Annotated in this window: 49 protein-coding genes; 26 read left to right on the forward strand and 23 right to left on the reverse strand. The window is 71.3% G+C overall.

Annotated features, from left to right (window positions below; translation table 11 throughout):
- The 5 genes from treS to ABZ948_RS30400 form a co-directional block, all read left to right on the forward strand.
- Positions 1–1,401: maltose alpha-D-glucosyltransferase (gene treS / locus ABZ948_RS30380; RefSeq protein WP_359764864.1), on the forward strand; the 1,401-nt coding region annotated here is incomplete at its 5' end.
- Between the two features lie 191 nt (positions 1,402–1,592).
- Positions 1,593–3,035, forward strand: coding sequence for a maltokinase N-terminal cap-like domain-containing protein (locus ABZ948_RS30385; RefSeq protein WP_359764866.1), 1,443 nt, complete (start codon positions 1,593–1,595; stop codon positions 3,033–3,035).
- Positions 3,036–3,067: 32 nt separating this feature from the next.
- The gene (glgB, locus tag ABZ948_RS30390) at positions 3,068–5,953 is read left to right on the forward strand and encodes a 1,4-alpha-glucan branching enzyme (protein ID WP_359764868.1); all 2,886 of its coding nucleotides are present in this window, start codon (positions 3,068–3,070) and stop codon (positions 5,951–5,953) included.
- A 125-nt stretch (positions 5,954–6,078) separates the two neighbouring features.
- Positions 6,079–6,549: a hypothetical protein gene (locus ABZ948_RS30395; RefSeq protein WP_359764870.1), complete on the forward strand. Its 471-nt coding sequence runs from the start codon at positions 6,079–6,081 to the stop codon at positions 6,547–6,549.
- On the forward strand, positions 6,546–6,956 hold the full coding sequence (locus tag ABZ948_RS30400) for a hypothetical protein (protein ID WP_359764872.1): 411 nt from the start codon (positions 6,546–6,548) through the stop codon (positions 6,954–6,956). The genes ABZ948_RS30395 and ABZ948_RS30400 overlap by 4 nt, the downstream gene beginning before the upstream one ends.
- A gap of 20 nt (positions 6,957–6,976) precedes the next feature.
- Here ABZ948_RS30400 and ABZ948_RS30405 read toward each other — a convergent pair whose 3' ends face one another.
- From ABZ948_RS30405 to ABZ948_RS30420, 4 genes are all read right to left on the reverse strand, one after another.
- Positions 6,977–9,208 (reverse strand): HelD family protein, encoded by a 2,232-nt coding sequence (locus ABZ948_RS30405; RefSeq protein ID WP_359764874.1) that lies wholly within the window; start codon positions 9,206–9,208, stop codon positions 6,977–6,979.
- 171 nt (positions 9,209–9,379) lie between these two features.
- On the reverse strand, positions 9,380–9,694 hold the full coding sequence (locus tag ABZ948_RS30410; protein ID WP_359764943.1) for a thioredoxin family protein: 315 nt from the start codon (positions 9,692–9,694) through the stop codon (positions 9,380–9,382).
- Entirely contained in the window at positions 9,691–10,104 is a 414-nt protein-coding gene (locus ABZ948_RS30415) for a MerR family transcriptional regulator (protein WP_359764944.1), read from the reverse strand. The genes ABZ948_RS30410 and ABZ948_RS30415 overlap by 4 nt, the downstream gene beginning before the upstream one ends.
- Before the next feature lie 29 nt (positions 10,105–10,133).
- Entirely contained in the window at positions 10,134–10,643 is a 510-nt protein-coding gene (locus tag ABZ948_RS30420; protein WP_359764876.1) for an Lrp/AsnC family transcriptional regulator, read from the reverse strand.
- A gap of 45 nt (positions 10,644–10,688) precedes the next feature.
- On the opposite strand from ABZ948_RS30420, the gene ABZ948_RS30425 reads away from it, so the two are divergent.
- Together ABZ948_RS30425 and ABZ948_RS30430 are read left to right on the forward strand one after the other, a co-directional pair.
- Positions 10,689–11,603 carry an NAD-dependent epimerase/dehydratase family protein gene (locus ABZ948_RS30425; RefSeq protein ID WP_359764878.1) on the forward strand — a complete coding sequence of 305 codons (915 nt, stop codon included), beginning with the start codon at positions 10,689–10,691 and terminating at the stop codon, positions 11,601–11,603.
- 1 nt (position 11,604) lies between these two features.
- Positions 11,605–12,504 (forward strand): aldo/keto reductase, encoded by a 900-nt coding sequence (locus tag ABZ948_RS30430; RefSeq protein WP_359764880.1) that lies wholly within the window; start codon positions 11,605–11,607, stop codon positions 12,502–12,504.
- 16 nt (positions 12,505–12,520) lie between these two features.
- On the opposite strand, the gene ABZ948_RS30435 is transcribed toward ABZ948_RS30430, so the two are convergent.
- On the reverse strand, positions 12,521–14,191 hold the full coding sequence (locus tag ABZ948_RS30435) for a DHA2 family efflux MFS transporter permease subunit (RefSeq protein WP_359764882.1): 1,671 nt from the start codon (positions 14,189–14,191) through the stop codon (positions 12,521–12,523).
- 109 nt (positions 14,192–14,300) lie between these two features.
- On the opposite strand from ABZ948_RS30435, the gene ABZ948_RS30440 reads away from it, so the two are divergent.
- Positions 14,301–14,918, forward strand: a complete 618-nt coding sequence (locus ABZ948_RS30440) for a TetR/AcrR family transcriptional regulator (protein WP_359764884.1) — start codon at positions 14,301–14,303, stop codon at positions 14,916–14,918.
- Positions 14,919–15,017: 99 nt separating this feature from the next.
- On the opposite strand, the gene ABZ948_RS30445 is transcribed toward ABZ948_RS30440, so the two are convergent.
- A complete protein-coding gene (locus ABZ948_RS30445; RefSeq protein ID WP_359764886.1) occupies positions 15,018–16,412 on the reverse strand; it encodes a cation:dicarboxylate symporter family transporter in 1,395 nt (464 codons plus the stop codon).
- A 177-nt stretch (positions 16,413–16,589) separates the two neighbouring features.
- Here ABZ948_RS30445 and ABZ948_RS30450 point away from each other — a divergent pair, with 177 nt between their 5' ends.
- The 6 genes from ABZ948_RS30450 (at position 16,590) to ABZ948_RS30475 (ending at position 23,248) form a co-directional block, all read left to right on the forward strand.
- On the forward strand, positions 16,590–18,314 hold the full coding sequence (locus ABZ948_RS30450) for a sensor histidine kinase (protein ID WP_359764888.1): 1,725 nt from the start codon (positions 16,590–16,592) through the stop codon (positions 18,312–18,314).
- Entirely contained in the window at positions 18,311–19,000 is a 690-nt protein-coding gene (locus ABZ948_RS30455; protein WP_031116384.1) for a response regulator, read from the forward strand. Before ABZ948_RS30450 ends, ABZ948_RS30455 begins: the two co-directional genes overlap by 4 nt.
- Positions 19,001–19,121: 121 nt before the next feature.
- Entirely contained in the window at positions 19,122–20,489 is a 1,368-nt protein-coding gene (locus tag ABZ948_RS30460) for an extracellular solute-binding protein (protein ID WP_359764891.1), read from the forward strand.
- A 10-nt stretch (positions 20,490–20,499) separates the two neighbouring features.
- On the forward strand, positions 20,500–21,420 hold the full coding sequence (locus tag ABZ948_RS30465; RefSeq protein ID WP_359764892.1) for a carbohydrate ABC transporter permease: 921 nt from the start codon (positions 20,500–20,502) through the stop codon (positions 21,418–21,420).
- A 6-nt stretch (positions 21,421–21,426) separates the two neighbouring features.
- Positions 21,427–22,266, forward strand: coding sequence for a carbohydrate ABC transporter permease (locus ABZ948_RS30470; protein ID WP_359764894.1), 840 nt, complete (start codon positions 21,427–21,429; stop codon positions 22,264–22,266).
- A 61-nt stretch (positions 22,267–22,327) separates the two neighbouring features.
- Positions 22,328–23,248, forward strand: a complete 921-nt coding sequence (locus ABZ948_RS30475) for a zinc-binding dehydrogenase (RefSeq protein ID WP_359764896.1) — start codon at positions 22,328–22,330, stop codon at positions 23,246–23,248.
- Positions 23,249–23,872: 624 nt separating this feature from the next.
- On the opposite strand, the gene ABZ948_RS30480 is transcribed toward ABZ948_RS30475, so the two are convergent.
- Positions 23,873–25,216: an enolase C-terminal domain-like protein gene (locus ABZ948_RS30480; RefSeq protein WP_359764898.1), complete on the reverse strand. Its 1,344-nt coding sequence runs from the start codon at positions 25,214–25,216 to the stop codon at positions 23,873–23,875.
- 59 nt (positions 25,217–25,275) lie between these two features.
- Positions 25,276–26,613: a gluconate:H+ symporter gene (locus tag ABZ948_RS30485; protein WP_359764900.1), complete on the reverse strand. Its 1,338-nt coding sequence runs from the start codon at positions 26,611–26,613 to the stop codon at positions 25,276–25,278.
- A gap of 158 nt (positions 26,614–26,771) precedes the next feature.
- Between ABZ948_RS30485 and ABZ948_RS30490 the strand changes: the two genes are divergently transcribed.
- Positions 26,772–27,563: an IclR family transcriptional regulator gene (locus ABZ948_RS30490; protein ID WP_359764902.1), complete on the forward strand. Its 792-nt coding sequence runs from the start codon at positions 26,772–26,774 to the stop codon at positions 27,561–27,563.
- Positions 27,564–27,599: 36 nt separating this feature from the next.
- On the opposite strand, the gene ABZ948_RS30495 is transcribed toward ABZ948_RS30490, so the two are convergent.
- Positions 27,600–28,025, reverse strand: coding sequence for a PPOX class F420-dependent oxidoreductase (locus ABZ948_RS30495; RefSeq protein ID WP_359764946.1), 426 nt, complete (start codon positions 28,023–28,025; stop codon positions 27,600–27,602).
- A 201-nt stretch (positions 28,026–28,226) separates the two neighbouring features.
- Here ABZ948_RS30495 and ABZ948_RS30500 point away from each other — a divergent pair, with 201 nt between their 5' ends.
- Positions 28,227–28,970 carry a helix-turn-helix domain-containing protein gene (locus ABZ948_RS30500; protein ID WP_359764904.1) on the forward strand — a complete coding sequence of 248 codons (744 nt, stop codon included), beginning with the start codon at positions 28,227–28,229 and terminating at the stop codon, positions 28,968–28,970.
- On the opposite strand, the gene ABZ948_RS30505 is transcribed toward ABZ948_RS30500, so the two are convergent.
- Positions 28,967–29,992 carry an ATP-dependent 6-phosphofructokinase gene (locus tag ABZ948_RS30505; RefSeq protein WP_359764906.1) on the reverse strand — a complete coding sequence of 342 codons (1,026 nt, stop codon included), beginning with the start codon at positions 29,990–29,992 and terminating at the stop codon, positions 28,967–28,969. The genes ABZ948_RS30500 and ABZ948_RS30505 overlap by 4 nt on opposite strands.
- Positions 29,993–30,179: 187 nt before the next feature.
- On the opposite strand from ABZ948_RS30505, the gene pta reads away from it, so the two are divergent.
- The 3 genes from pta (at position 30,180) to pyk (ending at position 34,992) form a co-directional block, all read left to right on the forward strand.
- Positions 30,180–32,282 carry a phosphate acetyltransferase gene (gene pta / locus ABZ948_RS30510; RefSeq protein WP_359764908.1) on the forward strand — a complete coding sequence of 701 codons (2,103 nt, stop codon included), beginning with the start codon at positions 30,180–30,182 and terminating at the stop codon, positions 32,280–32,282.
- Positions 32,279–33,493, forward strand: a complete 1,215-nt coding sequence (locus ABZ948_RS30515; protein WP_359764910.1) for an acetate kinase — start codon at positions 32,279–32,281, stop codon at positions 33,491–33,493. The genes pta and ABZ948_RS30515 overlap by 4 nt, the downstream gene beginning before the upstream one ends.
- Before the next feature lie 74 nt (positions 33,494–33,567).
- Positions 33,568–34,992, forward strand: coding sequence for a pyruvate kinase (gene pyk, locus ABZ948_RS30520; RefSeq protein WP_359764912.1), 1,425 nt, complete (start codon positions 33,568–33,570; stop codon positions 34,990–34,992).
- Between the two features lie 107 nt (positions 34,993–35,099).
- On the opposite strand, the gene ABZ948_RS30525 is transcribed toward pyk, so the two are convergent.
- The 4 genes from ABZ948_RS30525 to ABZ948_RS30540 all read right to left on the reverse strand — a co-directional run bounded on the left by ABZ948_RS30525 (position 35,100) and on the right by ABZ948_RS30540 (position 39,350).
- Positions 35,100–36,449 (reverse strand): relaxase family protein, encoded by a 1,350-nt coding sequence (locus tag ABZ948_RS30525; protein ID WP_359764913.1) that lies wholly within the window; start codon positions 36,447–36,449, stop codon positions 35,100–35,102.
- A complete protein-coding gene (locus ABZ948_RS30530; protein WP_359764915.1) occupies positions 36,439–37,002 on the reverse strand; it encodes a DUF6114 domain-containing protein in 564 nt (187 codons plus the stop codon). The genes ABZ948_RS30525 and ABZ948_RS30530 overlap by 11 nt, the downstream gene beginning before the upstream one ends.
- Before the next feature lie 118 nt (positions 37,003–37,120).
- Positions 37,121–37,753 (reverse strand): DUF6230 family protein, encoded by a 633-nt coding sequence (locus ABZ948_RS30535; protein WP_359764916.1) that lies wholly within the window; start codon positions 37,751–37,753, stop codon positions 37,121–37,123.
- Positions 37,754–38,375: 622 nt separating this feature from the next.
- Complete coding sequence (locus tag ABZ948_RS30540) at positions 38,376–39,350, reverse strand: tetratricopeptide repeat protein (protein WP_359764918.1); 975 nt, start codon at positions 39,348–39,350, stop codon at positions 38,376–38,378.
- A gap of 234 nt (positions 39,351–39,584) precedes the next feature.
- Here ABZ948_RS30540 and ABZ948_RS30545 point away from each other — a divergent pair, with 234 nt between their 5' ends.
- Complete coding sequence (locus ABZ948_RS30545; protein ID WP_359764920.1) at positions 39,585–40,214, forward strand: TetR/AcrR family transcriptional regulator; 630 nt, start codon at positions 39,585–39,587, stop codon at positions 40,212–40,214.
- On the opposite strand, the gene icmA is transcribed toward ABZ948_RS30545, so the two are convergent.
- The 3 genes from icmA to ABZ948_RS30560 all read right to left on the reverse strand — a co-directional run bounded on the left by icmA (position 40,190) and on the right by ABZ948_RS30560 (position 42,857).
- Positions 40,190–41,890, reverse strand: coding sequence for a coenzyme B12-dependent isobutyryl-CoA mutase large subunit (gene icmA, locus ABZ948_RS30550; RefSeq protein ID WP_355713959.1), 1,701 nt, complete (start codon positions 41,888–41,890; stop codon positions 40,190–40,192). The two genes, ABZ948_RS30545 and icmA, sit on opposite strands and share 25 nt — an antisense overlap.
- A gap of 75 nt (positions 41,891–41,965) precedes the next feature.
- The gene (locus ABZ948_RS30555; RefSeq protein WP_059418071.1) at positions 41,966–42,304 is read right to left on the reverse strand and encodes a DUF3817 domain-containing protein; all 339 of its coding nucleotides are present in this window, start codon (positions 42,302–42,304) and stop codon (positions 41,966–41,968) included.
- Between the two features lie 43 nt (positions 42,305–42,347).
- A complete protein-coding gene (locus tag ABZ948_RS30560; protein ID WP_359764922.1) occupies positions 42,348–42,857 on the reverse strand; it encodes a MarR family winged helix-turn-helix transcriptional regulator in 510 nt (169 codons plus the stop codon).
- A 182-nt stretch (positions 42,858–43,039) separates the two neighbouring features.
- On the opposite strand from ABZ948_RS30560, the gene ABZ948_RS30565 reads away from it, so the two are divergent.
- Positions 43,040–44,038 carry a glycoside hydrolase family 6 protein gene (locus tag ABZ948_RS30565; protein WP_359764924.1) on the forward strand — a complete coding sequence of 333 codons (999 nt, stop codon included), beginning with the start codon at positions 43,040–43,042 and terminating at the stop codon, positions 44,036–44,038.
- A gap of 12 nt (positions 44,039–44,050) precedes the next feature.
- Here the strand turns inward: ABZ948_RS30565 and glxA are convergent, their stop codons facing one another.
- From glxA to ABZ948_RS30585, 4 genes are all read right to left on the reverse strand, one after another.
- On the reverse strand, positions 44,051–46,006 hold the full coding sequence (glxA, locus tag ABZ948_RS30570; protein WP_359764926.1) for a radical copper oxidase GlxA: 1,956 nt from the start codon (positions 46,004–46,006) through the stop codon (positions 44,051–44,053).
- Positions 46,007–46,009: 3 nt separating this feature from the next.
- Positions 46,010–47,833, reverse strand: a complete 1,824-nt coding sequence (locus ABZ948_RS30575; protein ID WP_359764928.1) for a glycosyltransferase family 2 protein — start codon at positions 47,831–47,833, stop codon at positions 46,010–46,012.
- A gap of 181 nt (positions 47,834–48,014) precedes the next feature.
- Complete coding sequence (locus ABZ948_RS30580) at positions 48,015–48,308, reverse strand: MTH1187 family thiamine-binding protein (RefSeq protein WP_030854324.1); 294 nt, start codon at positions 48,306–48,308, stop codon at positions 48,015–48,017.
- Positions 48,305–48,649 (reverse strand): DUF3817 domain-containing protein, encoded by a 345-nt coding sequence (locus ABZ948_RS30585; protein WP_359764931.1) that lies wholly within the window; start codon positions 48,647–48,649, stop codon positions 48,305–48,307. The genes ABZ948_RS30580 and ABZ948_RS30585 overlap by 4 nt, the downstream gene beginning before the upstream one ends.
- Positions 48,650–48,855: 206 nt before the next feature.
- Here ABZ948_RS30585 and ABZ948_RS30590 point away from each other — a divergent pair, with 206 nt between their 5' ends.
- The 4 genes from ABZ948_RS30590 (at position 48,856) to ABZ948_RS30605 (ending at position 51,530) form a co-directional block, all read left to right on the forward strand.
- Positions 48,856–49,488 carry an AIM24 family protein gene (locus ABZ948_RS30590; RefSeq protein WP_031116419.1) on the forward strand — a complete coding sequence of 211 codons (633 nt, stop codon included), beginning with the start codon at positions 48,856–48,858 and terminating at the stop codon, positions 49,486–49,488.
- A gap of 1 nt (position 49,489) precedes the next feature.
- Positions 49,490–50,140 carry an AIM24 family protein gene (locus ABZ948_RS30595; protein WP_359764933.1) on the forward strand — a complete coding sequence of 217 codons (651 nt, stop codon included), beginning with the start codon at positions 49,490–49,492 and terminating at the stop codon, positions 50,138–50,140.
- On the forward strand, positions 50,137–50,937 hold the full coding sequence (locus tag ABZ948_RS30600) for an AIM24 family protein (protein WP_359764935.1): 801 nt from the start codon (positions 50,137–50,139) through the stop codon (positions 50,935–50,937). Before ABZ948_RS30595 ends, ABZ948_RS30600 begins: the two co-directional genes overlap by 4 nt.
- A gap of 116 nt (positions 50,938–51,053) precedes the next feature.
- Complete coding sequence (locus ABZ948_RS30605) at positions 51,054–51,530, forward strand: MarR family winged helix-turn-helix transcriptional regulator (RefSeq protein WP_338783198.1); 477 nt, start codon at positions 51,054–51,056, stop codon at positions 51,528–51,530.
- A gap of 42 nt (positions 51,531–51,572) precedes the next feature.
- Here ABZ948_RS30605 and ABZ948_RS30610 read toward each other — a convergent pair whose 3' ends face one another.
- Both ABZ948_RS30610 and ABZ948_RS30615 read right to left on the reverse strand, forming a co-directional pair.
- Positions 51,573–52,994 carry a sensor histidine kinase gene (locus tag ABZ948_RS30610; RefSeq protein ID WP_359764938.1) on the reverse strand — a complete coding sequence of 474 codons (1,422 nt, stop codon included), beginning with the start codon at positions 52,992–52,994 and terminating at the stop codon, positions 51,573–51,575.
- A complete protein-coding gene (locus tag ABZ948_RS30615; protein ID WP_359764940.1) occupies positions 52,991–53,659 on the reverse strand; it encodes a response regulator transcription factor in 669 nt (222 codons plus the stop codon). Before ABZ948_RS30615 ends, ABZ948_RS30610 begins: the two co-directional genes overlap by 4 nt.
- A gap of 116 nt (positions 53,660–53,775) precedes the next feature.
- Between ABZ948_RS30615 and ABZ948_RS30620 the strand changes: the two genes are divergently transcribed.
- A complete protein-coding gene (locus ABZ948_RS30620; RefSeq protein ID WP_359764942.1) occupies positions 53,776–54,432 on the forward strand; it encodes a PepSY domain-containing protein in 657 nt (218 codons plus the stop codon).
- The last annotated feature ends 335 nt before the right edge of the window (positions 54,433–54,767 follow it).

Raw genomic sequence — 54,767 nt, forward strand, 5'->3', positions numbered from 1 at the left:
GAGTTCGTCGACGCCGCCCACCAGCGCGGCATGCGCGTGATCATCGACTTCGTCATGAACCACACCAGCGACCAGCACCCGTGGTTCCAGGAGTCGAGGAAGGACCCCGACGGGCCCTACGGCGACTACTACGTGTGGGCGGACGACGACAAGCAGTTCCAGGACGCGCGGATCATCTTCGTCGACACGGAAGCCTCCAACTGGACGTACGACCCGGTCCGCAAGCAGTACTACTGGCATCGTTTCTTCTCCCACCAGCCGGACCTCAACTACGAGAACCCGGCCGTGCAGGAGGAGATGATCTCCGCGCTGAAGTTCTGGCTGGACCTCGGCATCGACGGGTTCCGGCTGGACGCGGTGCCGTACCTGTACCAGCAGGAGGGCACCAACTGCGAGAACCTCCCGGAGACGCACGACTTCCTGAAGCGGGTGCGCAAGGAGATCGACGCCCAGTACCCGGACACCGTGCTGCTGGCCGAGGCCAACCAGTGGCCCGAGGACGTCGTCGACTACTTCGGCGACTACCCGAGCGGCGGCGACGAGTGCCACATGGCGTTCCACTTCCCGGTCATGCCGCGCATCTTCATGGCCGTCCGCCGCGAGTCCCGCTACCCGGTCTCCGAGATCCTGGCCAAGACCCCGGCCATCCCCTCGGGCTGCCAGTGGGGCATCTTCCTGCGCAACCACGACGAGCTCACGCTCGAGATGGTCACCGACGAAGAGCGCGACTACATGTGGGCCGAGTACGCCAAGGACCCCCGCATGCGCGCCAACATCGGCATCCGGCGCAGGCTCGCCCCGCTGCTGGACAACGACCGCAACCAGATCGAACTGTTCACGGCCCTGCTGCTGTCCCTGCCGGGCTCGCCGATCCTGTACTACGGCGACGAGATCGGCATGGGCGACAACATCTGGCTCGGCGACCGCGACGCGGTGCGCACGCCGATGCAGTGGACGCCCGACCGCAACGCGGGCTTCTCCTCGTCCGACCCGGGGCGGCTGTTCCTGCCCACGATCATGGACCCGGTCTACGGCTACCAGGTCACGAACGTCGAGGCGTCCATGGCGTCGCCGTCGTCGCTGCTGCACTGGACCCGCCGCATGATCGAGATCCGCAAGCAGAATCCTGCCTTCGGCCTCGGCTCGTACACCGAGCTGCCGTCGACGAACCCGGCCGTGCTCGCGTTCCTGCGCGAATACGAGGACGACCTGGTGCTGTGCGTGAACAACTTCTCGCGGTTCGCACAGCCCACGGAGCTGGATCTGAGCGCGTTCGAGGGCCGGCACCCGGTGGAGCTGTTCGGCGGGGTCCGGTTCCCGGCCATCGGCGAGCTGCCCTACCTGCTGACACTGGGGGGCCACGGCTTCTACTGGTTCCGGCTCCGCAGGGACGCCGTATGAGGCCCGAAACCGCCTGATGAGGCCTGATCTGCGGGGCAGGCCGCAAACCCCCGTGGCGGGGCGTTTCCCCTGCCCCGCCCGGGGCACGCATCAGTAACACCCCGCCCACCCGCGTGAGCCGGAGGGGCGCCCGCCGGCACCGGCTGAAGGCGCCGCAGGCGCACCAAGAATGGGTGAAAGGACGCGACGCCATGTCGGAAGCCGTCACACGCACCGTCACCACCCCGCCCGGCCTTCTCGCATCCCTGGATCCGCTGCTGCGGGAATGGCTGCCGCGGCAGCGCTGGTTCGCCGGCAAGGGGCGCCCGGTCACCGGGTTCACCCTGGTCGAGGCCACCGAGTTGCTCCCGGGCAACGGCAAGCTGGGCCTGTACCACCTGCTCGTCCGCGCCCACCAGCCGCTCGTGCCGTCCCACGGGGCGCCCGACCACCCCGGCGACTGCTACCAGCTGCTCATAGGCGTGCGCGAGGCGCTGCCGCCTCGGCTGGCGCCCGCGCTCATCGGACATGTGACGACGGGGCCGCTGGCCGGCCGGACGGTCTACGACGCCCTGCACGACACCAGGCCCGCCGAGCTGCTCCTGGAGGCGCTGCGCACCCAGGCCCGCATCGGTGGGCTGCGCTTCGAGCGGGACCTCGGCCAGGACATCCGGTCCGGTCTTGTGCCGCGCGTGGTGACCGCGGAACAGTCCAACTCGTCGATCGTCTACGGAGATACGTTCATCCTGAAGCTTTTGCGCCGGATAGTGCCCGGGGTCAATCCGGACCTGGAGCTGCCGCTGGCGCTGGCCCGCGAGGACTGCCCCCGGGTGCCCGCGCCGACGGCCTGGATGGTCGCCGACGTCCCGCCCACCGCGGACCCGGTCCTCTCCACGGGCCCGGCGGACCACGCCGGCCAGCCGTACGTGCTGGGCGTGCTCCAGCCGTTCGTGCAGGGCGCCTCCGACGGCTGGGAGCTGGCGCTGCGCGAGCTGGCCAAGGGCGAGGACTTCGGCGCCGAGGCGCGGGCGCTGGGGCGGGCCACCGCCGAGGTGCACACGGCGCTGGCCCGGGCGTTGCCGACGGTCACGCTCGGTCACATGCAGCTCCGCCTCATGGTCGACGGCATGACCGAGCGGCTGGAGGCGGCCGTCCAGGCGGTGCCCGCGCTGCGGCCCTACGCGAGCGGGCTGCGGTCGGCGTTCACGGCGCTCGGCGACCTGGCCGCCGAGGGCCGCACCTGGACCGCGCAGCGCGTGCACGGCGATCTGCACCTCGGTCAGTGCCTGCGCTCGCCGACCGGCGAGTGGAAGCTGATCGACTTCGAGGGCGAGCCGGCCCGGCCGCTGGCCGAGCGGCGCATGCCGCAGCCCACGGTGCGCGATGTCGCCGGCATGCTGCGGTCCTTCGACTACGCGGCACGCTCGGTCGATCCGCCCCAGCCGGACTGGGCCGAGACCTGCCGGTCCGCGTACTGTTCCGGCTACGCGGAGGCCTCCGGCCGCGATCCGCGCACCGACCCGGTGCTGCTGCGCGCCTACGAGACGGACAAGGCGATCTACGAGGTGGTGTACGAGGCCCGGCACCGCCCCGACTGGCTGCCGGTGCCCCTGGCCGCCATAGACCGGCTCGCCTCGTCCGGCCACCTGACCTGACCTGTCCCACCTTCGCCCAGGAGGCTCCGCCCGTGACCCCCCGCCCTGAGTCCAGCGGTTCGCGTCCCCAGGGGACGGCCGGGGAGAAGATCCCCGAGCAGCCCACGGCCGCCCAGAAGAAGAGCGCCGCGAAGAAGACGGCGGTGCCGAAACAGGCAGCGGCGAAGAAGACGGCCCCGGCGAAGACGACCGCCGCCAAGAAGGCCGCCGCCAAGAAGACGCCGGCCGGGCAGTCACCCGCGTCCAAGGCCACGGCCAAGAAGGCGGCGCCGGCGAAGACGACCGCGAAGAAGGCGGTCGCCAAGAAGACGGCGCCCGAGAAGACGGCACCCGAGACGGCCGTCGCGAAGAAGACGTCACCCGAGAAGACCGTCGCGAAGAAGACGACACCCGAGAAGGCCGTCGCGAAGAAGACCACTGCCAAGAAGGCCGTCACGAAGAAGGCGGCCGCGACGAAGACCACCACCGTCAAGGCCACGGCTGCGAAGTCCACGGCGACCAAGGCCACGACGGCGAAAGCGGCTGCCAAGAAGACGGCGGCCAAGAAGGCCACGGCGACCAAGGCAACGGCCGCCAAGACCACGGCCACGGCCGCCAAGGCAGCGGCGACCAAGGCGCCCGCCAAGAAGGCCGCCGCGAAGAAGGCCCCGGCGAAGAAGACCACCGCCAAGAAGGCGGTGGCGAAGAAGGCCGCTGCCGCCCAGGTCGTCCCCCCGGAGATGGAGGTCGCCGTCTCGCCCGCCGTGGACGCGGTGGACCGGGAGCGGCTGCTCGACGGCACGCACCACGACCCGCACTCCGTGCTCGGCGCCCACCCGGTGCCCGGCGGGATCGCGTTCCGGGCGTTCCGGCCGTACGCCCTGTCGGTCACCGTGATCGCCGGGGAGCTGCGGGCGGAGCTGCACGCCGACGGGGAGGGCTTCTTCTCCGGGCTGCTGCCGCTGCGGGAGGTCCCCGAGTACCGGCTGGTCGTCGCGTACGAGGGCACGGTCCAGGAGACCGAGGACGCCTATCGCTTCCTGCCCACGCTGGGCGACCTCGACCTGCACCTGATCGGCGAGGGCCGGCACGAGGAGCTGTGGACGGCGCTGGGCTCGCACCCGATGACCCACCAGGGCGTGACCGGCACCCGCTTCGCGGTGTGGGCGCCGAACGCGCGCGGCGTGCGCGTGGCCGGCACCTTCAACTTCTGGGACGGCACCGGCCACGCCATGCGTTCGCTGGGCTCGTCGGGGGTGTGGGAGCTGTTCCTGCCGGACATCGGCGAGGGCGAGCTGTACAAGTTCGAGATCACCCGGCCCGACGGTTCGAAGACGATGCGCGCCGACCCGCTGGCCCGCCGCACGGAGGTGCCGCCCGCGACCTCGTCGGTCATCACGTCCTCGGACTACGCGTGGGGCGACGCCGACTGGCTGTCGCGGCGCGCCGAGGCCCCGGCGCACGAGAGGCCGTTCTCGGTGTACGAGGTCCACCTGCCGTCCTGGCGGCCGGGGCTGACGTACCGCCAGCTCGCCGAGCAGCTTCCCGGCTACGTGAAGAACCTGGGCTTCACGCACGTGGAGCTGATGCCGGTCGCGGAGCACCCGTTCGGCGGCTCCTGGGGCTACCAGGTCACCGGCTTCTACGCGCCGACGGCCCGCCTCGGCACGCCGGACGACTTCCGGTACCTGGTCGACAGGCTGCACCAGGCCGGCATCGGCGTGATCATGGACTGGGTGCCCGCCCACTTCCCGCGCGACGACTGGGCGCTGGCCGAGTTCGACGGCAAGCCCCTGTACGAGCACGAGGATCCGCTGCGGGCCGCGCACCCCGACTGGGGCACGCTGGAGTTCGACTTCGGGCGCAACGAGGTGCGCAACTTCCTCGTCGCGAACGCCGTGTACTGGTGCGAGGAGTTCCACATCGACGGGCTGCGCGTGGACGCGGTCGCCTCGATGCTCTACCTCGACTACTCGCGCGAGCCGGGCCAGTGGACGCCCAACGAGCACGGCGGCCGGGAGAACCTGGACGCGGTGGCGTTCCTCCAGGAGATGAACGCGACGGTGTACCGCAGGGTGCCCGGCGTGGTCACGGTCGCCGAGGAGTCCACCGCCTGGGACGGCGTCACCCGGGCCACCCACCACAAGGGCCCGAGCGGTTTCGGCGGGCTCGGGTTCGGGCTGAAGTGGAACATGGGCTGGATGCACGACTCGCTGCAGTACATGAGCCACGATCCGGTGCACCGCAAGTACCACCACCACGAGATGACGTTCTCGATGGTGTACGCCTACAGCGAGAACTACGTCCTGCCCATCTCCCACGACGAGGTCGTGCACGGCAAGGGCTCCCTGGTGTCGAAGATGCCCGGCGACTGGTGGCAGCAGCGGGCCGGGGTCCGGGCCTACCTCGGCTTCATGTGGGCCCACCCGGGCAAGCAACTGCTGTTCATGGGGCAGGAGTTCGCCCAGGGTGCCGAGTGGTCCGAGGCGCACGGCCCCGACTGGTGGCTGCTGGACCCGGGGTACGGGGCGGAGGCCGACCACCGGGGCGTGCGGGACCTGGTCCGCGATCTCAACACCGTCTACCGCGCCACTCCGGCGCTGTGGCGCCTCGACACGGACCCGGCCGGTTTCGAGTGGATCGTGGGGGACGCCGCCGACGACAACGTGCTCGCGTTCCTGAGGCTGGACCCGGACGGCAACCCGCTGCTGGCGGTGTCCAACTTCGCGCCGGTCGTGCGCCAGGACTACCGCCTGGGCGTGCCCGAGGACGTGCCGGCCTGGCACGAGGCCGTCAACACCGACGCCGCCCGCTACGGCGGCAGCGACGTCACGCGGGCCGACCCGGTCAAGCCCGAGGCCCAGTCCTGGCACGGCCGCCCCGCGAGCATCCGGCTGACGCTGCCGCCGCTGGCCACGGTGTGGCTGCGTCCGGCGTAGGCGGCCTGTGACACCGCTGTGACGGGAGGAGTGGCTTCCGTCACAGCCGGTCCGGTGCGGGCCTGGTGGGGTGGCCACATGCGTGCCACCCCACTCACCCGTCGGCCCGGAAGGGACTGAGGCCCGTGCTGGTGGGACTCGGTATCTCGGTGGTCTGCGCCATCGCCGCGATCGTCGCTGCCGCGGGGACCGCCGCGATGGCGTTTCCCGGACGGCCCGAGCCGTGGACGGTGCACCTGATGCGCCGGGCGGCGGCGACGGCCGCGTGGGCCGCGGCGGCCGTGTACTCCCTGGGCTTCTTCGCCGTGCTGACGTCGGAGTCGGACTTCAACGACGGGGCGAACTCCGTCCCGGCGCCGGCCTGCCAGGACGGCTTCGACCCGGCCACGATCCAGGGCCTGAGCCACCACCGCTCCTCGTACCTGCCGCTGCGCTTCGACTGCGTCCGTGAGGACGGCTCCGTCTACGCCAGTGATCCGTCCTACGCGTGGATGAACGGGGCGACGGCGGTGCTCGCCCTCTCCGCCGCGCTGCTCGCCATCGGCGCCGGCTACGCGAGCGAACTGCGGGCCCGCAGGGCAGCCGTGCCGTCATGACACTGCTGCCCGTCTTCGCCGGGCTGGTGATCGCCGTGGTCGCGCTGCGCGGCTTGCTGACCCATCCACTGCTGCCGCTGTGGGTGCGTACCTCGGTCTTCTGGGCGGCTCCGCTCACCGCCCTCACCTGGCTGTACATCATGGCCGCCGACGACCCCGTGCTGTTCCCGGAGACGGCTCCCTGCCCCGGGGAGGCGTACCGGGAGGGCGTCATCGGCGGCGGCGAGGTCTCGGGCGTCTCCAGCGCCTTCCCCCCACGCGCCTCCTGCGTGTGGGAGGACGGCACCGTCTACCACCTCGCCCCTGGCGCCGAGTTCCTGTTCTGGGTCTTCTTCGCCCTGACGGTCGTCCCCCTCGGCGCCGGGCTGTGGCACGCCCTGCGGGATCCGAAGTCCCAGGTGGGGTAGGCGCCGCGTTCCGCGCGGGCCTACCCGAGCGCCTCCGCCAGCGCCCTGGGCAGCTCCCCGGTGTGCAGCACACCGAGGCGCTGGGTGGCCCGGGTCAGGGCCACGTACAGGTCGCTGGTGCCGTAGCGGCCGGGCTCGACCACGAGGACCGAGTCGAACTCCAGGCCCTTGGCCTGGCGTGGGTCGAGCAGCACGACCGTCTGCGTCAGGTCGGGTTCGGCACCCGCCGTGACGCCGTCCAGCCGGGCCGCGATGCCCCGGTGGAGGTCGCGCGGGGCGATCACCGCGAGGCGTCCCTCGGCCGGGGTGAGCTCCCCGACCGCCTTGGCGACGGCGCCCGGCAGGTCGTCGGTGGCCCGGGCCCAGGGGCGTACGCCCGTGGCGCGGACCGAGCTGGGCGGCTCGAACTCCGGGTTCTCGGCGCGGACCACGGCCGCCGCGACGTCCATGATCTCGGCCGGGGTGCGGTAGTTGACGCCCAGGCGGGTGTGCTCCCAGCGGTCCTCGACGTAGGGGGAGAGGATGCCCGACCAGGAGCCGACGCCGGCCGCCTCCGCGGTCTGCGCCGGGTCGCCGACCAGGGTCATCGAGCGGGTCGGGCTGCGCCGCATCAGCAGCCGCCACGCCATCGGCGACAGCTCCTGCGCCTCGTCGACGATGATGTGCCCGAACGCCCAGGTGCGGTCGGCGGCCGCCCGCTCGGCGGCGCTGCGGTGGTCGTCCTCCTCGTGCCGCTCGGCGAACCGCTCGGCGTCGATGATGTCGTGCGCGGAGAGCACCTCGGAGCTCTCGGGGTCGTCCTCCTCCTTGTCCTCGAACTCGTAGGTCCGGGACGCGTAGGAGACGTCCAGCACGCCCTGGGCGTAGGCGATCTGCCGCTCCCGCTCGCGCTCGGCGCGCTCCCGGGCGAGCCGGTCGTCCTCGCCGAGGAGTTCGGCGGCCTCGTCGAGCAGCGGCACGTCCGCGACGGTCCAGCGCCGGGTCACCGGGCGGCGTACGGCGTCGGCGTCCTCGGCGGGCAGGAACTCCTCGGGCGCCGCGAGGAAGTCGGCGACGAGCCGCTGCGGGGTCAGCACCGGCCACAACTGGTCGATGGCGGACCACACTTCGGGGTTCTCGGCGAGGTCGTCGCGGATCTGGGTGATGTCGCTGGGGTCGAGCAGGCTGGACCCGTCGAAGGGGTCGGTGCCGATGCGCTCGGCGTACAGCTCGGTGAGGGTGTTGAGGATGTGGCCCTCGAAGTGCTCACGGGCGGCGTTGTGCGGCAGCTTGGCGGCGCGGGTGCGCTCGCGGGCGACGTTGACCAGGCCGTCGTCGAGCATCAGGACCTCGCGGTCGTGCTCGATGGCGATGACCGGGTCGGGCAGCGCCTGCCGGCTGCGGACGACCTCGGCGAGCACATCGGCCATGCCGGCGCGGCCCTTCACGGCGGCCGCCTCGGGGGTGTCGGTGGCGGTCGCCTTCACGCCGGGGTACAGCTCGCCGACGGTCGCGAGGAGCACGCCGGTCTCGCCGAGGGACGGCAGCACCTCGCCGATGTAGCCGAGGAACGCCGGGTTGGGCCCGACGATCAGGACGGCGCGCTTGGCGAGCAGCTCGCGGTGCTCGTAGAGCAGGTAGGCGGCGCGGTGCAGGGCGACGGCCGTCTTGCCGGTGCCGGGGCCGCCCTCCACCACCATGACGCCGCGGTGCGGGGCGCGGATGATGCGGTCCTGGTCGGCCTGGATGGTCTGCACGATGTCGCTCATGCGGCCGGTGCGGGCCGAGTTGAGGGCGGCGAGCAGCACGGCGTCGCCCGTCGGGTCCTCGTGGCCGGTGCGGGTCTCGTCGCCGAGGTCGAGGATCTCGTCGTGCAGGTGGGTGACCCTGCGGCCGTCGGTGGCGATGTGCCGCCGGCGCCTGAGGCCCATCGGGGTGTGGCCGGTGGCCAGGTAGAAGGGGCGGGCGACGTCGGCGCGCCAGTCGATGAGGACGGGCGTGCGCTCGGCGTCGTCGGTGCGCAGGCCGATGCGGCCGATGTGGTGGGTGACGCCCGAGGTGAGGTCGATGCGGCCGAAGCACAGGGAGCCGTCGACCGCGTTGAGCGCGGCGAGCAGCCCGGAGCGTTCGGCGACGAGGATGTCCCGCTCGAGTCTGGCCTGCATGGGGGTGTTGCCCTGCGCGAGCGCGTCCGTGACGGAGGTCTCGGCGTCGCCGCGCAGCGCGTCCACGCGCGCGTACAACCCGTCGATGAATTCCTGTTCCTGTCGCAATTCATCGTCCGGAAATTCGGTGTTTGACAATTCCGCTCCCGCCCGGATATACTGTGCTCACTGAACTTCTCCGTGACTTCATTCGACGTGAAGTCACGAACAAACAAATATACGCAAGGAAATCCCCCGAGCGCAATTGCCCGGGGGATTTCCTCATGTCGGGGCGGTCCTCTACAGCACGTCGGACAGCTCCTCCAGCAGCCGCCGCTTGGCCCGCGCGCCCACCATCGCCTTCACGGGCTCGCCGCCGCGGAACACCATGAACGTCGGCATGGACAGCACCTTGTAGGCGTTGGTGGTCAGCGGATTGTGGTCCACGTCCAGCTGCACCACCTTCAGCCGGTCGCCCTCCTCGAAGGCGAGGGCCTTGAGCACCGGCGCCATCTGCCGGCACGGCGGACACCAGTCGGCGGTGAACTCCACCAGGACCGGCAGGTCCGCGCCGATCACCTCGGCCTCGAAGTCCGCGTCCGTCACCTCGGTCACCACGTCTGCCTCCCCAGCTCGCAACCAGGCTCCGGACCTCCCGGAACCTCCGCCTCGGCGGCCAGTTCGGCCCGGGCCAGCTGCCGGGCGACCGTCTCCCGCACGCTGCTCAGCCGGCCGATCAGGGAGTCGAGTTCGTCCAGCTTGCGCCGGTAGACCGCGAGCGACGCCGGGCACGAGTCGCCCTCGGGGTGCCCGGCGCGCAGGCACTCCACGAACGGCCGCGTCTCCTCCAGGCCGAACCCGAAGTCCTGCAGCGTCCGGATCTGCTCCAGCAGCTTCAGATCGCACTCGTCGTACGTCCGGTACCCGTTGCCCTCGCGCCGCGCGGGCAGCAGCCCCCGCGCCTCGTAGTACCGCAGCGTCCGCGTCGTGGTCCCGGCCCGTGCGGCCAGCTCGCCGATTCGCATGCGCACGAACGTAATCCTTGACCCCGGCGTCAAGGCAACAGCGGTTTCCGCTCCACCGGGGAGGTCAGCACGATCGACGTCGTGGTGCGGCCCAGCGCGGAGATCTCCTCCAGGACCTCCTCCAGGTGGACGGTGTCCCGGACGGCGACCTTGAGGAACCAGCAGTCCTCCCCGACCACGTGGTGCACCTCGGTGATCTCGGGCCGCTCGATCAGCTCCAGGGTCCTCGGGTGCTTGAGGTTGTAGCCGCCGTGCGGGTCGACCCGGACGAACGCCTGGATGCCGTAGCCGAGCCGGGCCGGCACGACGTGGGCGCCGTAGCCGCTGATGACGCCCGCCGCCTCCAGCCGCCGCACCCGCTCGGTGACCGCCGCGGGGCTGAGCCGGACCCGGCGGCCCAGCTCGCTGAGCTTGATCCGGCCGTCGGTCTGGAGCAGTTCGAGGATCTGCCGGTCCAGCGCGTCGAACGCCACCGATGTTTCACCGGCGGCGGCCCGCAGATGCCGTGGTTCTTTCGGCGTGGCGGCCGTAACTCCCATGGTTCCCCCTTCAGGACGTGATGGTGCGCCGGGAGAATTATGGTCATGGAAAAGGCCCTGGACGTCCTGGTCATCGGCGGGAACCGTTACGTCGGAAAGCGACTCAGCGCACGGCTGCTCGACGCGGGGCACCGCGTCACCGTGCTGAACCGGGGGTCCTCCCCGCCGCCCGCCGGGGTGGAGCACCTGGTCGCCGACCGGGACGACGAGCGGTCGCTGACCGGCGCGCTCGGCTCCCGCGTCTTCGACGCCGTCGTCGACCAGGTCTGCTACACACCGCGCCAGGCGGCCCTCGCCCGCCGCGTCTTCTCCGGCCGTACGCGCCGCTATGTGATGACCTCGACGGTCGAGGTGTACGAGTACGAGGACTCCCCCACGCCCGTGCCCGAGGAGGCCGTCGACCCGGCCACCGTCACGGTCGGCCTCGAACTGCCTTGGGACGACCCCGCGTTCCTGGAGGCGAACTACGGGGAGGGCAAGCGGCAGGCCGAGGCGGTCCTCGCGGCCGGCGACCCGGCGTTCGCCTGCACGGCGGTGCGGGTCGCCCATGTGCTGGGCGGCGACGACGACTTCACCGGGCGGCTGGCCCACTACGCCGAGCGGATGCGCGCCGGCGAGCCGATCGCCGTCCCGGCCGTGAACCGTCCGGCCACCTACGTGTACGTCGAGGAGGTCGCGCGCTTCCTGGCCTGGGCGGCGGGCCAGGACTTCACCGGGCCGGTGAACGCCGCCTCCCCCGGGGCGCTGACCACCGAGGAGTTGTGCGAGGCGGTGGCCGCGCACGTGCCGGGCGGCCGGGCCGTGTTCCGGCCGGTCGAGGTCGGCGAGGTCTCGCCGTTCTCCTTCCGCCGCTCCTACGGCATGGACAACGCCCGCGCCGCCCGGCTCGGGTTCACCTTCGGCGACGCCCGGCAGTGGCTGCCGACGGCCGTCGCCGAGACGCTCGGGAAGGGCGCCTGACATGCGGTACAGAACACTCGGCGGGGTGCGCGTGAGCGCGGTCGGGCTCGGCGCGATGCCGCTGTCCATCGAGCGCCGGCCGGACGAGGAGCGCGCCCTGGCGACCGTGCACGCCGCGCTCGACGCGGGCGTGACCCTCCTGGACACGGCCGACTCCTACCATCTGCCGGGCGCGGAACCCGGCCACAACGAGCGTCTGGTGGCCCGCGCGCTGGCCGCCCACGGCGGTGACACCTCGGACGTCCTGGTGGCCACGAAGGGCGGCCGGGGCCGTCCGGCCGGCGGCGAGTGGACGGTGAACGGCTCCCCCCGGCACCTCAAGGCCGCCGCCGAGGCGTCGCTCAAGCGGCTCGGGGTCGAGGCGATCGGCCTCTACCAGCTGCACAAGCCGGACCCCTCCGTGCCGTTCGAGGAGTCGGTGGGCGCGCTGCGCGAGCTGCTCGACGCGGGCACGATCCGGCTGGCCGGAGTCTCCAACACCGACGCGGACCAGATCCGCCGGGCCCGCGCGATCCTCGGCGACCGGCTGGTGTCGGTGCAGAACCGGTACTCCCCCGCAGTCCGGGACAGTGAGCCCGAGCTGCGGCTGTGCGCCGGACTGGGACTGGCGTTCCTGCCGTGGAGCCCGCTGGGCGGGCTGGCCCGCAGTTCCCTGGACGGGCCCTCGCGGACGGAGGGAGCGGCACGCTTCGCCGCCTTCCACGAGGTCGCGGCGGAGCGCGGCGTCAGTCCCCAGCGGGTCGGACTGGCCTGGCTGCTGGCCCGTTCCCCGGCCGTGATCCCGATCCCCGGGGCGAGCCGGCCCGAGACGGCCCGGGACTCGGCCGCAGCGGCGGACCTGCTCCTCGGCGCGGAGGAACGGGCACGCCTGGACGAGGCCGCCGCGCCGGTCCCGGACTAGCCGCGCCGGTCCCGGACTAACGGACCCCCGCGGTCTCCGGTTCCCTGTCCTCGGCGGGCTCGGCCGCGGGCTTCCCCTTGCCGGGCAGCAGCAGCGCCACGATCACCGTGCCGATGCCCAGGACCACCGCACCGACCAGGCTGGTGTGCGCGACCGCGTCGGAGAAGGACGACCCCACCGCGTCGGCCATCTGCCGTGCCCCGTCGGCCAGTTGCCCGGCCTGCGCCTTGAGCCGCTCCGCCTGCTGCGGGTCGCTCGCGTGCGCCGCCTGCTCGGCCAGCTGCCGCGCCTTGTCGCCGATGCCCTGGGCCACGGCGTATCCGGCGCCGACGGAGTCCTGGGCGGTCTCCAGGGAGGACGCGGGCAGCTCGCTGCCGGCCGTGGCGTCCGAGAGATGCCCGGAGTACGACGTCGCCAGCAGCGAGCCGAGGATGGCGATGCCGAGCGATCCGCCCAGCTCCAGCGAGGTGTCGTTCACCGCGCCGCCGACTCCCAGTTCGGACTCCGGGAACGCCCCCATGATCGCGTCCGTGCAGGGCGACAGCGCGAGCCCGATCGCGAGCCCGAGGACGACCAGGGGCGCGACGAAGTCGCCGTAGGACGACCCGGAGTCGACGCGGGTGAGCAGCGCGAGGGCGGCCGTACCGCCGACCATGCCGGCCGTCACGGTCCACTTCATGCCGACCCGGGGGGTCAGGTAGCCGGTGAGGGCCGAGCCCACGAAGACGGCTCCGGCCAGCGGCAGCATGCGCAGGCCGGTGTCCAGGGCGTCGTAGCCGAGGACGAACTGCAGGTGCTGGGTGAGGTAGTAGAAGGCGCCGAAGACCGCCAGGAAGAACAGCGCGACGGCGAGGTTCGAGCCCGCGAACCGGCGGTCGGCGAAGCGGCGGACGTCGAGGACCGGGCGCGGGTGGCGCAGCTCCCAGAGCACGAAGGCGACGAGCCCGGCGCCCGCGACGACCGCCGCGGTGACGGCCTTGGCGCCCCAGCCGAAGTGCGGGCCCTCGATGATCATGTAGACCAGGGCGCCGATCCACACGACCGACAGCAGGCCGCCGCCGTAGTCGATGCGCCCTCGGCCGGCGGCCTTGGACGGCGGCACGAGGACGAACGCGCCGACGATGGCCAGGGCGGCGACCGGGACGTTGATGAGGAACGTGGAGGACCAGCCGTGGTGCTCCAGCAGGGCCCCGGCGACGAGCGGCCCGGCCGCGATGGCGAGCCCGGCGGTGGCGGTCCACAGGGTGATGGCCTTGGCCCGCTCGGCCCGCGGGAAGGTCGCGGCGAGCAGGGACAGCGTGGCGGGCATGATCATCGCGGCGCCGGCACCCATCACGGCACGGGCGGCGATGACCGCCGTGGCGCTGTCGGCGAGGTACCCGGAGACCGCGCCGCCCCCGAACACCACGAGACCGAGGACGAGCGCGCCGCGGCGGCTGTACTTGTCGCCGATCGCGCCGAGCAGCAGCATCAGCGCGGCGTACGGGACGGTGTAGCCGTCGATGACCCACTGCAGGTCGGCGCTGGACAGGCCGAGGTCCTCGGTCATGTCGGGCGCGGCCACGGTGAGGGCGGTGTTCGCCATCACGATGATCAGCAGGCTCAGGCAGAGGACGAGGAGCGCCCACCAGCGGCGGGCGTAGGGGCGGTCCGTCCCCTCGGCCGGTTCGGTCATGACGAGTCGCATGGCAGGGATTGCCTTCCTCGTTGATTTGCACATGGGTGTGCATTTACACAACGCTGTGCAATCTACGTCGTTGCACAGCGCTGTGCAAATCGATCGGGGGAAGGGCACAATGGCGTGCATGACCACGGGCCACACCAGCCGCGCCGACGCCAACCGGCGCCGCATCCTCGACGTCGCCCTCGCCGAGCTGCTGCGGGACCCCGACGCCTCCATGGACCAGATCGCCCGCGCCGCGGGCGTCGTACGGCGGACCGTCTACGGGCACTTCCCGAACCGCGAGGCGCTGATCAGCACCCTCGTCGACGAGGCGGTCGCGGCCCTGTCGGCCGCGCACACGGCGGGCCGCGAGGGGGTCGAGGACCCGGCGGAGGCCGTGGCGCGTTCGGTGCTGGCGGTGTGGGAGATCGCCGACCGCTACCGGCTGCTGGTCGCGCTCGCCCAGCGCACGGTCACCATGCAGGGCATCCGGGAGCGGCTCGCGCCCGTCCGGGAGGAGAGCGTCGGGCTGTTGCGGCGCGGGCTGGACGAGGGCGTCTTCAGCTCACCGCTGCCCGCGCCGGCCTTGGCCTATGTGCACGAGCAGACGCTGATCGCCGTGCTGGAGGCGGTGAACGACGGTCTCCTGACAGCGCGAGAGGCGGGCCGCTGCGCCGCGGTCACGGTTCTGACCGCGGCGGGCGTGCCCGCCTCGATGGCCACCGAGCTGGTGGCGAAGCTGAACGATTGATCTGTGCTGAACGATTGATCTGTCGCGAGACGAGGACCGGGCGGCTGGGCGACGGGGGGACACCCAGCCGCCCGGAGTCTCGCGGGGGCGGCGCGGCCGTCAGGCCTTCGCCAGCTCCTTCTCGCCGCCCTGCTCGGGCACCTCGACGTGGTCGTCGGAGGCCGGGCCGCCGTGCCCGTCGTCCAGCAGCGTCTTCTCGTCGAAGGGCAGCTGTCCGGCGAGGACCTGGTTCACCCGCTCCTTGTCGATCTCCTTCGTCCAGGTGCCGATCAGCACGGTCGCCACGGCGTTGCCCGCGAAGTTGGTCAGCGCGCGGGCCTCGCTCATGAAGCGGTCGATGCCGACGATGAGGCCGATGCCGTCCACCAGGGCCGGCTTGTGCGACTGCAGACCACCGGCCAGCGTCGCGAGACCGGCGCCGGTGACACCGGCGGCGCCCTTGGAGGCGACCAGCAGGAAGAGCAGCAGCGGGATCTGCTCGCCGACCGACATCGGGGTGCCCATGGCGTCGGCGATGAACAGGGACGCCATGGTCATGTAGATCATGGTGCCGTCGAGGTTGAAGGAGTAGCCGGTCGGGACGGTGATGCCGACCACCGGCTTGCTGACGCCCAGGTGTTCCATCTTCGCGATGAGCCGCGGCAGCGCGGACTCGGAGGAGGAGGTGGAGAGGATCAGCAGGAACTCACGGCCCAGGTACTTGAACAGCGTGAGGATGTTCAGCCCGGAGATCACGCGCAGCAGGACGCCGAGCACGATGAAGACGAACAGGAAGCAGGTGACGTAGAAGCCGAGCATCAGCACGGCGAGGCTCTTGAGGGCTTCCAGGCCGGCGGAGCCGGTGACGGCGGCGATGGCGCCGAAGGCACCGATCGGGGCGGCCCACATCACCATGGCGAGGATGCGGAAGACGAGCCGCTGGATGTGCTCGATACCGCGCAGGATCGGCTGGCCCGCCGAGCCCATGCCCTGCAGCGCGAAGCCCGCGAGCAGGGCGATCAGCAGGGTCTGCAGGACCGACTCGTTGGTGAAGGCGGAGACGATCGTGGTCGGGATGATGCCGAGCAGGAACTCCGTGGTGCCCTTCGCCTCGGTATCGATCTGCGCGTGACCGGCGTCCTTGACCGCGTCGGTCACCGCGAGGCCGGTACCCGGCTCCAGGATGTTGCCGACGACCAGGCCGATGCCCAGCGCGACCAGCGACATCACCGTGAAGTAGCCCAGGGCGATACCGCCGACGGCACCGACCTTGGCGGCCTTCCGCACCGAGCCGATGCCCAGCACGATCGTGCAGAAGATGATCGGCGAGATCATCATCTTGATCAGGTTCACGAAGCCGGTCCCGATCGGCTTCAGCTCGACAGCGAAGTCGGGTGCGGCCAGACCCACCGCGATACCGGCGGCGACCGCGATGATCACCGCGATGTAGAGATAGTGCGTGCGGTCGCGCCTGGCTTTGGGTGCGGCAGGTGCCGTATCGGCTGCGCTGGTCACGGCGGCCCTCCTTGACGACGTCGTCGGCATCACCGGCGTGCGGCTCACGTCCGGGAAGAGGGAGCGGGGGCTCCCGGAGATGCGTATTGGGGAATGCCGTGACTATGTCCTGCTCTGTGAGCGCGGTCACCCTTCCGTTCATTTAGTTCACAATCAGCCACGAGGCAGACTGACGTCATGCGCTTCTCCGTCCCCGGTCCCCGCAGCTTGGCGGGCCAGCTCTTCGCCATGCAGGCCGTACTGATAGCGGTCGTCGTGGCCGGATACGCGCTGTTCACCTATGTCAGCGACCGCAGCCAGGCCGAGGAGGCCGCGAGGCGCCAGGCCAGGGCGGTGGCGCGGTCCGTTGCCGACTCCCCGTCCGTGCTGGCGGCGACGCGCACCCCCGACCCGACCGCCGAGCTCCAGCCGTACGCACTGAAGGTCATGCGGGACACCGAGGTCGACTTCATCACGATCATGGATCCGCGGGGCATCCGCTGGACGCACCCCGACCCGGACCAGATCGGCCAGCCCTTCCGGGGCCACACCGAGACGGCCCTGAAGGGCCGGACCTTCACCGAGATCTACACCGGCACGCTCGGCCCCTCGGTCCGCGCGGTCACTCCCATCCAGGACGGCCCGAGGGTGGTCGGCCTGGTCAGCGCGGGCATCCGGGTCGAGGAGATCACCCAGCGGGTGCAGGACCAGCTGACGGCCCTGCTCGGTGTCGCGGCCGGCGCCCTGGCGCTGGGCGCCGTCGGCACGTACGTCATCAACGCCCGGCTGCGCCGCCACACCCACGGCATGAACGCCGCCGAGCTGAGCCGCATGCACGACTACCACCAGGCCGCACTGCACGCGGTACGCGAGGGGCTGCTGATGCTGGACGGGCAGTACCGTGTGGCGTTGATCAACGACGGAGGGCGCGAGTTGCTCGGCGTGGCCGGGGACGTGGTGGGCAGGTCGGTGGCGGAGCTGGGACTGCCCGCCCCACTGACCGGTGCGCTGCTGGCGTCGGAGCCGCGGGTCGACGAGGTGCATCTGACGGCCTCCCGGGTCCTGGTGATCAACACCTCGCCGGTGTCGGGCGGAGAGCGGCGCGGTACGGTCGTCACCCTGCGCGATGTGACCGAACTGCAGTCGTTGATGGGCGAGTTGGACTCCGAGCGGGGCTTCACGCAGGCGCTGCGCTCGCAGGCGCACGAGGCGGCGAACCGGCTGCACACGGTCGTCTCGCTGATCGAGCTGGGCCGGGCGGAGGAGGCGGTGGAGTTCGCGACGGCCGAGCTGGAGCTGGCGCAGGCGCTGACCGACCAGGTCGTCGCGGCGGTGAGCGAGCCGGTGCTGGCGGCACTGCTGCTGGGCAAGACGGCCCAGGCGAACGAGCGGGGCGTGGAGCTGATGGTGTCGGAGGACAGCCGGCTGGACGACGGGCTGCTGCCGGATTCCCTGCCGGCACGGGACCTGGTGACCATCCTCGGCAATCTGATCGACAACGCCGTGGACGCGGCGCAGGGCAGCGTGCGGGCGCGGGTGACGGTGTCGGCCTACACCGAGGACACCGACGGCGTGGGCGACGCCGCGGGCGCCCGGGACACGGAGGGCGCGCAGGACCCGCCGGGAGCCCCGGAGCTGGTGATGCGGGTCTCGGACACGGGCCCGGGCGTGGACCCGGAGCACGCCGAGGCGGTCTTCCAGCGGGGCTTCTCGACGAAGCCGGCGGGCCCGGGCGGCCGGGGCCTGGGGCTGGCGCTCGTCCAGCAGGCGGCGCAGCGGCACGGCGGGACGCTGGCGGTGACGGAGGCCGACGGGGGCGGGGCGGAGTTCGAGGTACGGCTGCCGCTGCGGGAGTCCGGCGCGGTCGCCGGGCGGATGACGTCCGGGACCCCGGTGTCCAGAGGCGCTGGAGGCGACGCATGACGAGCAGCGAGAAGGCCATCCGCGTCCTGGTGGTGGAGGACGACCCCGTGGCCGCCGACGCCCACGTCCTGTACGTCGGCCGGGTCCCCGGCTTCGTCGCCGTGGGCAAGGCGCACACCGGCGCGGAGGCCCGCCGGGCCCTGGACCGCACCCCGGTGGACCTGCTCCTGCTCGACCTGCACCTCCCCGATGTGCACGGCCTGCAGCTGGCCCGCTCGCTGCGGGCGGCCGGCCACCACGCCGACGTGATAGCGGTGACGTCGGCCCGCGATCTGGCGGTCGTCCGCGAGGGCGTCTCGCTCGGGGTCGTGCAGTACGTCCTGAAGCCGTTCACCTTCGCGACCCTGCGCGACCGGCTCGTGCGGTACGCGGAGTTCCACGCGGCGGTCGGCGAGGCCAGCGGCCAGGACGAGGTGGACCGGGCCCTCGCGGCCCTGCGCGCCCCCGGCCCGGCCGCGCTGCCCAAGGGCCTGAGCGCGCCCACGCTGGAGCGGGTGACGATCGCCCTGCGCGACAGCGCGGAGGGCCTCACGGCCGCGGGCGTGGCCGAGACGGTGGGCATCTCCCGCATCACGGCCCGCCGTTACCTGGAGCACCTGGTCGACGCGGGCCGCGCGGCGCGCCGCCCGCAGTACGGCACGGTGGGGCGGCCGGAGCTCCAGTACCGCTGGGTCACGGGCCAGTGACGGCCCTTCAGTCGTCCGATGAAACCGCCGCACACGCATTGACCTGACTAGACCACTCAACTTACGTTCACGACGCAGCCGTCCCGGCCACAACGAAGTGCGCCCGTAGGAGGTCGTGCCCGTGCGCCCCACCGCCGCCCTCACACCCCTCGTCGCCCTGGTCCTCGCCGCCACCGCCCTCACCGCCTGCGGCGGCGGCTCCGGCAGCGACCCGGACACCGTGAAGGTCTCCTTCAAACAGTCCACGGACAACTCCGTCAAGGTGATGGACACCTATCTCGCGGACATCAAGAGGCAGTTCGAGAAAGCCCACCCCGGCAAGAAGGTCGAACTGGTCCCGATCAAGGCCCCGGACTCGGAGTACTACACCAAGCTCCAGCAGATGCTCCGCTCCCCCAAGACCGCCCCCGACCTGGTCTACGAGGACACCTTCCTCATCAACTCCGACATCACCAGCGGCTACTTGAAGCCCCTCGACCCCTACCTCGCCAAGTGGCCCGACTGGAACCGGTTCATCGACACGGCGAAGGCGGCGGCCAAGGGCGAGGACGGCAAGACGTACGGCGTCCCCGACGGCACGGACACCCGCGGCCTGTGGTACGCCAAGGACGTCTTCGCCAAGGCCGGCCTGCCCGCCGACTGGCGGCCCAAGACCTGGAACGACGTCCTCACCGCGGCCCGCACCATCAAGCGGAAGGTCCCGGGCGTCATCCCGCTCAACGTCTACACGGGCAAGCCGGTCGGCGAGGCGGCCACCATGCAGACGTTCGAGATGCTCCTCTACGGCACGGGCGACGGCGGCACGGACCCCCTCTACGACAAGGCGAGCAAGAAGTGGATCGCCGGCGGCCGGGGCTTCGCGGACGCCCTCGCCTTCGTCGAGACGGTCTACAAGGAGAAGCTGGGCCCGGACGTCTCGGACGCGCTCGACCCGAACGTCATGACCCGGGTCCGCGGCGAGTGGCTCCCGCAGGGCAAGCTGGGCATCGCCCTCGACGGCTCCTGGCTCCCGCAGGACTGGCTGCCCGGCAGCGGCCACGAATGGCCCGAGTGGTCGGAGGAACTGGGCCTGGCCGCCATGCCGACCCAGCACGGCCAGGCGCCCGGCAAGGTGAGCATGTCCGGCGGCTGGACCTGGTCGATCCCCGCCAAGGCGGGCAACCCGGACCTGGCCTTCGAGTTCATCAGGACGATGCAGACCAAGGCCAACGCGCAGAAGTGGTACATCGCCAACTCGGGCATCGCGGTCCGCGAGGACGTCGCCGAGGACCCGTCGTACGTCGACGCCCAGCCGGGCATCAAGTTCTTCACCGACCTGGTGGCCTCGACGCACTACCGCCCGGCCTACCCGGCGTACCCGAAGGTCTCCACGGCCATCCAGGAGGCGATGGAGAGCGTCACCACGGGCGACGCGTCGGTGGACGAGGCGACGAGCGCCTACACGGACGCGCTGAAGGACGCCACGGACAACCAGGTGGTCGAACGGTGAGCGAGGGCCGATGACCGCCACCGCGCCCCGCCCCCGGCTCACGAAGACCCCCGCGGACCCGCACCCGGCACGCGGCCCCCGCCTGCCGGTGCGGATCCTCCCCCTGGCCCCCGCCGTCGTCCTGCTGCTCCTCTTCCTGGCCGGCCCGATCGCCTACTGCGTCTATATCGCCTTCACGGACCTCCAGCTCACCGGCCAGGCCCGGGAATCGTTCGTCGGCCTCGACAACTTCACCCGGGCCTTCGGGGACGAGGGGTTCCGCAACGCCGTATGGCTGACGCTGGTGTTCACGGTCCTGTCCTCGCTGATCGGCCAGAACACCCTCGGACTGGCGCTCGCCGTGCTGATGCGGCGCGCGTCGAAGCCGGTCCGCACCCTGACCGGCGGCATCGTCGTCACGGCGTGGGTGCTGCCGGAGGTGGTGGCGGGCTTCCTCCTCTACGCCTTCTTCCGGCGCGAGGGAACGCTGAACGCCATCCTGGACCAGCTGCACCTGCCCGCCCAGAACTGGCTGTTCACGCTGCCCATCCTGGCGGTGTCGTTCGCCAACGTCTGGCGCGGCACGGCGTTCTCCATGCTGGTCTACTCGGCCGCGCTCAACGAGATCCCCAAGGAGATCACCGAGGCGGCCGAGGTCGACGGGGCGGGCGGCCTGCGCCGCATGTGGCACATCACCCTGCCCATGATCCGCCGCTCCATCGGCACGAACCTGATGCTCAACACGCTCCAGACCCTCTCGGTCTTCGGCCTGATCTGGGTGATGACGAGGGGCGGCCCCGGCGGCAGGAGCCAGACGCTGCCCCTCTTCATGTACGAACAGGCCTTCCAGAACAGCCTGATCGGCTACGGCACCGCGGTGGCCCTGCTGCTGCTCCTGGTCGGCTCCCTCTTCTCCCTCGTCTACCTGCGCCTGCTGCGGACGGAGGTCTGACCCGCCATGGCCCTCACCCTCGCCTCCCGCCGCACGAGTCGCCGCCTCGCCGCGGACGCGGGCCTCCTGGTGGTCGCCGCCGCGTTCGTCCTCCCGCTGGCCTGGGTCGTCCTGTCCGCCCTCGACCCGCGGGCGAACCTGCGGGTGAAGACGCCCGACGGTCTCACCCTGGCCAACTTCGACGCGATCCTCACCCCCGAGATCACCTTCACGCCGCTCCTCAACAGCCTGATCCTCTGCGGTGGGGCGACGCTGCTGACGGTGGTCTGCGCGGCCCTGGCGGCCTACCCCCTCTCCCGCTTCCGCTCCCGCTTCAACCGCCCGTTCCTGCTGACGATCCTCTTCGCCACCAGCCTGCCCATCACGGCGATCATGGTCCCGGTCTACGCGCTCTTCGTGCGGGTGGACCTGGTCGACACCATGCACGGCACGATCCTCTTCTTCGCCGCGTCCCAACTGCCCTTCGCCATCTGGCTGATGAAGAACTTCATGGACGGCGTGCCGAAGGAGTTGGAAGAGGCGGCGTGGACCGACGGGGCGTCGTCCCTCCAGTCCCTTCTCCGCATCGTGCTGCCCCTGATGGGCCCCGGCGTGGCCGTCGTGACGGTCTTCTCCTTCGTCATGATGTGGGGCAACTTCTTCGTCCCCTTCATGCTCCTGCTCACGCCCGACCAGATGCCCGCGTCGGTCAGCATCAACGACTTCTTCGGCAACCGGGGGATGGTGGCGTACGGGCAGCTGGCCGCGTTCTCCCTCGTGTACTCCACGCCGGTGATCCTCTTGTACGTCCTGATCTCCAGGCGCCTGGGCGGGGGCTTCGCCCTGGGCGGCGCGGTGAAGGGCTGACCGGCGCCGGGAAGCCGACGGCCGTGTCCGCTGTTGCATGTCGTGAACCCAAGGGGGAGCCATGTCAGTTCGCGCTCTGGTCGTCGATCCGTCCGCACCGGCCGCCGTCCGTCTCGGCGAGGTCGCCGACCCGGTGCCCGGGCCGGACGAGGTCCTGGTCGAGGTCTCGCACGCCTCGCTGAACTACGGCGACCTCAACGACGCCCGCTCCGGGCGGGTCCCGGTGGGGGCGGTGCTCGGTTCGGACGCGGCCGGAGTGGTCGTCCGGGCCGCGGCCGGGGGTGCCGGGCCCGCGGTGGGCACGCGGGTGGTGGCCCTGACCACCGGGGCGTTCGCCGAGCGCGTCGCGATCGGCGTGGGCGCGCTCGCCGAGGTGCCCAAGGGCCTGGAGCCGGCGAAGGCGGCGGCCCTGCCGGTCGCGGGCGTGGCGGCCCTGCGCTCCCTGCGGTCCGCCGGGCTCGGACCCGGCCGCAGGGTGCTGGTCACCGGGGCGTCCGGCGGGGTCGGCAGGTACGCCGTCCAGCTGGCGGCGCGGGCCGGTGCGGAGGTGATCGCGTCGGTGGGCTCGGCCGCCCGCGCGGAGGGGCTGGCCGAGGCCGGCGCCGACGAGGTGCTGATCGGGCTGGAGGGCCTGCGGGAACCGGTGGACGTGGTCATCGACAGCGTCGGCGGCCCGCAACTGGTCGCGGCCTGGGCCCTGCTCGCTCCCGGGGGCAGTGTCCAGAGCGTCGGCTGGACGTCCGGGGAACCGGCGGTCTTCCCGCCGTACGCGACAGTCGGCCCGGCCAAGTCGCTGTCCTCCTTCGTCATCGAGGGCGATGCGGGCACGGACCTGGCCGTCCTGGCCGAACTGGCGGCCGAGGGCACCCTCACCGTCGAGACGGGCTGGCAGGGCCCATGGACCCGCTTCGACGAGGCGGCCGAAACACTGCGAGGACGCCGCGTCCGCGGCAAGGCAGTGTTGGAGGTGGCGGCCCGGTAGCGGGGGCCGGGGTCCCCGTAGCGGGGGTTGGGGTCCCGGTAGCGGGGGTTGGGGTCCCGGTAGCGGGGGCCGGGCGTCCCGGCGGCGGGGGCAAGGGCCCGTAGCCGGGTCGGCGACCCGGTAGCAGGGGCCAGGCCTCGATGACGGGAGCCAGGGTCCCCGTAGCGGGGGTCGGCGGCCCGGTAGAGGGGGGATTGGCATCCGGGGTAGCGGGGGCCGGGGCCTCGGTGGCGGGAGCCAGGGTCCCCGTAGCGGGGGTCGGCGGCCCGGTAGAGGGGGTTGGCGCGGGTGGGAGCGGCCTCTTCCGCCGACACCACGGTCACCGACGCGGGCCCCCGCAGCGGGGCAAAGGACCGTAACCGGGTCGGCGACCCGGTAGCAGGGGCCGGGCCTCGGTGGCGGGAACCAGGGTCCCCGTAGCGGGAGTCGGCGGCCCGGTTGCAGGGCCGGCGTCCCGGAACAGCGGCCAGCGCCCCGGCAGCAGAGGCCGGCGCCCCGGAGCAGAGGCCGGCTTCCCGGTACCAGTGGACCAGGGCCAGCCCGGCCGCCCCCAGCCCCGGCCCGTCGCCCGCCCCCGGCGACCCAACCCCCCAGCCCATCGCCCGCCCCCGCCGACCCAGCCCCCTACCGCACCAGGCACGGCCGCTTCGCGTCGAACGACCACCCCGGGACGAGGTAGTGCATCGCCGCCGCGTCGTCCCGCGCCCCCAGCGCCTTCTCCCGGTACAGCTCGTGCGCGGCCAGCAGTCGGTCCCTGTCGAGCGCGACGCCCAGCCCGGGCGCGTCCGGGACCGCGACCTCCCCGTCCACGATCCGCGGCGGATCCACCGTCAGCCGCTCCAGCCCCTCCTGCCAGATCCAGTGCGTGTCCAGCGCGTTGTACTCCCCCGGCGCCGCCGCCCCGCAGTGCGTCACCATCGCCAGCGAGATGTCGAAGTGGTTGTTGGAGTGGCACCCCCACGTCAGCCCCATCGCGTGGCACAACTGCGCCACCCGCACCGACCCCTGCATCGTCCAGAAGTGCGGATCGGCCAGCGGGATGGACACCGACTGCAGAGCCAGCGCGTGGGCCAGCTGACGCCAGTCCGTCGCGATCATGTTGGTCGCGGTGGGCAGCCCGGTCGCCCGCCGGAACTCCGCGAGGATCTCCCGCCCCGAGTAACCGCCCTCCGCGCCGCACGGATCCTCGGCGTAGGCCAGCGTCCCCACCAGCGGCCGGCACAGCTCGACCGCCTCGCGCAGCGACCACGCCCCGTTCGGGTCCAGCGTGACCCGGGCCTCGGGGAACCGCCGCTTCAGCGCCCGCACGGCCGCGACCTCCTCCGCTCCCTCCAGCACACCTCCCTTGAGCTTGAAGTCCCGGAACCCGTACAGCTCGTACGCCGCCTCGGCCTGCCGCACGATCGCCTCCGGCGACAGCGCCTCCTCGTGCCGCACCCGGTACCAGTCCACCGGGGAGCCGGGCTCACGGACGTACTCCAGGTCGGTCCGGTCCGGGTCACCCACGTAGAACAGGTAGCCCAGCACCCGCACGGACTCCCGCTGCTGCCCGTCCCCCAGCAGCGCCGCCACGGGCACGTCGAGGTGCTGCCCGAGGAGGTCGAGCAGCGCCGACTCGACGGCCGTCACCGTGTGCACCGTGGTCCGCAGGTCGAACGTCTGCGCGCCCCGCCCGTCGGCGTCGCGATCGGCGAACCGCTCCCCGATCTCCCGCAGCACCCGCTTGTAGTCCCCCACCTTCGCCCCGACGACCAGCGACTCGGCGTCCCGCAGCGTCCGCGTGATCTTCTCCCCGCCGGGCACCTCCCCCAGCCCGGTCCGCCCCTCGGAGTCGGTGAGGACGACGACGTTGCGGGTGAAGTACGGCCCGTGCGCCCCGGAGAGGTTCAGCTCCATGCTGTCCCGCCCCGCGACCGGGTAGACGGCGAACGCCGTGACGACCGGCTGCCGCCCGCTGCCGCTGCTCATCGGTTGCCCCATCAGTTGTCCCTTCGCAGAAATGTGGTTCACACACGCAGAAATGTGGTTCACACGCCGAGAACGTCGAGAACCCACTCGCCCACCAGCACCCCGCCCAGCCCGAGCACGGCCAGCACGGTCGTGTAGGACGTGCGGACCTTGATCGCCTCGATGACGGAGAGGTTGAAGTACTCCTTGAACAGCCAGAACCCGGGGTCGTTCACATGCGAGAACGCGATGGAGCCGCAGGCGACGGCCAGCACCATCATCTCCGGGTGCACCCCGCCGCCCGCGAGCAGCGGCAGCGCCACCCCGGACGCCGTCACGACGGCCACCGTGGCCGAGCCGAGCGCGATGCGCAGGATGACGGCGACGAGCCAGGCGAGGACGATCGGCGAGATGGACCAGCCGTCCGTGGCGTCCTTGATGTAGTCGGAGATCCCGCCTTCCACCAGGACGTTCTTGAAGGCCCCGCCCGCGCCGATCACCAGCAGGATCATCGCCATCGCCTGGGCCGCCGAGGTGCAGGAGGCGCCCACGTCGCTCAGGCTGCGCCCGATCCGCGGCCCGAACGCCCAGACGGCCAGACACAGGGTCAGCAGCAGGGCGATCGGCGCCGAGCCCACGAACGCGACGACGTTCAGCAGCGGGCTCTCCCCGGACGCGGCCATGTCGGTCACCGCGGCGGCCACGATCAGCACCACGGGGAACAGCGCCACGCACAGCGACCAGCCGAGCCCCGGCATCTCCTCCTCGGTGAACTCCCGCTCGCTGACGAGCCCCTTGGGGATGGACGGCGTCAGCCGCGCGACGAACGGCAGGCGGGGCCAGGTCAGGGCGATGAGCGCCCCCGCCGGCACGGCGATGAACAGGCCGTAGAACAGGGTGAGTCCGACGGAGGCGTGGAAGGTCGCGGCAACCGCGGTGGGCCCGGGGTGGGGCGGCAGGAAGCTGTGCATGGTGGACAGCGCGATGGACATCGGCAGCCCGACCCACAGCAGCTTCGCCCCGGTCACCCTGACCAGCGTGAACGCGATCGGCACGATGATGATGAACGCGACCTCGTAGAACATGGTCACGCCGATCAGCATGGCCGTGACCACCATGGCCACCTGCACCCACCGCGGGCCGAAGGCGTCGAGGAGCCGGCCGGCTATCCGCTGCGCGGCACCCGAGTCCCCCATCACCCGGCCGACCATGGCACCGAGCCCGATGGTCAGCATGGTGTCGCCGATCTGGTCCCCGATGCCCTCGGAGAGGACGTCCGGGATGGTCGCCACGGGGATGCCCTGGACGAGCGCGACCCCGACCGCCACCAGCAGCAGGGCCGCGAAGCCGTTCAGTCTCAGCCTGGTCATGAGGAGCAGCAGGATCAGAACGCTGATCCCGACGACGAGCAGAGGCAAGGCAGTTCCCCTTTGAACCGGTGCGCCGGCGAGCGCGCGACGACTCTCATCCCTGTATGCAGACGGCGTCCACGTATGCAGATGGAGGCTAAGTGGGTGAACGGCAGGGGTCAATGGCCGGGCGATCACGAATTACGGGGGGGACCTACGATGAGCACATGGAGGGGAACAGCAGGGGCGTCCGCGGCGTGAAGTCGGCGGCCCGGACCGTCGCACTGCTGGAACTGCTCGCCGAGCGCGGGGAGGAGCCCTCACGCCTCGACCAGCTCGCGGCCGAACTGGGGGTGCCGCGCAGCAGCATGTACCAGCTGCTGCAGACGCTCGTCGACGCCGGCTGGGTCCGCACGGACGCCACCGGCTCCCTCTACGGCATCGGGATCCGCGCGCTGCTCACCGGCACCGGCTACCTGGACGGGGACCGGCGCATCCGGCTGGTCCGGCCCTATCTCGACGAGGCGTCGGACGCGCTGGGCGAGACCATCCACCTGGCACGGCTCGACGGCCGGGACGTCGTCTACCTCGCCACCCGCGAGTCCCACGAGTACCTGCGCACCATCAGCCGGGTCGGCCGCCGCGTCCCGGCCCACGCCGGAGCACTCGGCAAGGCCCTGCTCGCCGAGCGCCCCGACGACGAACTGCCCTTCGGCGACGAGCCGTTGACCGCCCTCACGGAGAACACGCACACCGACCGCGCGGCACTCCTCGCCGACCTGGCCGGGGTGCGCGAGCGCGGCTACTCCATCGACCGCGAGGAGACCGTGCCGGGGATCGCCGGCTTCGGCTTCGCCCTGCGCTACGGCACACCGGTCGTCGACGCCATCAGCTGCTCGGTGCCGGTGGCCCGGCTGACCCGGGAGCACGAGGAGCGCATCGTCGCCGTGATGCGGGACGTCAGGGCCAGGATCGAGTCCCGGCCGCCACCCGCCTCGGGCACGCCCGACTGGCGTTAGCGCCTGCCGGGCGGCGGCTGTCCGCCGAAGCGACCGTCAGCCGGCCGCCTCCTTTGGGAGCACCCCCGCACGGAACGGCTCCACGCCCTCCAGGCGGCGCACCCGCGTCGGTTCGATCAGCAGCATCACCCGGCGCTCGCCGGGCAGCAGCCACGGGTACCGGTCCTCGCCGAGGTACTTCCGCGCCAGCCGGTCCATCGCCCGCTCCGCCTCGTCGCCCTCCACGAAACGGACGACCTTCCCCCGGATCTCCGCCCGGTCGTAGGGGTTGGCGGGGTCGTGGTGGGACAGCGAAACGTACGGATTGCGCCGCAGATTCTCCTCCTTCACCCGCCCGATCGAGGTGTTGACCATGACGTACTCCCCTTCGAGGTCCGCCCACATGGGCGAGACCTGAGGCGCCCCGTCCGCTCCCACCGTCGCCAGGTGCCAGAAGTTCGGCGCGAGAAGCCGCTCGCGCATATGCTCGTTGAGCTTGCCGTTCACGTCAGTCACTGCCTTTCCGGGCCCACGACCGGCGGACCCGGCGCCATCCTCGCCCCGCCCCCGCCGCGGCCGACAGACGATCTTCGGCCCCGGTCGAACCCGCCGGTAGCCGTAGGTTCCTACAATCCGTGATCCTGGCCGAACAGACCGTAGTCGCCGCAGCCCCGCGCCCCTAGCTTGTGGCCCGTGCGCCGACCTTCACCCCATCCGAGCGAGCCCTCCCCCACGACCACGACTCCGCCCTTCGACGCCCCGGCGGCCCGCCGCCTGCGCGCCGCCCTCGGCATGACCCCCGAGCACGTCGCCCACGGCATGCGCGTCTCGTACGGGCACCCGCACGTCTCCCCGGACCACGTCATCGCCTGGGAGCGCGGGATCGCGGCCCCGACCAACTCCGAACTCACCGCCCTCGCGGGCGTGCTGTGGTGCTCGCCCGCGGAACTCATCGGCAGACCGCGCACCCTGCGCGAGCACCGCATCGCCCGCTGCCTCGCCCCCGAGGACGTGGCCCGGGCCGTGGGGCACGACGTCCACAGCTACCTGCGCATGGAGGAGACCGACAGCTGGCGCGGCACCGACCGCCAGTCCGCCGCCCTCGCCGACCTGCTCGGCCTCCGCCTGCCGGACTTCGTCGCCGTCACGGGCCGCGACGCCAAGCTCGGCGAACTGCTGCGCAGCGCGGTCACCACCCGCTGGCAGGCCTACGTACGGCCGGTCGCGAAGGTCGTGCCCCTGGACCGGCCGTTCCTGGAGGGCGCGCTCCAGGCGCTGCACGAGGACTACCAGGGGCACATGGCCGCCACCCTGAGCTGGGGCGGCGGCGGCAGCGACGCGGGCGACGCCGGCCAGGAGTTCCTCGACCGGATCGTGGAGCACTTCTGGGCGAAGCTCCAGGACGACAGCGGCCGACAGGCCGTCTAGAAGACCGACTCGGCCTCGTCCATCCGGTCCTTCGGGACGGTCTTCAGCTCGGTCACGGCCTCCGCGAGCGGCACCATCACGATGTCCGTCCCGCGCAGCGCGGTCATCCTGCCGAACCGCCCTTGGTGCGCGGCCTCCACCGCGTGCCAGCCGAAGCGCGTGGCGAGCACCCGGTCGTAGGCGGTCGGTGTGCCGCCGCGCTGGACGTGGCCGAGAATGACCGGCTTGGCCTCCTTGCCGAGCCGTCGCTCCAGCTCGTGGGCGAGGGCGGTGCCGATGCCCTGGAAGCGCTCGTGGCCGAACTTGTCGATCGCGCCCTTGCCGTAGTCCATGGTGCCGTCGGCGGGGTGGGCGCCCTCGGCGACGCAGACCACCGCGAACTTCTTGCCGCGGGCGAACCGCTCCTCGACCATCTTCACGAGGTCGGCCGGGTCGAACGGGCGCTCCGGCAGGCAGATGCCGTGCGCACCGGCGGCCATGCCGGACTCCAGCGCGATCCACCCGGCGTGCCGGCCCATGACCTCCACGACCATCACCCGCTGGTGGGACTCGGCGGTGGTCTTCAGGCGGTCCATCGCCTCGGTGGCGACACCGACCGCGGTGTCGAAGCCGAAGGTGCGGTCCGTGGAGGAGATGTCGTTGTCGATGGTCTTCGGCACGCCCACGACGGGCAGTCCCGCGTCGGACAGCATGCGGGCGGCCGTCAGCGTGCCCTCGCCGCCGATCGGGATGAGCGCGTCGATGCCGAACTCGTGGATCATGTCGGAGGCGTTCTCGCAGGCCTCGCGGAGCCGGTCGCGCTCCAGCCGGGACGAGCCGAGGATCGTGCCGCCGCGGGCCAGGATGCCGCTGACCGCGTTCAGGTCGAGGGTCCGGTAGCGGCCGTCCAGCAGGCCCGCGTAACCGTCTTCGAAGCCGATGACCTCGTCGCCGTAGTTGTCGACCGCCCGGTGCACGACCGACCGGATCACGGCGTTCAGGCCGGGGCAGTCGCCGCCTGCGGTGAGAACTCCGATACGCATCGTGCTGTGTCTCCTGCTCGCTGTTGATACCGGTGAGCCTCTGCCGATTGTTTCACGGCCCACAGCCCGGTGCCGCACCCCGGGCTGACGGGCGCCTTATATATCGGCGGAGGTATTGTCAAGAGGGTTCTGCTCACCTCGGTGGGCGATTTTTGTGCCCCCACTCGAGACGAAACGGAGAGCGCGCGTGACCCGCAGCGTGTACGTGACCGGCATCGACCGCGGAGACGGCCGCCAGGTCGTCGAACTGGGGGTCATGGAGCTCCTCACCCGGCAGGTCGACCGGGTGGGCGTCTTCCGCCCCCTGGTCCACGACGGGCCCGACCGCCTCTTCGAGCTGCTGCGCGCCCGCTACCGGCTGGCCCAGGACCCGGCGACCGTCTACGGCATGGACTACCAGGAGGCGTCCGCCCTCCAGGCCGAGGCCGGCACGGACGAGCTGGTGTCCACGCTCGTCGACCGCTTCCACCTGGTCGCCCGCGACTACGACGTCGTCCTGGTCCTCGGCACCGACTTCGCCGACACCCAGCTCCCGGACGAGCTGTCGCTCAACGCCCGGCTGGCGAACGAGTTCGGCGCGTCGGTGATCCCGGTCGTCGGCGGCCGCAAGCAGACCGTCGAGTCCGTGCTCGCCGAGACCCGCAACGCCTACCGCGCCTACGACACCCTCGGCTGCGACGTCCTGGCCATGGTCACCAACCGGGTCGCCCGCGAGGACCGCGACGAGATCGCCGGTCACCTCGACTCCCGGCTGCCGGTGCCCTGTTACGTCCTGCCCGACGAGCCCGCGCTGTCCGCCCCGACCGTCTCGCAGATCAGTCACGCCCTCGGCGCCAAGGTGGTCCTCGGCGACGACTCCGGCCTCGCCCGGGACGTGCTCGGCTTCGTCTTCGGCGGCGCGATGCTGCCGAACTTCCTCGGCGCCCTGACCCCCGGCTGCCTCGTCGTCACCCCGGGCGACCGCGCGGACCTGGTCGTGGGCGCGCTCGCCGCGCACAGCGCCGGCACCCCGCCGATAGCCGGGGTGCTGCTCACCCTGGACGAGGTGCCCGGGGAGGACATCCTCACCCTGGCCGACCGCCTCGCGCCCGGCACCCCGGTGCTGTCGGTGGCCGGCACCAGCTTCCCCACCGCCGAGCAGCTGTTCTCCCTGGAGGGCAAGCTCAACGCGGCCACCCCGCGCAAGGCCGAGCGGGCCCTCGGCCTGTTCGAGCGGTACGCCGACACCGCGGACCTCGCCCGCCGCGTCTCCGCGCCCAGCAGCGACCGCGTCACGCCGATGATGTTCGAGCACAAGCTGCTGGAGCAGGCCCGCTCCGACCTGCGGCGCGTGGTGCTGCCCGAGGGCACCGAGGAGCGCGTGCTGCACGCCGCCGAGGTGCTGCTGCGCCGGGGCGTGTGCGAGCTGACCCTGCTCGGCCCGGTCGACCAGATCCGCAAGAAGGCCGCCGACCTCGGCATCGACCTGGGCGAGTCCCAGCTGATCGACCCGGCCACCTCCGACCTGCGCGACGCCTTCGCCGAGAAGTACGCGGCCCTGCGCGCCCACCGGGGCGTCACCGTGGAGCTGGCGTACGACGTCGTCTCGGACGTGAACTACTTCGGCACGCTGATGGTCCAGGAGGGCCTCGCCGACGGCATGGTGTCCGGCTCGGTGCACTCCACGGCAGCGACCATCCGCCCGGGCTTCGAGATCATCAAGACCAAGCCGGGCGCGGACATCGTCTCGTCGGTGTTCTTCATGTGCCTGGCCGACAAGGTCCTCGTCTACGGCGACTGCGCGGTCAACCCCGACCCGAACGCCGAGCAGCTCGCCGACATCGCCATCCAGTCGGCGGCCACGGCCGAGCAGTTCGGGGTGGAGCCGCGGATCGCGATGCTGTCGTACTCGACCGGCACCTCCGGCTCGGGCGCCGACGTCGACAAGGTGCGCGAGGCCACCGAGCTGGTCCGCTCGCGCCGTCCCGACCTGAAGATCGAGGGCCCGATCCAGTACGACGCCGCCGTGGAACCGTCGGTCGCGGCGACCAAGCTGCCCGGCTCCGAGGTCGCGGGGCAGGCGAGCGTGCTGATCTTCCCCGACCTGAACACCGGCAACAACACCTACAAGGCCGTGCAGCGCTCGGCCGGCGCGATCGCCGTCGGGCCGGTGCTGCAGGGCCTGCGCAAGCCGGTCAACGACCTGTCCCGGGGCGCCCTCGTCCAGGACATCGTGAACACCGTCGCCATCACGGCGATCCAGGCCCAGACCCCCGCCCCGTCCCCGAGCGAGAAGGCAGCCGCCCAGTGAGCCCGTCCCGTGTCCTCGTCCTGAACTCCGGTTCCTCGTCGGTGAAGTACCAGCTGCTCGACATGCGCGACAGCAGCCGACTGGCGGTCGGCCTGGTCGAGCGCATCGGCGAGGGGACGTCCCGGCTGAAGCACACCCCGGCCGGCGGCGAGAGCCGGGAGCGCGGCGGGGCGATCGCCGACCACGACGCCGCCCTGAAGGCCGTGGCGGAGGAGCTCGCCAAGGACGGCCTCGGCCTGGACTCGCCCGAGCTGGCCGCGATCGGGCACCGGGTGGTGCACGGGGGCAGGTCCTTCACCGAGCCGACCGTCGTGGACGACGCCGTGCTCGCCGAGATCGAGCGGCTCATCCCGGTGGCCCCGCTGCACAACCCGGCCAACCTCACCGGCCTGCGCACGGCCCGGGCGCTGCGTCCGGACCTGCCGCAGGTCGCCGTCTTCGACACCGCCTTCCACACGACGATGCCGGAGTCGGCCGCGCGCTACGCGATCGACGTCGAGACGGCCGACGCGCACCGCATCCGCCGCTACGGCTTCCACGGCACCTCGCACGCCTACGTCTCCCGGGCCACGGCGCAGCTGCTGGGCAAGGACCCGTCCGAGGTGAACGTGATCGTGCTGCACCTGGGCAACGGGGCGTCCGCCTCGGCCGTGCGGGGCGGCCGCTGCGTGGACACCTCCATGGGGCTGACGCCTTTGGAGGGGCTCGTGATGGGTACGCGCTCGGGAGACATGGACCCGGCCGTCATCTTCCATTTGATGCGTGTTGGTGGAATGTCCGCCGACGAGATCGACACTCTTCTCAACAAGAAGAGCGGTCTGATCGGTCTGTGCGGTGACAACGACATGAGGGAGATCCGCCGCCGCGTCGACGAGGGCGACGAGCGGGCGGAGCTGGCGTTCGACATCTACATTCACCGCCTGAAGAAGTACATCGGCGCCTATTACGCCGTCCTCGGGCGGGTGGACGCGGTCGCCTTCACCGCCGGTGTCGGCGAGAACGCGGCTCCCGTGCGCGAGGCCGCCCTGGCGGGCCTGGAGGGGCTGGGCCTCGCGGTGGACGGCGAGCGCAACGCCGTGCGCGGCGACGAGGCGCGGCTGATCTCGCCCGAGGGCGCCCGGGTGGCGGTGGCGGTGGTACCCACCGACGAGGAATTGGAGATCGCGACACAGACCTACGCGCTGGTAAACGATTCGGGGAATCACACCTGAGCGGCATCCCGCCCTTTTGTATTTTCCGCCAGACGGAATATTCCGTTGCGAAACAAACCGATAGGATCGCCCCCATGCGCCGTTCGAAAATCGTCTGTACTCTCGGCCCCGCGGTCGACTCCCACGAGCAGCTTGTCGCGTTGATCGAAGCCGGCATGAACGTGGCCCGCTTCAACTTCAGCCACGGCACGCACGCCGAGCACCAGGGCCGGTACGACCGGGTCCGTGCCGCCGCCAAGGAGACCGGCCGGGCCATCGGGGTCCTCGCCGACCTCCAGGGCCCGAAGATCCGCCTGGAGACCTTCGCCGAGGGCCCCGTGGAGCTGGTCCGCGGTGACGAGTTCACCATCACCACCGAGGACGTCCCGGGCGACAAGACGATCTGCGGGACGACCTACAAGGGTCTGCCCGGCGACGTGAACAAGGGCGACCAGGTCCTCATCAACGACGGCAACGTCGAGCTGAAGGTCACCGAGGTCGAGGGCCCCCGGGTGAAGACGATCGTCATCGAGGGCGGCGTCATCTCCGACCACAAGGGCATCAACCTGCCCGGCGCGGCCGTCAACGTGCCCGCGCTGAGCGAGAAGGACGTCGAGGACCTCCGCTTCGCGCTGCGCATGGGCTGCGACCTGGTCGCGCTGTCCTTCGTCCGCGACGCCAAGGACGTCCAGGACGTGCACCGCGTCATGGACGAGGAGGGCCGTCGCGTCCCGGTCATCGCCAAGGTGGAGAAGCCGCAGGCGGTGCAGAACATGGAGGACGTCGTGATGGCGTTCGACGGCGTGATGGTCGCCCGCGGTGACCTCGCCGTCGAGTACCCGCTCGAGAAGGTCCCCATGGTGCAGAAGCGCCTGATCGAGCTGTGCCGGCGCAACGCCAAGCCGGTGATCGTGGCGACCCAGATGATGGAGTCGATGATCACCAACTCCCGTCCGACCCGCGCCGAGGCCTCCGACGTGGCCAACGCGATCCTGGACGGCGCCGACGCGGTCATGCTGTCCGCCGAGTCGAGCGTGGGCGCCTACCCGATCGAGACCGTGAAGACGATGTCGAAGATCGTCACCGCGGCCGAGCAGGAGCTGATGTCCAAGGGCCTGCAGCCGCTCGTCCCGGGCAAGAAGCCGCGCACGCAGGGCGGTTCGGTGGCCCGGGCCGCGTGCGAGATCGCCGACTTCCTCGGCGGCCGGGTCCTGGTGGCCTTCACCCAGTCCGGCGACACCGCCCGCCGGCTGTGCCGCTACCGCGCCGCCCAGCCGATCGTCGCCTTCACCACCGACGAGGGCACCCGCAACCAGATGGCGCTCAGCTGGGGCGTGGAGCCGTACGTGGTGCCGTTCGTGAACAGCACCGACGAGATGGTCGACCTGGTGGACCAGGAGCTGGTCAAGCTCAACCGCTTCAACGAGGGCGACATCGCGGTCATCACCGCCGGTTCGCCCCCCGGCGTCCCCGGCACCACCAACATGGTGCGGGTCCACCACCTGGGCACCAAGAGCTGATCGCGTCGGACGGCCCCTGAGGGCCGCTGTACGACGCCGAGGGCGCCCCCTGGGATACAGGGGGCGCCCTCGGTGTGTGCGGCTCCCGAACGGGCTCTGGGGGGCGCTCAGTCGGTGATGTAGTTGTGCAGCCCGGGCACGTGCAGGGTCCCGCCGAACTGGCCCGCCTGGGTGACCTTCACGTTGGTGAAGTAGATCAGCGGGATGTTCAGCGGCGGCGGGTGCTCCGGGTCGAAGGTGATCGGGATCAGCCCGAGCAGGTTGCCCGAGATGCTCTCCGTGTACATCACCGTGTCGCCGTCGCGGATCGTGGACGTCGAGCCCTTGGCCGCCTGCACGTGGTAGGTCTTGCCGGACTGCTTGTCCTTGACCGTCTGGTGGAGGTCACCGATGTCGGTGCCGCCGGAGATGACGTACTTCAGGACCTTCTTGACGGTGCCGTTGGCGGTGCGCACCTCGACGACGCCCTTGTAGTCGGCGCCCTTCAGCGTCAGCGAGCTGGCGTTGAGGTACCAGGGGTCGTCGGGCAGCGGCACCTTGTTGTCGACGCCGCCCTCGGCGTCGGTGGCGGCCGGGCAGTCGTCGGGGTCCGTGGTCGGGCTCGCGGACGGGCTGGGGGTGGCGGTGGCCTTGTCCGCCGCCTCCTGCGCCGCCTTCTCGACCGCCTTGGTGGTGTCCTCGACCGTGCCGGACGCCTTGCCGGTGGTGTCCTTGACGGCGTCCTCGGCGGCGCCGACGGCCTTCTCGGTCGTCTCGCGCACGGTGCCGGAGGCGTCCTCGGCGGGCTTCTCGGCCCCCTCGGTGCTCTCCGGGGTCCCGGACGACGAGGCGGACGGGGTGGGGCTCGGGCTCGCGCCGCCCTTGTTCCCGCCGTCGAAGATGCCCCCGATGGCGTCGCCGATGTCCTCCAGCAGGTTGCCGCCGCTCTCGGACGGCGAGGGGGACGGCGTGGCCGCCGCGTCGTCGCCGCCCTCGGCGGGCGCGCTCGCGGACGGGGTCGGCGCCGGCTCGTCCTTGTCGCCGGAACCTGAATCCGGCGAAGAGGAACCGTCGTCGCCGGAACCGCCCGGAGTGGCCGAGGGGGACGGCGTGGGAGCCGTGTCGCCCTTGTCGTCCTTGCCGTCCGTCGCGCCGTCACTGGCCGAGGGCGACGGCGTGGGCGAGGCGGAGTCCCCGTCCTTGGCGCCCTCCAGGGCAGCCACGCAGTCCTTGTACTCGTCGGCCGTCAGGCTCTTCGACGTCGGCGTCGCCGGGTTGTTGCTGTCGGCGATGGCGAGCGTGGACGTGAAGCCCATCCCCATGAGGACCGCCGTCGGCATCGCCGCCATGGCTATCGCCTTGCCGGTCGGCCTGCTGAACCTGGTGAACAGCGGCTTCTTGGGTGCCGCGTGGCGCGGCCCGGTTCTCACACGGGACGCCTCCACATCAGCCCCGTGGGTCACCTCGTCAGCCGGCACTGTGCCTCCCGTTCGCCCCGTTGGCCGGGTTCGTTCCTGACAGATCGTTCGGCTTGTCCAGCCCGACCACGGGCTTGAGCACCGTGGTGTCGTGGTCCGTGGCCTCCGGAGCCCCGCCCGCGCCGGTGCTGGCGTGGGTGGCGAGCTGCCCGGCGGGCGGTGCGCCCGGCGCCCAGGCCACGGCCATCGCCCCGCCCACGAGGGCGAGGAGGAAGCCGATGAGGAAGCCGCCGAGGTTGGACACGGGGATGGACACCAGCGCCAGCAGGATGGCCGCGACTCCCGCGAAGACGCGGACGTGCTTCTGGAACCAGAGGCTGACGCCCAGCACGACGAGCAGCACGCCGATGATCAGGGACCCGGCACCCGCGGTGGTCGCCATCGCCAGCGTCAGGTGACCGATCTGGAGGTTCGCGTACGGGAAGTAGGCGATGGGCAGGCCGCTGAGCAGGACGAACAGGCCGGCCCAGAACGGCCGCGTACCCCGCCAGGCGCGGAACTGCTGCCTCCGGAGAGTGAACTGGCCGTCTGCGGCAGGAGTCTCGGCGCTCATGGAAAAACAGCTCCCTGGTACGGCGTTGCTGTGGTGGTGATGTGGGCCGCGCGTGAAGGCGCGGCCGGAAGGTGGACGGGCGGGGGCGCCACCGGCTCCCCCGCCCGTCATCGAGTGCTTAGTAGCACTCCTTGACACCCGTCGACAGCGACATCTTCAGGCCGCTGAGCTTGAAGGTTCCGGCGGTGGTCGCCCACGCCGTCTGCTTCACGTCGGTCAGGATCGCCCGGTCCGCCTGCTGGGCGAAGCCGTACGGGTTCGCCGTCTCGCCCTTCCTCATGGCCGGACCCTTGTTGGCGTCCTTGGCGGCCACACCGATGTCGATGTTCTCGAACGTCGCGTCGGCCTCGAGGTCGGCGACATCGATGTAGAGGTTCTGGGCCTCGACCGGCTTGGCACCCTGACCCGCACGCAGGATCAGGCTGACGTTCCCGAGCACCGGAATGTTCGGGGTGACGACCGACTGGCACAGGTCCTTGATCGTCGCCTGCTTGAACGACGAGACCGCGACCGGGTGGACGGCCTTCTTGCCGTCCATGGTGTAACCCTCGTCGAGGGCGCCGTACTGCGAGAAGCCCGTACCGACGAGCTCCTTGGTCGTGACCTTGAACGACTGCCCGGAGACGCTGAACGACGCGGCGAGAGCGCCCTGCGCGAGGGCGACACCTATCGCAGCCGTGGCGGCGACGCTGGGCACCATGACCACAGCGAACCGCTTCCATCTGGTCCCGCCACGCACCTGGGACTCCATATTTCCTCCTTCTCGGACGTACATCTCCTGTCCTGGCTCGCCCCGAGTCGCGGCTCAGCCGGGCAGGGATGGGAGAAGTGCTACGTCCTCGGGAAGGAGAGCGCCTGCACTCGGCGGCGCAACTAGCGCCCGAATCACCGGCGATCACCCCCGAGCGACAACCACTGGTCGCGCCTGACACGCATCACGCACAACCCTGCTGGACAGGCTTCGCCGGACGGGCGAAGACCCCCCTGTCCAAGAGCCGGCGCCACTGCCGCCGGCTCTGCTCGGTGGGGACCCAGGACGTCCCGCGACCCAACCGGCTGCCGGGGTACGGGAATGGACCGAGCGTGGCCGATCGTGGTGCATTCTCGCCGCCCGCACAAGGGGGATCGTTACTGGCTAGTAACGGCCGGATAACCGAACAACGACCCATCGGTCTCGGTCGGCGACACAGGGTGGCGCCGGGCGGCGGTACAAAGCTGTTGATCGATGGACAGAATCCGACAGATCAACGCCCATGACTTACTCGCAGTAACAGCGGCCGCGATTACCAAGTTTTGGTAAAGCGCGGCCGCAGTGACGCTCTGTCGGCAAACTTTTCACGCGGGCACCACATGCCCGCGTGTTTAACGACTGGTCAGAACAGGGCGCGAGCCAGGGCCCTGCGCGCCGCGATCACCCGCGGATCCTCGGGCCCGACGACCTCGAACAGCTCCAGCAGCCGCATCCTGACGGTGTCCCGGTCGTCACCCACCGTGCGCTGCACGGTCTCGATGAGCCGGCCGAAGGCGTCCTCCACGTGGCCGCCCACCAGATCCAGGTCGGCGGCGGCGATCTGCGCCTGCACGTCGGCCGGCTTCTCCGCCGCCTCCTTGCGCACCCGCTGCGGGTCGACGCCCTGCACCCGCTGGAGCAACTCGGCCTGCGCGAGGCCCAGTTTGGCCTCCTCGTTGCCCGGGTCCTCGTTCAGCACGTTCTTGTAGGCCTGGACGGCACCGCCCAGGTCGCCCGAGTCCAGCGCCTGCACGGCGGCCTCCAGGAGGCCGTCGTACGGACCGGCCGGCCGCTCGGGGGCCGCCTGGGCGCCGCCCGGCTCGGCCTCGGGGTCGACGGTGAGACCGGTCAGGCCGAAGCGCTGCTCGGCGACCTGCACCAGCTGGTCCAGGGTCTGCCGGATCTGCTCCTCGCCCGCGGCCCCCTGGAAGAGCGGCAGCGCCTGCCCGGCGACGACCGCGAAGACCGCGGGGATCCCCTGGATGCCGAACTGCTGCATCAGCATCTGGTTGGCGTCGACGTCGATCTTGGCGAGCAGGATGCGGCCGTTGTACTCGACGGCCAGCCGCTCAAGGACCGGGCTCAGCTGCTTGCAGGGCTGACACCACTCGGCCCAGAAGTCGATGACGACGGGCACCTCGGCGGAGCGCTGGAGGACGTCCCTCTCGAACCCCGCCTCATCGACGTCGATGACGAGGTCGGCCGGGGAGATCGCCCCCGTGCCGCCCTCCCGCGCGGCCTGGGCGCGCGCCTGCTCCGCCTTCGCCTTGGCCTCCTGGGCCGCCTTCACCGCGGCGAGGTCGACGACTCCGCTCATGGACATGTTCCGTGGCTGCATGCGCCTATCCTCCCCCGTACTGCGCGCGTGTGTGAAAAACGGTGTGAAAGCCAGGCCGGTCGGGTGCCTCTCGGCGCCGGGTCCCCACCCGCGCCGCGTGGTCGAAGCCCGTGTACGTCCCGCACGGGCTTTCGCTACGAGTCGTAGCGTAATGGCACGTCGGGCCGTCGGGACACCACCCTCCGGTGATCTCTCTCACGGTCCGCACGGGAACCGCGGGTCTATGGTCGGGGGATGCAGACCCGCAGCCCAGCCGGCCGCGCCGGGCGCCCGCGCAGCGCCGCGGCGGACGCCGCGATCCTGGCCGCGACGCGGGCGGCCCTCGTGGAGCTGGGCTGGTCGAAGCTCACCCTGGGAGACGTCGCGACGCGCGCCGGGGTTGCCAAGACGACGCTCTACCGCCGCTGGGCGGGCAAGAACGAACTGGTCGTCGACGCGGTGGCGGAGCTCTTCGACGAGCTGGAACTCCCGGACCGCGGCTCCCTGGCCGCCGACATCGAGGGTGTGGTGCTGCAGTTCGCCGCGATCCTGGCCCTCCCCGCGGCGAGGAGCGGCCTGATGGCGGTGGTGGCGGAGGCGACCCGCGACGAGGCCCTGCGGGAGCGCATCCGCGCGTCCGTGGTCGACCGCCAGAAGCGCCTGGTCCTGGAGGGCCGCGCCCGGGCCCAGGCGCGGGGCGAACTCCCCCCGGAGCCGGACCCGCGGTCGGCCGCCCGCACGGTCGACCTGATCTTCGACATGGTCGCGGGAGCGGTGGTGCACCGCACCCTGGTGAGCGCGGAACCGGCGGACGAGGAATGGGTCCGCGGCTTCACCAGGGTGCTGCTGCAGGGACTGACTCAGAACCCGGCGGGTTCGGTGTAGACCCCCCACTCGTCCCGCAGCACCCCGCAGATCTCCCCGAGGGTGGCTTCCGCCCGCACCGCCTCCAGCATCGGCTCGATCATGTTCGCGTCCGAGCGCGCCGCGGCGATCATGTCGTCGAGCGCGGCCCGCACCCGGGCGTCGTCGCGTGCCGCCTTCCGCTCGCCGAGCACCCGCACCTGCTCCCGCTCCACCTCGTGGCTGACCCGCAGGATCTCCAGGTCGCCGGTGACCGATCCGGTGTGGACGTTCACGCCGACGACCTTCTTGTCGCCCTTCTCCAGCGCCTGCTGGTACCGGAACGCCGACTCGGCGATCTCGCCGGTGAACCAGCCGTCCTCGATGCCGCGCAGGATGCCGGAGGTGATCGGGCCGATGGGGTGCCGGCCGTCGGGGTGCGCCCGCAGCCCCCGCTCCCTGATCTGCTCGAAGATCTTCTCGGCGTCCGCCTCGATCCGGTCGGTCAGCTGCTCGACGTACCAGGAACCGCCCAGCGGGTCGGCGACGTTGGCGACGCCGGTCTCCTCCATCAGCACCTGCTGCGTGCGCAGCGCGATCTCCGCGGCCTGCTCGCTCGGCAGGGCGAGGGTCTCGTCGAGGGCGTTGGTGTGCAGCGAGTTCGTCCCGCCGAGCACGGCGGCGAGGGCCTCCACCGCCGTCCGCACGACGTTGTTGTACGGCTGCTGCGCCGTGAGGGAGACGCCGGCGGTCTGGGTGTGGAAGCGCAGCCACTGGGCCTTCTCGGACGTCGCCCCGTAGACGTCGCGCATCCAGCGGGCCCAGATGCGCCGGGCCGCCCGGAACTTGGCGATCTCCTCGAAGAAGTCGACGTGCGCGTCGAAGAAGAAGGACAGGCCGGGGGCGAAGACGTCTATGTCCAGTCCGCGCGACAGCCCCAGCTCCACGTATCCGAAGCCGTCGGCCAGCGTGTACGCCAGCTCCTGCGCGGCCGTCGCCCCGGCCTCGCGGATGTGGTAGCCGGAGACGGACAGCGGCTTGTAGGCGGGAATGCCGGCCGCGCAGTGCTCCATCAGGTCGCCGATCAGCCGCAGGTGCGGCTCGGGCTGGAAGAGCCACTCCTTCTGGGCGATGTACTCCTTGAAGATGTCCGTCTGGAGCGTGCCGTTGAGGACGGACGGGTCGACGCCCTGCCGTTCGGCGGCGACCAGGTACATGCAGAAGACGGGGACGGCCGGGCCGCTGATGGTCATCGACGTCGTGACGTCACCCAGCGGGATGTCCTTGAACAGGACCTCCATGTCGGCGGCCGAGTCGATGGCGACGCCGCAGTGCCCGACCTCGCCCAGGGAGCGCGGGTCGTCGGAGTCGCGGCCCATGAGGGTCGGCATGTCGAAGGCGACCGAGAGCCCGCCCCCGCCGTTGCGGAGGATCATCTTGTAGCGCTCGTTGGTCTGCTCGGCGTTGCCGAACCCGGCGAACTGCCGGATGGTCCACGTCCGCCCTCGGTAGCCGGTCGCGTACAGGCCGCGGGTGAAGGGGTACTCCCCGGGCCAGCCGATCCGCTCGAACCCGTCGTACCTGTCCCCGGGCCGGGGCCCGTACACCGGCTCCACGGCATCGCCGGAGAGCGTCGTGAAGTCGGCCTCGCGCTTGCGCGCGGCGTCGTACCGGGCCTGCCAGCGGCGGCGGCCCTCCTCGATGGCGTCAGCGTCCATACCTTCGAATTTACTTGGACGTCCTAGTAAATGTCGATGGCTGACCGCCGCACGTTCGTCCGTACGGCGGTCCGGTTACGCCTTGACGGTCGCGGGCGAGTCCTCCGCGACCCTGGCCTCGAGCTCGCGGCTGATCTTGCGCTCCACGAAGAACGCGGCCGTCGGGATGGTCCCGGCGAGCAGCACCCAGATCTGCTTGCCCACCCGCCACTTGGCCTTGGAGCCCAGATCGAAGGCGAAGATCAGGTACACGACGTACAGCCAGCCGTGCGCGATGCTGACGACGCGCGTGAAGTCGGCGGCGCCGTTCAGGTCGAGCACATACTTGCCGATCATGCCGAGGGTCAGCAGGACCAGCAGTACGCCGGTGACGTAGGCCATCACGCGATAGCGGGTCAGCACGCTCTTTTTCATGCCGTCGAGCGTAACGACCCGTTCCGGGAGATCTCGCCCGGGGTCACTGCTCCTCGAAGTCGCCCGCCGCGACCCGCAGCGGGCGCAGCATCGCGAAGATCTCCGCGCACTCCTCGGCGTCGTACACGCCGAGCCCGAAGTCCATCGCCATCAGGTCGCGGGTGGCCGCCTCGACGACCTCGCGACCCTTGGCGGTGATGCTGGCGAGGGTGCCTCGCCCGTCGTTGGGGTTCGGGCGCTTGTCCACCAGGCCCGACCTGACCAGGCGGTCCACGGTGTTCGTCACGGACGTGGGATGCACCATGAGCCGCTCGCCGATCTTGGACATCGGCAGCTCGCCGGACTTGGAGAAGGTGAGCAGCACCAGCGCCTCGTAGCGCGCGAAGGTCAGCCCGTAGGGCTTGACCACCGCGTCGACCTCGGCGAGCAGGATCTGCTGGGCGCGCATGATCGAGGTGATCGCGGCCATGGACGGCACGTTTCCCCAGCGCTGCTTCCAGCGTTCGTCGGCACGCGCGATCGGATCGAAGGAGAGACTGAGCGGCTTCGGCACGAACCCGACCTTACCGGCCGGTCACATGGTGGTCAGCCCTGTCTCGCCCTTCGGGCCGGCCGTCCCCGGCCCCGATGCCGGGGACGCGGCCGGCCCATGTCCTTTCCCTGCCGATTCGTTTCTCTGTGTAACGATTGATGCCGGATTCATCACTGAACGTCACTTTCCTCCCAGGGAGCGGCATGACCCGGCTGATCCACGCCCTCGCGGCACTCGCGGCGCTCGGTCTCGCTGCGGGCTGCTCGTCCGCCGGGGCCGACCCGGCGTCCGAGCCCGGCGCCGACACCACGAAGGCCGCCTACGCGGCCGGCACCTCCCCCTTCTGGGTCGACCCGCAGAGCCCCGCGGCCCGGCAGGCGCAGCTCTGGCAGCGGCAGGGCCGGGGGCAGGACGCCGAACTGATCCGGCGGATCGCCGACCAGCCGGTCGCGCTGTGGCCGGCGGGCGAGGTCGACCCGTCCCCCACCGTGCGGGCGGCGGCCTCGGACGCGAGCCGGGAGGGGAAGACGGCGGTCTTCGTCGCCTACAACATCCCGCACCGGGACTGCGGCCAGCACTCCGCGGGCGGGGCCGCCGACGCGAACGCCTACCGGGACTGGATCGGGAAGTTCGCCGACGCCCTCGGCGAGGCCGACGCCCTGGTCGTCCTGGAGCCGGACGCGGTCGCGCACGTCGTGGACGGCTGCACCCCCGGCGAGTACCACGCCGAGCGCGAACAGCTGCTCGGCGAGGCCATCACCCGGCTGAAGCAGCAGCCGAACACCAAGGTCTACCTGGACGCGGGCAACGCGGACTGGATCAAGGACTCGCAGAAGCTGGTCGAGCCGCTGAAGCGGGCCGGGATCGAACAGGCCGACGGCTTCGCTCTCAACGTCTCCAACTTCCAGACCGACGAGGTCACCACCGAGTACGGCGGCCGGCTCGCCGAAGCCCTCGGCGGCAAGCACTTCGTCGTCGACACCAGCCGCAACGGCAACGGCCCCCTGCCCGGCGTCTGGTGCAACCCGCCCGGCCGGGCGCTCGGCACCCCGCCCACCACCGACACCGGCGACCCCGTCGTCGACGCCTACCTGTGGATCAAGCGGCCCGGCGAGTCGGACGGCACCTGCGAGGGCGGCCCGGCCGCCGGGCGCTGGTGGCCGGAGTACGCCCTGGAGCTGGCGCGCAACGCCAAGGGCTGACCCGGCCCCCGCTCACTCCACGTGGATCCACTTGGCCTTCGAGGGCGTGCCCTCGGCGTCCGTCACGAACAGCATGTACCAGCCGGGCGGCACGAGCGCCGGATCGCGCGGCACGTCGAACGTCACCGCGTCGCCCTTCCTGGTGATGTCCAGCTCGATGGAGCGCTGCTCGACGTCCGTGGTGTGCGTGACCGCGCTGGGCCGCATCAGCCGGGCCGCGGCCACGCGCTCCGGGTGGTCCGTGCGGAAGGTGATGCGGTGGTCGTCGTCCAGGGTCTTCGGCCCGCCCTTCAGCACGGGCCGGTTCTGCGGGTTCCGGTGCAGCGCGGGCGGGGTGAAGACCTCCATGCGCTGCTCGAAGTGGCCCAGCTTGGTGTTCTGCTGGTCGTCGAAGAGCGGGTCGGAGCCGAAGGTGGCGATCCGGCCGTCGGGCAGCAGCAGCGCCTCGGAGTGGTAGTTGCGGCCCACCCTCGGCGCGGCGGCCTCCCGGAAGGCGTTGGCCTTCGGGTCGTAGAACTGCGCCCGCAGGATGTTGCTGGCGCTGCGGCCGCGGTAGTCCTTCGAGCCGTTGGACGTGAACACGGTGTCGTCCGGCATGATCACGCTGTTCAGGTAGCGGGTGCCCTGCGGCAGGTCGGGGCCGTCCTCGAAGGCCGGGTTGTCCTTCTTCAGGTCCACGACGGCCGTGCGCGGGGTGGATTTCTTCGACTCGCCGACGCCGCCTCCGCCCAGGATCATCACCTTCTGCTCCTGCGCCGGGGGCAGCAGCACCGAGGCCGAGGTCTCGGTCTGGTCGAGGTCCGTCAGTCCCGGCACCTTGCGGAAGGTGTTGGACTCCAGGTCCCACAGCCCCGGCTCGCGCCCCTGGTCGGCGGGCCCGTAACCGGCGTTGGAGGCCGAGTAGAACAGCTTGCCGCCCTTGGTGAGGAACAGCGCGGGGTACGTCGGGAAGTACCGCTTGGGCCCGGGTGACCACTTCTTGGTCTCCGGGTCGTAGATCTCGTTGTCCCCCGGGTCGATCATGCCCACGTCGTCGAGGCCGGACACCGCGAGGACCCGGCCGTCGTCGAGGCCGACCAGGGTCGGGTACCAGCGGGCCTTGTCCATCGGGTCGACGGGGACGTACTTCTCGGCCTTCGGGTCGAACTCGTAGGCGGCGCGGATGCCCTGGAAGTCCTGCTTGTCGAGGGTGATCTTCTCCGACAGGCCGTAGGTGTTGTCGGCGTCCTCGCCCTTCAGGCCGACGATCTCGTACTGAGCCTGCTTCTGGGTGACCGACAGCGGGCCCTTGTCCACCGCCTCCACGAAGACCCGGGCCTCGCTGGCGGTGACCTTGGTGCGCCAGGGCTGCATGACGCCGCGGCTGTTGTACGAGACCTGGAAGCTGCGCTTGGCCTTGGGGACGGTCACGTCGAACCTGGTGACGTACTCGACGCCGGCCGGGGAGCGGAAGCGGGTGCCCTTCTTCAGGAACACCGCCTTGTCGGGGCTCTCGTTCTTCACGCGCATGCCGCCGCCGGCCCGGGTCACCTCGCCGTCGAGGAGCTCGTAGCGGGCGGTGCCGCCGGCCACGAGCAGGCGGCCGTCGGGGAGCTGGGCGTGGCCGGCGCAGAAGAAGTCCTCCGGGGTGGGGACCTTCTTGAAGGTGTTCTTCTCCGGGTCCCACAGGACGGTGTCGAACTCGCCCTTGTCGAACTTGCGCTGCTCGTTGCCCGACCCGGCGACGATGAGCACCTTGCCGGTGTGCAGCAGGGCCGCGTGGATGGCGTTGGTGCGGTACTCCTCGGGGATGTCGACCTGGTCCCAGGAGCCGTACTTCGCCTTGTACTCGGGCTGGGCGATCTCGTACTCGTGGTACTGCTCGGAGACGAAGTCCAGGGCGGCCGGGGCGTTGAGGCTCGCCAGGACCGCGATGCCGCCGATGCCCAGGACGGTCTTCTTGGTCTTCTGCGAGAGCTGGTAGGCCATGGCCTAGTTGCCTCCTGTCGGGGTGCCGGAGACGGGGGACGCCGGGGACGCGGTGGCGAGGGCCGGGGTGGCCGGGGCGGGGTCCTTGCTCTCCGGCACGCGCGCGTGCGTGGGGGTGGGCGCGGGCGCCTGTGCGGGCTCCGGGCGGCGCTCCCGGTACTCCTTGAGGAGCGTGGCGGCCCACACCCCGGCCGGGGCCAGGGAGAGGGCCATGGCGAGGACGGCCCAGGTGCGCATCGCGGCGTGCGTGTGGTCCAGGGCGACCGAGGCGGCCAGGGACGTGGCCAGCAGGGCCGCCCAGAAGAGGTGGATGCGGAAGGTGGCCGGCCGGTCGGGGCTGGTGTCGCCGCCCTTGGGCGTGACGACGAAGCGGCTGGGGCGGCGCAGCAGGGCCTCGCCGAGGGACTTGAGGTAGATCGGCGCGGACAGGGCCGACATGGCCATGCCGGCGAGGCCGCCGGAGCCCTCCGGCTCGTGCGGGCTGACGTTGTGGCGGCGGTTCCAGAGGTACAGGCCGACCTGGAGGGCGGCGGCGTCGCTGTAGAGCATCATCCAGACCGACGCGGAGACCTGGGTGCCGGAGGCGCCGAACCAGAGGAAGAGGAAGCAGCTGAGGATGCCGAGCAGCCAGTTGACGGCCGTCATCGGGTAGTACACGAGCATCAGCGTGTAGGACAGCAGCCGGCCCGGCGGCATGCTCAGGGGCGCCTTCCAGTACTGCTTGAGGAGCGTCTCGTAGGTGCCGCGCGACCAGCGCAGCTGCTGGGTGAAGAAGTCCGTCCAGGAGGCGGGGCCCTCGCCGACGGCGAGCACGTCCGGGGTGTAGACGGAGCACCAGTGGCGGCCCGTGGCCGGGTTGCGGTGCCGGTGGATCTCGAAGCCGGTGGCCATGTCCTCGGTGATGGAGTCGTACAGGCCGCCGATCTGCTTGACGGCGGAGATTCGGACGACGTTGTTGGTGCCGACGAACATGGGGGCGCGGTAGCGGTTTCCGGCGCGCTGGATCAGGGCGTGGAAGAGGAACTGCTGGGACTCGGCGGCCTTGGTGACGGGGTTGTGGTAGTTGCCGTACACCTGGGGACCGACGACGAAGGCCACGTCCGGGTCCCGGAAGTAGCCCATCATCCGCTCCAGGAAGCCGGGGAGCGGGACGTGGTCGGTGTCGACGGAGGCGAAGAAGTCGTAGGCGTCGCCGTGCATCGCGATCCAGGCGTTGTAGTTCCCGTGCTTGGTGCGGGCCTTGTGGACGCCCTCGGAGCGGTTCCACTCGGGGACGCCGAGCCGGGTGAAGTGCCGGACGCCGAGCTCCGCGCACAGGGCCTTGGCCCGGTCGTCGTCGCCCTCGTCGAGGAGCCAGACGTCGAGGGGGCCGGTGTGGTGGATGCGGGTGGCGCCCTCCAGCGTCGCGCGGACCATGGAGAGGGGTTCCTTGCCGGGGACGTACGTGGTGAGGAAGGCGACGCGGGTGCCGGGTTCCGGGACGACGGGGACGGGGTCGCGGGCGACCATCGTGGCGTGGGCGACGGAGACGACGTTGACGAGCATGAAGAGTTCGATGAGCCCGATCGCTATGAGCATGGTGACGTCGAGGCCGATGAGCCAGCGTTCGGCGCCCTCGCGCTCCACCCAGTGGGTGGGCCAGACGAGGTAGACCAGCAGGGCGCCGGTGAGCAGCGGGGCGAGGCTCATCAGGAGGACGGCTCGTATTCGGCGGGGCTCGCGGGAGAGGAGCGAGGCGTACTGCACGCGGTACGCCTCACCGGACGGCTCCGTGAGCGGCCCGGCGAGTCGGCTGTGGGAGTCGTAGTCGTAGCCCTCCGGCCGCACAGCGCCCTCCAGATGGTTGGGACCCGATCGGAGCGCGGTACTGCGGCGCTCCGATACCCATACGAAAGTGGACCTTCGGGACGGTGTCGAACTGGGGGCGTCCAGGCGGGTGGGGCCCGGGGACGACGAGAACCCCGGCCCGTGGGGGCCGGGGTTCCGTGATCACTGCGGTCTTCGGTGACTACTCCGCGAGGTGTCGCTCCACTGTCTCCACCTTGGACGTGAGGCCGTCCGTCACGCCGGGGCGGATGTCCGCCTTGAGGACGAGGGACACCCGGGGCGCCCGCCGCTCGACGGCGGCCACCGCACGCCGGACGACGTCCATGACCTCGTCCCACTCCCCCTCGACGGAGGTGAACATCGCGTCGGTGCGGTTCGGCAGGCCCGACTCCCGGACCACCCGCACGGCGTCGGCGACGTACTCCCCCACGTCCTCCCCGACGCCCAGCGGCGTCACGGAGAAGGCGACGATCACGCGCTCACCACGCCTTCCTTGCGGGCGCGGGAGGCGATCACCGCGTCCTCGGCCTCACGCCGCAGCCTGCGCTCGGCGAAGAAGCCGCCGGCGGGCAGCACCGAGAGGACGAAGTACAGCGCGGCCGTCTTCAGCGACCACTTGGTCCGGTTCCACGCGTCGGCCCAGAAGATCACGTACAGGATGAAGAGGACGCCGTGCACCATGCCCATGACCGGCACGGCGTTGAAGTCGGTGGTCCGCTTCAGCACCGAGCAGACCAGCAGGAGGAGGAAGGAGATCGCCTCGGGCGCCGAGACCAGGCGGAGGCGGCGGATGGCGGTGGCGGTCTTGAGGTCCACGGGTCACCTTCGGTGGGAGACGGTCTTGCTGGGGCCAGACGCTTTGTGAACGCACGCACAAGCGTCCCGCCCATTGTGGCAAACCGCCACGGGCACCCCGGCCCGGGGTCGGCCTCCGCTGCCCCTAGGGGTGCGGTCAGGGTCGTTCTCCACCCACGGGCCCTGTCCGAAGCGCCCGGCCTGCGGCTACCTTCGCGTACGTGGCGATGTTCCGACTTCAGAGCAGCAAGGTGCTCGCCGTCGACATGACCGGAGACGCCGTGAAGGCGAAGAACGGCTCGATGGTCGCGTACGACGGCGAGATGGCCTTCAAGAAGCTCAGCGGCGGCGGCGAGGGCATCCGGGGCATGGTGACCCGGCGGCTGACCGGTGAGCAGATGACGTTGATGGAGGTGAAGGGCCGCGGCACCTGCTGGTTCGCGGACCGCGCCTCCGAGATCAACCTGGTCAGCGTTCAGGGCGACAAGCTCTACGTGGAGTCGAGCAACCTGCTCGCGACCGACGGCGGGCTGCGCACGGGGACGGAGTTCACGGGCCTGCGCGGAGCCTCCCAGGGCAACGGGCTCTTCACGACGACCGTCGAGGGCCACGGCCAGGCCGCGATCATGTCCGACGGTCCGGCCGTGGTGCTGCGCGTCAGCCCGCAGTACCCGCTGACGGTGGACCCGGGCGCGTACGTGGCGCACCAGGGGAACCTGCGGCAGTCCTTCCAGTCCGGTGTGACGTTCCGCACGCTGCTCGGAGAGGGCGGCGGCGAGGCCTTCCAGATGCGGTTCGAGGGGGACGGGCTGGTGTACGTGCAGCCGAGCGAGCGGAACACGATCGCGGGAGACGTGTGAGATGGCCTTCCGGGAGATCAACGCGAAGATGGTCGAGGCGACGGTCGCGCCGGGGCAGCGGCTGTTCAGCCAGCGCGGCGCGATGCTCGCCTACCGGGGCGAGGTGTCCTTCACGCCCAACATGGCGGGCGGCCAGGGCGGCATCATGTCGATGATCGGCCGCCGGGTCGCCGACGAGGACACGCCGCTGATGACCGTCGAGGGCAGCGGCACGGTCCTGTTCGGGCACGGCGGGCACCACGTCCAGGTGATCCGGCTCGCCGGCGACACGCTGTACCTGGAGGCCGACCGGCTCCTGGCCTTCGAGGGCACGCTCCAGCAGGGGACGATGTTCCTGGGCTCGCAGGGCGGCGTCATGGGCATGGTCCGGGGGCAGGTCAGCGGCCAGGGGCTGTTCACGACCACGCTCAAGGGGCACGGGGCCGTCGCGGTGATGGCCCACGGCGGGGTGATCGAGATCCCGATCAGCCCCCAGCGGCCGGTCCACGTGGACCCGCAGGCCTACGTCGCCCACCACGGCGACGTCCGCAACAAGCTGTCCACCGCCCTCGGCTGGCGGGACATGGTGGGCCGCGGCTCGGGCGAAGCGTTCCAGCTGGAGCTCAGCGGCAGCGGTGCGGTGTACGTCCAGGCGTCGGAGGAGAAGCTGTGAGCACGTACGGAACCCCGGGCGCCGGCCCCGCGGTCTTCGACCCGTCGACCCTGCCGTCCGACGACAACGTCAATCCCTACACCTTCTGCGTGGAGCTCAAGGGGAGCCAGTGGTTCCTGCAGAAGGGGAAGATGATCGCCTACTACGGCTCGATCGACTTCAACGGCGTGGGACACGGCCGGCTGGACCGTCTTGTCCGTACGTCCTTTCATTCGCCTCTGCACGCGAGCGACTGGGTCGTGGCGGAGGGCTCGGGCAAGATGCTCCTCGCCGACCGGGCCTTCGACGTGAACTCGTACGACCTGGAGGACGGCAATCTGACCATTCGCTCGGGCAACCTGCTTGCTTTTCAGCCAACTCTGGCACTGAAGCAATCAATCGTGCCGGGTTTTCTGACCCTCATCGGAACCGGAAAGTTCGTGGCCGCCTCGAACGGGCCGGTGGTGTTCATGGAACCCCCGCTCCGGGTCGACCCCCAGGCCCTGGTCGGCTGGGCCGACTGCCCCTCCCCCTGCCACCACTACGACCACGGGTACATGACCGGCGTGATGGGCGGTCTACGTGCGCTGACGGGCCTCGGCGGAGCCTCCGGCGAGGAGCACCAGTTCGAGTTCGTCGGGGCAGGCACGGTGCTGCTCCAGTCGTCCGAGACCCTGATGGCCGAGCAGGCCACGGGAGCCGTTCCGCACCAGGCCGGCGTGCCCGGCGGCGGGGCGCACAGCCCCCAGGCCGGACAGTCGGGGGTACCGCGTCTTCCCGGACAGCTGGGGGACCTCCAGCGTCGCTTCGGGCTGTGAGCGGTAGTCTGCGGAGTGTGACATCGAACGCCTGCGCACCAACGTTCGGCAGGCGTGCGGCGTCACGCGAAAACCCTCACTAGTTCGCCTTTCAACCTTTTAGGTAGACTTCATTCATGGAGACCGAGACGGCCACTCGCTGGCTGACCGATGCGGAGCAGTGCGCCTGGCGCACCCACCTGGAGGTCAACAGGCTGTTGACGTACCAGCTCGAGAAGGACCTGCAGCCGTTCGGCCTGACAATGAACGACTACGAGATCCTGGTGAATCTCTCCGAGTCCGAGGACCAGCGGATGCGGATGAGCGACCTCGCCTCCGCCACGCTCCAGTCCAAGAGCCGCCTCTCACACCAGATCACGCGCATGGAGAACGCGAACCTGGTCCGGCGGGAGAACTGCGAGTCCGACCGCCGGGGGCTCTACGCGGTCCTCACCGAGCACGGCATGGCGACGATGCAGAAGGTCGCGCCCCACCACGTGGCGTCCGTGCGGAGGCACTTCATCGACCTGCTGGCCCCCGAGGCCCTGACGGAGCTCGACAAGGCCCTCAAGCCCATCGCGGAGCACCTGCGCGGCCAGCGCGGGCGCCCGTAACCGGGACGGGACGCCCGGCGGCACGCCCCGGGCCGGTCCCGGCTAGGCGAGCGGCAGGCGGAGTTCGAACAGGGCTCCGCCTGCGGGCCCCTGTCCGGCCGTCAGCGTGCCGCCGTGCCGTACGGCCACGTCCCGGGCGATGGCGAGTCCGAGTCCGGCACCGCCGTCGTCGCGGCTGCGGGCGGCGTCCAGCCGGACGAACCGCTCGAAGATCCGCTCCCGGTCGACCTCGGGCACGCCGTCCCCGTCGTCCGCGACCCCGACGACGGCCCGGTCCCCCTCCCGCCGCACGCTCACGGTGACGGCCGTCCGGGCGTGCCGCTGGGCGTTGTCGAGCAGATTGGCCAGCACCCGCCCCAACTGCCCCCGCGATCCGGCCACCTCCACCGGCTCCGCGTCCACCGTCACGCCGGTCCGCCCCTCGGCCTCCTCCCGGGCGAGCCCGGCGAGGTCGACCTTCGCGTCGTTGGGCCGCTCCCCGGCGTCCAGCCGGGCGAGCAGCAGCAGGTCGGCGGCGAGCCGCTGGAGCCGCACGGTGTCCTCCACGGCCCCGTCGAGGTCCAGCAGTTCGGGGTGGGCGGCGGCCACCTCCAGCTGCGTCCGCAGCGAGGCGATGGGGCTGCGCAGTTCGTGGGAGGCGTCGGCGACGAAGCGCCGCTGCCGCTCCACGGACGTCTCCAGGGCGGCGAGCGTCTCGTTGGTGGTGCTGGCGAGCCGGGCGATCTCGTCATGGGTGTCCGGCTCGGGGACACGCCGCGCCAGGTCCTCGGACTGGGTGATGGCGGCCATCTCGCGCCGGATGCCCTCCACCGGCCGCAGGGCCCGCCGGGTGACCAGCCAGGTCACGCCCGCGACGACGCCCAGCAGCAGCGGGAATCCGATCAGCATCACCGTCAGCGCGCTCCGCACGGCCCCGTGCTCGGCGGCCAGCGGGGCACCGGCGAAGACCTTGAGGTGCCCCCGGTCGTGGGTCTCCACCTCCACGGCGGCGAACCGGTAGTCCTCCGTGTCCCCGTCGACCGTCGCCGACCCGTTCCTGAAGACGCTCTCCCCGGAGATCTCCCCGGGTTCGAGGGCCTTGCCGGAGTCGCCTGTGTCGTCGGAGTCGTCATCGTCGTCCCCGCGTGGGGCCGCGGCCGGCGGCTGCGCCTTCACCTTCGCGCTGTCCGTACCGCTGATCCGCTGGAGGTCCTCACTGACCGCGACCAGCCGCTTGTCCTCGTCGAGGACCTGCACCGGCCCGACGTCCCCGTCCAGCCCCGACAGCTTGTCGTACGGCGTGCCGGCGGCGAGCTCGGAGGCGACCGCCCGCGCGGAGCGCTCCGCCTGCGTACCGGCCTCGCCCATCAGGTTCGACCGCAGGGACAGCAGCACGGCGGCCCCGGCCGCGACGAGCGCCACCGCGACCACGAGCGTGGCGGCCAGCGTGGCCCGCGCCCGTACGGACCCGAAGAGCCGCCTCATGGCGAGGTCTCCAGCCGGTACCCGGCCCCGCGCACGGTCCGGATCAGTCCCGGCCGCAGCTTGCGCCGCAGGGTGCTGACGTACACCTCGACGATGTTCGGGTCGCCCTCGTACGCGAAGTCCCAGACGTGCTCCAGGATCTCCGACTTGGACACCACCTCGCCGGCCCGCAGCACGAGCTGCTCCAGCACGGAGAACTCCTTGGCGGTGAGGGTGATCTCGTCCTCCCCGAGGAACACCCGGCGAGCGGCCGTGTCCACCTTCAGATCCCCGTGCACATGCACGGGCGAGGCCCCCGCGCCCACGCCGCGCCGCCGCAGCAGCGCCTTGATCCGGGCGACGAGCACGACGTACGAGAACGGCTTGGTCAGGTAGTCGTCCGCGCCCGTGTCGAGCCCCTCGGCCTCGTCGTACTCGCCGTCCTTGGCGGTCAGCATCAGGATCGGCACCTCGTGCCCGGCGGCGCGCAGGGCGGCGCAGACCCGGTAGCCGTTGAGGCCGGGCAGCATGATGTCGAGGATCACCAGGTCGTACGTCCCCTCCGAGGCCTGGTGCAGCCCCTCCCGACCGTCGTGGACGACGTCCACGGCGTACCCCTCGGCCGTCAGGCCCCTGGCGAGCGACAGGGCCAGCCGCTTCTCGTCCTCCACGATCAACAGGCGCATGAGTAAAGAGTGGCAAAGGGAACCTGAAGATCCCTTCAGGGGGTTTCAGGTTCCTCTCAGCCTCCGTCAGCCAGAGTCGAAGACGTCGAAAACAAAACGACTCGGGAGGAATCCGCATGAAGCGCAACATCGTGATCGCCGCTGTGACCGCCGCCGCTCTGATCGGAGGCGGTACGGCCACGGCCCTGGCGACCACGGGAGACGACACGGGCTCGGCGCGGCAGACGGCCGACACCCGGCTGTCGGGCGACGACGTCCGTGACGACCAGGACGGTGCGGACGACCGCGACGACGACGCTCGGATCTCTTCCTCCAAGGTCACCGCGCCCGAGGCGATCGCCTCCGCGCTGAAGCACACCTCGGGTACGGCCGTCTCCGCCGAGCTGGACGACGAGGACGACAGCGCCAAGGTGGTCTGGAAGGTCGACGTCCTGTCCGGCGACAACACCTGGCACAGCGTGAGCGTCGACCCGTCCAGCGGCAAGGTCATCGGTTCGCACACCGACGACGAGGACGACACGGCGCAGGTGCGGGCGGCCCTGAAGGGTTCCTCGGTGACCGCCGAGGAGGCCGCGAAGGCTGCCGCCGGCAAGGGCGTGGTGACCTCCGTCGACCTGGACGAGGACGGCAAGGACAAGTCCTGGGAGGCCGAGACCCACAAGTCCGGCGGCGCCGAGCAGGACTGGAAGATCGACCTCAAGACGGGCAAGGTCACGGCGGACCGCTCGGACGCGCAGGACGACGACGCCGCCGACAACGACGACCAGGACTGACCGCTCACAGCCCGATCCCAACCGCCCCGGCGTCCATGCTGACGCCGGGGCGTCGCGCAACCCGGCGGAGCGGGGCGCCGCTTCTTTGGGACGGGTGCCGCCCCTAGCGGCACGCATGCCCGCAGCTGAGCGGGACGGGCGGCCCGCAGCCGGGCGGGGCCGCAGGGGGGCGAGGCCCGCGGCGGCGGGTCTGCGGCGGCAGCCACGACGCGCCCGCACCCGCGAGACGGCGCAAGGGGCCGTGTCGGGGGGTGTCCGCCCGCAGCGGTTGGCGCGTCAACGAACAGTCAGTCGGCACGCAAGTCGATCGCGCCGTTCCGAGGACGGACACCCCC

Source organism: Streptomyces olindensis (assembly GCF_040645895.1).
Classification (GTDB): domain Bacteria; phylum Actinomycetota; class Actinomycetes; order Streptomycetales; family Streptomycetaceae; genus Streptomyces; species Streptomyces olindensis.

What these genes read in the sequence shown, in the direction of transcription:
- ABZ948_RS30385 (WP_359764866.1), top strand. Translation starts at nt 1,593, where the DNA reads ATGTCGGAAGCCGTCACACGCACCGTCACCACCCCGCCCGGCCTTCTC.
- ABZ948_RS30400 (WP_359764872.1), top strand. Translation starts at nt 6,546, where the DNA reads ATGACACTGCTGCCCGTCTTCGCCGGGCTGGTGATCGCCGTGGTCGCG.
- ABZ948_RS30415 (WP_359764944.1), bottom strand. Translation starts at nt 10,104, where the DNA reads ATGCGAATCGGCGAGCTGGCCGCACGGGCCGGGACCACGACGCGGACG.
- ABZ948_RS30420 (WP_359764876.1), bottom strand. Translation starts at nt 10,643, where the DNA reads ATGGGAGTTACGGCCGCCACGCCGAAAGAACCACGGCATCTGCGGGCC.
- ABZ948_RS30425 (WP_359764878.1), top strand. Translation starts at nt 10,689, where the DNA reads ATGGAAAAGGCCCTGGACGTCCTGGTCATCGGCGGGAACCGTTACGTC.
- ABZ948_RS30430 (WP_359764880.1), top strand. Translation starts at nt 11,605, where the DNA reads ATGCGGTACAGAACACTCGGCGGGGTGCGCGTGAGCGCGGTCGGGCTC.
- ABZ948_RS30435 (WP_359764882.1), bottom strand. Translation starts at nt 14,191, where the DNA reads ATGCGACTCGTCATGACCGAACCGGCCGAGGGGACGGACCGCCCCTAC.
- ABZ948_RS30440 (WP_359764884.1), top strand. Translation starts at nt 14,301, where the DNA reads ATGGCGTGCATGACCACGGGCCACACCAGCCGCGCCGACGCCAACCGG.
- ABZ948_RS30450 (WP_359764888.1), top strand. Translation starts at nt 16,590, where the DNA reads ATGCGCTTCTCCGTCCCCGGTCCCCGCAGCTTGGCGGGCCAGCTCTTC.
- ABZ948_RS30455 (WP_031116384.1), top strand. Translation starts at nt 18,311, where the DNA reads ATGACGAGCAGCGAGAAGGCCATCCGCGTCCTGGTGGTGGAGGACGAC.
- ABZ948_RS30465 (WP_359764892.1), top strand. Translation starts at nt 20,500, where the DNA reads ATGACCGCCACCGCGCCCCGCCCCCGGCTCACGAAGACCCCCGCGGAC.
- ABZ948_RS30470 (WP_359764894.1), top strand. Translation starts at nt 21,427, where the DNA reads ATGGCCCTCACCCTCGCCTCCCGCCGCACGAGTCGCCGCCTCGCCGCG.
- ABZ948_RS30475 (WP_359764896.1), top strand. Translation starts at nt 22,328, where the DNA reads ATGTCAGTTCGCGCTCTGGTCGTCGATCCGTCCGCACCGGCCGCCGTC.
- ABZ948_RS30480 (WP_359764898.1), bottom strand. Translation starts at nt 25,216, where the DNA reads ATGAGCAGCGGCAGCGGGCGGCAGCCGGTCGTCACGGCGTTCGCCGTC.
- ABZ948_RS30490 (WP_359764902.1), top strand. Translation starts at nt 26,772, where the DNA reads ATGGAGGGGAACAGCAGGGGCGTCCGCGGCGTGAAGTCGGCGGCCCGG.
- ABZ948_RS30495 (WP_359764946.1), bottom strand. Translation starts at nt 28,025, where the DNA reads ATGCGCGAGCGGCTTCTCGCGCCGAACTTCTGGCACCTGGCGACGGTG.
- ABZ948_RS30505 (WP_359764906.1), bottom strand. Translation starts at nt 29,992, where the DNA reads ATGCGTATCGGAGTTCTCACCGCAGGCGGCGACTGCCCCGGCCTGAAC.
- pyk (WP_359764912.1), top strand. Translation starts at nt 33,568, where the DNA reads ATGCGCCGTTCGAAAATCGTCTGTACTCTCGGCCCCGCGGTCGACTCC.
- ABZ948_RS30530 (WP_359764915.1), bottom strand. Translation starts at nt 37,002, where the DNA reads ATGAGCGCCGAGACTCCTGCCGCAGACGGCCAGTTCACTCTCCGGAGG.
- ABZ948_RS30535 (WP_359764916.1), bottom strand. Translation starts at nt 37,753, where the DNA reads ATGGAGTCCCAGGTGCGTGGCGGGACCAGATGGAAGCGGTTCGCTGTG.
- ABZ948_RS30540 (WP_359764918.1), bottom strand. Translation starts at nt 39,350, where the DNA reads ATGCAGCCACGGAACATGTCCATGAGCGGAGTCGTCGACCTCGCCGCG.
- ABZ948_RS30545 (WP_359764920.1), top strand. Translation starts at nt 39,585, where the DNA reads ATGCAGACCCGCAGCCCAGCCGGCCGCGCCGGGCGCCCGCGCAGCGCC.
- icmA (WP_355713959.1), bottom strand. Translation starts at nt 41,890, where the DNA reads ATGGACGCTGACGCCATCGAGGAGGGCCGCCGCCGCTGGCAGGCCCGG.
- ABZ948_RS30555 (WP_059418071.1), bottom strand. Translation starts at nt 42,304, where the DNA reads ATGAAAAAGAGCGTGCTGACCCGCTATCGCGTGATGGCCTACGTCACC.
- ABZ948_RS30565 (WP_359764924.1), top strand. Translation starts at nt 43,040, where the DNA reads ATGACCCGGCTGATCCACGCCCTCGCGGCACTCGCGGCGCTCGGTCTC.
- glxA (WP_359764926.1), bottom strand. Translation starts at nt 46,006, where the DNA reads ATGGCCTACCAGCTCTCGCAGAAGACCAAGAAGACCGTCCTGGGCATC.
- ABZ948_RS30590 (WP_031116419.1), top strand. Translation starts at nt 48,856, where the DNA reads ATGTTCCGACTTCAGAGCAGCAAGGTGCTCGCCGTCGACATGACCGGA.
- ABZ948_RS30595 (WP_359764933.1), top strand. Translation starts at nt 49,490, where the DNA reads ATGGCCTTCCGGGAGATCAACGCGAAGATGGTCGAGGCGACGGTCGCG.
- ABZ948_RS30605 (WP_338783198.1), top strand. Translation starts at nt 51,054, where the DNA reads ATGGAGACCGAGACGGCCACTCGCTGGCTGACCGATGCGGAGCAGTGC.
- ABZ948_RS30610 (WP_359764938.1), bottom strand. Translation starts at nt 52,994, where the DNA reads ATGAGGCGGCTCTTCGGGTCCGTACGGGCGCGGGCCACGCTGGCCGCC.
- ABZ948_RS30615 (WP_359764940.1), bottom strand. Translation starts at nt 53,659, where the DNA reads ATGCGCCTGTTGATCGTGGAGGACGAGAAGCGGCTGGCCCTGTCGCTC.
- ABZ948_RS30620 (WP_359764942.1), top strand. Translation starts at nt 53,776, where the DNA reads ATGAAGCGCAACATCGTGATCGCCGCTGTGACCGCCGCCGCTCTGATC.